This window comes from Pseudoalteromonas luteoviolacea CPMOR-1 (assembly GCF_001625685.1).
In the GTDB taxonomy this organism is placed as follows: Bacteria; Pseudomonadota; Gammaproteobacteria; order Enterobacterales; family Alteromonadaceae; genus Pseudoalteromonas; species Pseudoalteromonas luteoviolacea_K.
Genome location: NZ_AUYC01000035.1, coordinates 288,358 through 341,603 on the forward strand (window position 1 = coordinate 288,358; position 53,246 = coordinate 341,603).

Consider the following 53,246-nt stretch of genomic DNA (forward strand, 5'->3'; position numbering starts at 1 on the left):
ACTTTTACCTGCCGCGGCTAAACCACCGCTTGGTTTGTTAAAATTCGCTATTGCAACCAACATTTGATATTCATCAGCATAACTAGCCCACATTTTCGCGTCATTTTCATAACCATTAGGGGTTACCAAAACGCCAGCAACATATATGGATGCTCCAAGCTCTGAACAAGTCTTTGCATGTGCTGGATTAATTGTGTCTGCACATATTGCATTGGCTATCGATTCTTGCTCGAGTTGAACTAAGCGATATTGATCACCGCTGCTAAAATATACATCTTCACCTTCATGAAGGTATATCTTTTCGTAAGTTTCTATTTCACCCGTATTATGAATTATCAACAGGCCAATTTTCTCTAACCCAGTCGATTGAATAGGTGCGCCTATACCAACCGTTATGTTGCATTTTATAACAGCGTCAACAAGCGGCGCTAAACGTACATCATCTGGTTTGAAAGCGAGCTCTTTCGCCAATTCCATTTCATAACCAGTTAAAGACAGCTCGGGAAAAATAAGATAATTAACGTCATGTAAACTGGCTTGATGAATATACCTGAGATGATTATCAATATTCGCGTTCACATCTCCTTTAACCGAGCTACTTTGCGCCACCGCTATTTTCATAATTACTACTCATTTTAAACTTATTTAATGTTCATAATCAGTAATACTGCATGCTGCTTTATAACTTATCAACAACAGATTACCTGTGAAGCACTTTAATCATCAGTGTTATTATTTTTTAGACCAATTATTACCAGAAGGTCTAACGGTGCTCTCATGAGTTAAATAATTCTTTGCGATATTTAATCCTCTTTTTTGTAATCAAGCGAGAACACAAAGATTAAACCCATTTTATACATCACCTAAAAATTGCTTGCTAAGTGAATTTGATCTCCTAACAAGCAATTCAATGTTAATTAAGGCTGTTTAAATAATCTTGGTGCCAATAAGATGGGATGCGATTAAGCATGTCATCACGAGAGAAAGACACCTCTTCAAATTCATTTTGCAGTTGTGTTGCCAGATCACCCACCAACAAACCATTTGCAAACATATTAAATGTCTCGCCTTCTATGGCATTTGATGCATCGTCTAGACGTGCTAATTTTAGGTTGTAAACAGGCTTATCATAAGCAATTTTGTTGACTTTTATGACTATGTCTAATCCAGATTCAGTCATTATCGACTGCCCTAAGTTAACTTTACTCGCCCATATAGACTGCCCAGCTCCAGTTACAACTGGATGTGATTCAGTCAGTAATAGTGTGGCACCTTTTTGTGTTGTGACTTCAATCATAGGCAATATCTCTGTTCCCACCGAAATATCTGAAATGGTTAATGGTATTTTATGCCCAGGAGAAAACTGGCTACTACCAAGCACGGTCTCTCCCACCTTTAACTTTTCAATGGGTTTTTTATCCCCATTAAGCAGAGTGATTTCAGACTCGCCTGCTAAACAAGAATAAACAACTTGTAGTGGTAGTTGAGAAATATCACTATTTGACGACCCAGGAATATCAAAAGTCCCCGTAATCACTGATAAATCTCTGACGAGTTTACGCGGTCCTCTCATATACTCTGTTGCAACCGACAAATGGATAAACCAATTTGCATCTTGTTGACGAGAATAAAGGTATGAATCCCCAAAGACCCCTTTGTCAGCAGGAATATCCCACGAAATCTCAGTGTTATAGCGCCCATCCCAGCCTTGAACATATTTTAAAGAAAGATGATCTGCAAACTCCTTATTTAAATCTGAAAACTCAGTATTACCAAATAAATGTGCTCCGCCCCCTTCTACTGTTTGTATGTAAGCATTCGTTGCAGATGACATCACTGAGGGTTGATGTTTAACTGGGTTATAGTTCAACCATAAGTAATTTTCAGACACTTCAACAACGTCAAACGACGTCCAATCACGACGATATATTTTTTTAACCTTTCCCAAGACGGTATAACTGCCTTTCATTGGTATTCGCAACCTTAAATCTGCCACCGGTGTATCGTAAGGATGAGCACTCACATAATCACAGTCTAAGTGATGACGATTTAAACAGACGTTAATTTTGCCATCAGGAATGCCGGCGCCTGAGCTCGACGTGCTATCAACTGGGTGTTGGATTGAGACTAGGTTAAATGACGCCTTATTTGAACCGCCTATCAATGCAGTAATACTTTCAAAAACATGCTCAGATTGTATTTGCTTATAGAAAGTTTTCCGCTCACCCTGTTTGTCCAAAAACGTTGTTAGTACCGAAGAAGTCACAATCAGATCTGATTGTTTAATTTTTTCTTTAATGCCTTTCAAAGGCGCTTTGGCTGAAATAAGCTTTCGTTTTTGCTCTGCACCATCACCGAAATACTCTTCCACTTGATAATCAATGATTGTTTCTCCATGTGTATTGGCGACGTGAACGTCCAACAATATATACTCTGCTAACTCATTTTGAGAGTACATCGTTGTTGTCGTTAAAAATTGCTCTCCTGTTTTTTCATTCTCCTCAATAGTAAACCCGAGGTTTTTGAAGTGAAAGCAATCACGCACAACAGAAGCTTGGCACGAACTACTCGATAACATGCCTATTGGCAGCGCCTTTGAGCCGAGCTCAGACACTCTGTTTGTGGTGAGTAATTTGTATAAAAACGGGCGCGTTTTGTGGTTCAGTCCTGCTCGCATATAACGAGATTTAAGAGCATCAACGGCTTTACTCTCCAACTGCGTGATTGCGGGCGAAGAAGGTGCATGTTGGCTGTTTGGGGCGTTTGCATACATAGGTGATGCAATCAAACTCAAAGCGAAACATACTGTCCTTAGGGCAAATTTCATTGTTATTCCTTTATTGTTCATTTAATTTTTAAAGTAAAAGTATTCACTCACCGAGCCTCACATCAAAGATTGGATAAATTCAATTTTTGAAATAATTATAAATAAATTTATACAAAATAATGAAATTATCTATTTATTAGCAAGGAGAGTTAACAACATATTAAATAAAACACGAATGCAGCACAAAAGAAAAAAACTAAACTTGGCATTGCCAAATATGAAAATACAGTCGTTAACTGTCATTGCTTAACTCACTACCATTCCTACAACCCATTCTAATTACAAAAGCAGAAATACACCGTATGATTAAATTTAAAATAAACCTTAGATAAAGCTTATTAGGGTTTAAAAACACCAAGTATAAATTTGTAAAAAGGAGGTTTTAGAGATGATAAAAACAATAAAATACACAACTTTATCGTATATATTTTTAATTTGCACATTGCCATTTCACGCACCAGCCACAGAGGTTTTAAGTAACAGTGAACTAAAACGGGCAGTTAAAACTAAAACACCCGATGCGATTGCGCTATTTAGAGAACTACTCAGTCTACCCAATGACACACATAACCCAGAAGACATCAAACAGTTATCCAATTGGCTAATCAAAGCATTTAGCCAGAGAGGCTTTAAAGCGCAAACGCTTGATATGTCGGGCAGCCCACTCGTTTATGCAGAGCGCATTAATCCCAAAGCTACAAAGACTATGCTGGTCTATCTTCAAGCAGATGGTCAACCTGTTGCCCCCTCAGCTTGGCAACAACCTAACCCCTATCGAGCCGTATTAAAAACGCAAACAGATAATGGTTCTTGGGAGATTATTCCATGGTCGCAACTAAATAATCGAATAGATCCGAATTTACGCATATTTGCGCGCTCCGCCTCAGATTCAAAAGGCCCCATTGCACAGTTTCTTGTTGCATTGGATATATTGAATGAGCAAAAAATACTCCTAAACTATAACTTAAAGATCATCATGGACACCGAAGAAGAGATCGGCTCACCACACCTCCCAGATGCCATTGTTGCGCATAAGCAAAAACTACAAGCTGATTTATTGCTTATTTTTGACGGCCCACCTCACAATTCAAATCAACCGACAGTTGCACTAGGTGCAAGAGGGATAGCAACAATACAACTTACTACTTTCGGAGCTTATCAGCCCCAACATAGCGGCCATTATGGCAATTATGCACCTAACCCAGCTCTGCACCTTGCTCAAATTCTGGGGTCAATGAAATCACAAAATGGTAGAGTAATCATTCCTGGCTTCTATGATGGTGTAAACCTTGATGACGAATTAAAAACACGACTGGCGAAAGTGCCTGATGATGAGACAAAGCTCAAAGCACAGCTCGGCTTTTCAAGCCACGATAAAGTAGGAAATACGCTTCAAGAGTCTATCCAATACCCTTCACTGAACATTCGCGGTATGAACAGTGGATGGGTCGAACAACAAGCTAGAACAATTATACCCAGTAAGGCCATCGCAGAACTAGATATACGACTGGTGCAAGAATCAAACCCAGACAGACTAATACAACTGGTAAAAAAACACATTGAAGGACTTGGATATTTTGTAATTGACCGTCTCCCTACTCATGAAGAGCGTATGAAATATCCGTATATTGTCACCATGAAGTCACGCTCAATTTATGGCTCATTTCGAAGCGAACCTCATTCACTGGCTGGAAGAGTTGCCATCGAAGGCATGACAAGTTTCTATGGTCAAAAGCCGATTATATTGCGCTCAGGAGGCGGTTCAATCCCCATTGCACCAATAGTGAATACATTAAACATTCCAGCGGCCATAGTACCTAGTGTAAATATGGACAATAACCAACACAGTCCTAACGAAAATATTCGGGTAGGAAATTTTCTAGAAGGGATAGCGTCCATTGCTTCTGTACTAAATCAACAACTATAAACTCAGAAGCCAGCACAATGGCTGCTCTCATATTGCTAACTTGTCGGTTCAACATAACGTTGAACCCGCCTAATACCGATAAACATTGTCACAGCAACTACTGCGTATAAGATACCTTTACTCGTCCAAGTGGCGGTTGGTATTGGGTCAAACAACCTCAAAAAATCATTGATAAATAGCGTACCTATAGTTACAGACAAAGCGGTCATGTTAAAACACCAGCTTCGACCACGCTTAACAGTGAGAATAGAAAGCGCTAGAACAAAAATCGACGAGTAAAAAGCCAACACAGACATAGCACCAGGAACAAAACTTGGCACAAGTAAAAGCAGTGAAATGATGACCAATAAACAAGCGTACACATGAGAAAAACAATCCTTTACTTTCATTTCAGTTCCTTCAAATCACTGGTTCCATCGTGTGAGCGTAACTTTGCCTTCCCCAGAGTAAGCGAAAGTCAGATTTACTGTACCACCTGAATTATTTAGATCAAATAATTTACTAAACCCCATGTCTGCACCACATTGAAACTCATACCCTAAAAACTGATACGCACCATCTGTCACGGTAAATGTATTCTCTAATAAATCAACCTTATCGTATTGGTGCTCGGTGTCGACTGGATCATCTTTTTCTAATTGCACAATGCTGTGCATAATAGAGTTCTTCTCATTATTACCCTCTTAAAATACTATAATTTTTTGAAAAAATGGTATGAAAAAACTCGAAAACTGCTTCTAGTTGTAAATATCGCAATTTATTTATTGTCTAATGCTATTTTGCCTGCAAGTCCAATTAACATGACTCCAGATACCCCTTCTAATATACGCGTATAGTGAGTTGTTTTTGCTTGGCTAAATGCCCAGCTGCCCGCAATGGCATAAGCTAAGTTACACAACGTTGCCATGGTGCTAAAAGTAAGGCCATAAATAAGTAAAACCCAAGTAGGATTTTCACTGTGTGGATCGATGAATTGAGGCAAAAAAGAAAGAAAAAACAATGCCACCTTCGGATTTAAGACACTAACGACAATACCTTGAATGAAAATATTGCCCTGTCGTTCTTGTGTTAACTGTAAACTGACATTTGATTTTTTTTGGTAGAACGATAACAAGCATTTAATGCCCAAGTAACACAAGTAGGCAGCACCTAAGAATTTAATGATGCTAAATAATACTGCCGAGCTTAAAATAATAGCCGACAAGCCTAGACATGCTGCAATAGTATGAAATACATAGCCTACACCTAATCCTGCGGCGGCTTTCAAACCCGCCTTTGCCTTTCCTTTCATCGTATTTGTGACGATATAAATTACATCGGGGCCAGGGACCAAGTTAATCGCTAAACAAGCAATCAAAAATATAAAGAAAGCACTTAAATCCATTTATTTTTCCTATGTGTATTATACAAAGCGAATTAGAAATTATATTAAAATATACAATTCTAAAACATGATACTTTTTTTAGCCGTCACGCTCTTTAGCAATTTAAGCACGAAAAGTTCAATTTGATCATGAGCTTATAGGTTGATTTATGATCTTTTGCATGTTCATATAGGGTTACTTTATGAAATTAAGTACCGATTATGATCTTTCGTACACTCTCTTTATTTGTGCTGGCATGCGCGTCCTCTCTTACATTAGCAGATCAAGTAATTACAAACAAAAGCCCACTACAACACAAACAAACAATTAAAAATGCAAATAACCCTCACTTTGAAATAGCCAACCCTAGATATGTGTTTAACACCGCAGCACAAGTGCTTTTGGTTGTGAGTGGTGATAGCAATGCACTGTCCATTTTTAAGCAAAATGAGCAGCAAAAATTTCAATATTCTCAAAGTTTTTCAAAGCAGCACAATCACCAACTGGCACTTGAAGGGGCTTCTGATATTTCTTATGTCATTGACAGCGATATTGCTATTGTTTCATCTTTTTATAGTGGTTCATTATCGACATTTAAACGCAGCGATAACGGGCAATTTAAACATGTAGAAACGCTTACTGATCACATAGATATGAAACAGGCATTTCGTGACTATAAAAAGGTCCGCGATAAAGACACTTTTAAGCTCATTGGTGCATGGGATACACTCATTTCACAAGACAATAAAACGCTCTATGTCGCCAGTTATCAAAGCAATGCCGTTAGTACATTTGAGGTCAACAGTTCGGGGAAGCTCAATTTCTTAGGCCAGTTGCTGCCCAATCATAATTGGGGAAAACCCACCTCTATCGCTCAATCTAAAGACGCAAATTGGCTTTATATCAGCGGCTTCGAGCAGAGTAAAATATCTATTTTACACAGAGAAAAAAGCGCAAAGTACAGGTTAAGTCAATCTATTGCTCATCGTGAAAAACAAATCCAAACCATGCAAAACCCACAACAAATTGTCATTACTCCTGACAATCAATTTTTATTTGTTGCAGCATCCAAAAGTAATAGTCTTAATGTGTTTAAAAGAAATGCTTCAGAGTATTTTGAACTTATTCAAGTAATTGACCACAAGCAAACTGATGGTTTATCCGGTGCATGCTGTATTGCTTATGCTGATAAACATAACTTAGTCTTCGCAGCTGGTGAAGCTGATAAAGGTTTTTTAGTGTTTAGGCAATCACCTAGTAGTGGTGAACTGACTTTAATTGAACACATCAAACACAGTGGTCTAAGTAATATAAACGGTGTATCTTCGATTAGTTTATCTCAAGATGGTCAGCGTGTATTTGTGACCACAGGTAAAAATAATGAAATCTTTATTTTTGAGATTATCTGACCGCATTTCAATTCAAGCCTAGAGTACAAGAGCATGCTTGTGATCACACATGCTCTTTAAATTAATTGAGATTAAACCAAACTTTAATCACTCTGCCACCTCTTCATTTTTTATCCAACTGAGCCTTCCTAAGTTATATGGTATGTCAGGTAGTTCAGCGGCATCATAAATTTCATCAATTTGCTTATTTTCAAAGTCCCGCTGTATAGATGAAAGACGCATTGTAATCCACATTTCTACAGAATCAGATTTTTCGAATAAAGCCGGGTTATCTTCGATGGTTTGATTAATCGCTTGCCATACTTGAGATTGGACCTGAGGTGGATGATCATGCACATGTTCAATAACATCTTCCATCCAAGTAACGCCTTGCTTTTCATAAGCATCAAACAGGTGAGTATACATCTCTGTACGTTCAGACTCAGTTTCCATCTTATCAGTAAATAGTACCTTGCCGCCCTCTGAACTCTCATATGCACTGGTGTATTCATCCACATCTACAAGTCTGCTCACGTACGCAAATATATTGTTTTCACTGTCTTTATCGACTTCATCAAGTAAATTGAGAAAAGACGCTCGATCATTATTCTTTATATGAGTCGCCATATCTAAAATCCCACGGCTTTGTTCGAAACTGCTTTCTTTCAAATGCTGATTAATTGATTCAATGTCTCCTTGCGAGTACCGGTTTTTCGCTAATAAATCGACGTACTGGTGAGTAATCTTGCCAAAATGTAACTTTTGACTTGCGAGGGTTTTATAATTTGCCGCCTCAGAAAAAGAGCGAAAAGTCACATCTTCTTGATTCTTATGGTAAGACGACGATAAATAAAAGCCAAAGTCACTATCTTCATTTTCTTGTTCAGAGAGTGCCGTCAATGTACTTACGGTATCTTCTATGTCACCTTCAGACATGGAGTTGAGTACAGACACCAACTCCTGTGCTTTTTCCATATTTGCCCCAACCCCAAGAACACTACCAACATTAAATGAATTTGCTAAAACATCGACGAATTGACTCAATGTTTCATCGTCCATTTTATCCATTAACGAGAGTAATTCTTTAGACGGTACATGAGAGCGAAGTATATCTGCCTGCTCTTTTGTTAACCGATCTTCATGTGTTAGAAACGCATCAATATCCTCTAATGTCGACAGTTCACCATAACGATACTCTGGCGGCTTAGCGATACTGCCATTATCACTAGAGAAGTTAATCAAATGAACTCTATATTGCTTAGCTCGTGAATACGGGCTATATGTCTCAACTGGAGTCTCTATAGTAGAAGTCGGTAGTGCTTTTGAACCTTGCTCAAGTTTTTCACTTTTTATAATAGAAGTATTAGACTCAGCAAACTTTGAATTTGACAAATTAAGGTTAATAGCAGGTCTTATTTTCATCGTGATCTCCTTATACACACTCTGATTAGACCTATCGGCAGACGCAATATCTTCTTTAGTGTTATATTTTTATATCATGAGTGAATAAAGACATATTTAAAGCTATAAAAGTACACGTTGCGAAAATACGACATACCAACCACAGCGAATAGTAACCCTACTATTTAGTTAATCCTTTCTTAGTAGAGTCAAAAAATAGACTGTGGCGATTATAATAGAATATTTGATGTAGCCAGAACACTGGAGTCATCGAAACATAACCCGCGACATATCACGTTTATATAAAGATACACCGTACTAAAGCCAAAATAATAGTGAATCTTATGAGTTTGACCTAGTGACGCAAAGCAGCTGACACACATTGGCGCTGCACTATGCCTGTGTGCAATGTTCCGCATTTTTTCAGGTTTGAAAATAATAACTGATAAGGCTTAACAATGCCTCCATCTACCCTTACCAAACACTTTTCAACAGCGTAATGTGCATAAACATCTCGAGCTGGAGTTTCAAAGTCATATATATCATCAATGATTTCATGCATATTCAGCGCAATAATATCTTTCGGGCTAGTAAACTCTGACTGCTCTAAGACTCGTTTAGGAGCAAGTCGGCTTATCATAACTTGTTTAGGTATGCCTTTTTCTTTTCGCTCAATGACCGAGGTAACAACTTCGTGCAATGAGATACACGCAGCCATGCCATTATTTCCTTGAGATTGTGCAAAATTAGTCATAAGCAATAAAAAAGCACATAAGCCTATTTTTTCTATTTTTTTCAACTGATTATCCTTAAGTATATTCTTTTGCGAGTCTAAAAAAATTGAAACTGTGTTTGTACCGTATTAAACCATAATCACTGCCTATACCAATCGACAAACCGGTTGAAGGCAGGATATACCATGCCTTTTTCATAAGAGCTCAATGTGAATGGTAAAAATGAAATATGAAAGTAAACCTCTTCACTCAAGTTAGATGCTTTTATGGTGTATCTATTCCATTCTTTATTTTCAGGTAAATATTTAATGTCTACCACCATAATATCACCAACGACCTTTTGGAGTTTTTTTACGGCGTCATAGTCCACCAAAAAACGATCCGTTTTAATATTATGATTTTGCATTAACTTTATTAACTCTTCAGAGTTATAAACAGTAAACCCCATATCAAGTAAGGCTTGTCTATGAACCGTGCTGTAGCCCTCTTTTATATCTGCTCTCAAACGGTAACTTATCTCTTCACGCATAAAAACGATTTTATATTTCTTGTCTGCTTTGACATTAGTGAGAAGATACTGTTGATCAATCTCTTTAGATGCAGGGAAATAACCATCTGATTTTACCTCCAAAGGCTGAGGGATATTTGCACACCCAATCAACGAGAGTAAGATAAGAGACAAGTAAATGTTTTTCATAATAAAGTCTTTTTAATAAGTAGTTGAAACTAAACATACCGCAAAGCTAATTCAAGCGTCGTTATCACGGGGAGGAGTCTAACCTATTTTTAGCTGTTTTTTGTCATAAACAGCGAATAAACTTCAAAAAACCAACTCAATACAAGCCCTATCCCACTACCTAACCGCCATAAACTTTAGAATTTAAAGCCATAAAAATCATATGGTTATGAGTTTGAAATTTAACTATAACGCAGGTATGCTTAAAACGTTTCATCAAAGAAATAATAACAATCAAAGAGTGAAATAGAAGCACTATGGCAAAACAATATTGGATTGGTGATTTTTTTGTCGATTTATCCAGAAATCAGATAACGCGAAATAAACAGCCACAAATCGTCGCCCCAAAAGCGTTGGCGGTTTTAACTAGTCTAGCTAAGCAGCAAGGGAAAGTGGTAAGCCAAGACACATTATTGTCAGAAGTTTGGCCAGATACTATCGTTTCTCCAAACAGCTTACAGCGCAGTATTGCGCAACTTCGTAAAGCCTTAGGTGACGATGGTAAAGGACAGGTTTATATCAAAACACACTCTAAGCAAGGCTACAGTTTAGAGTGTCACGTCCGCTGGCAACCAGAGCCACAGCCCCAATTATTGACTACATCGAAAAGTCGGTTAGTTCCAGAGGAAGGTAAGCCACTTAAAAGTGTTGAAGACATACCGACTATTTTCGCAAGTTGGCATATTAAACTCCTCTTCTTTTTCACAACGCTAGTATTATGCGGATTCATTGGTGCTCATTTTGCCACTTCAGATACGTCTCAATCTTTTTCAGTTGGAGAAATACGCGCCTTAACAGCCTCAGATGGGAGAGAATTCGCCAGCATCTACTCTCCTGATGGCAAATACATCATTTTTCACCGCTATTCACAGCAAGAGTGTGTCAACAATATCTGGGCTAAAAACTTAGACACACAGCAAGAACATAAACTCACTGAAAACATCGACAGCTACGGTAGCCACAGCTTCTCTCCCGATGGCAAACAGTTAGTCTTTATTCGTACCATGGACTGCGAACAACCAACGATACAAAAGAAGTGTTATCAATTGATTAGCATGGATTTTAAGATGGCCCTTCGAGAGCCCCAACCAATTAATATTTTACTAGAATGTAAAACCTCGGAAATCCGCTTACCTCATTGGTTGAACAACAATGAAATTGCGTTAATGCAACGAGAAGATACCCAGTGGCAACTCATAAGCTATTCTGCACAAAACAATCAAAGTACGGTGCTCTATCAAGTAGATAATGGCAATATTGTTTACTATGACTACTCAGTTAAAGATGATTTATTTTCCGTTATCAGTATTCATGATGACAGCAAATACTATATCGATATTCTTAATTCAAATGGTAAACTCATCTCAAGCAACCTAATCAACTTTCCACCTGAAGCACAACGGAGAAGATTTTTAGTCGCGAACTTTTCACCCATTGAGAATCACCTTATTTTTAGCACCGGCAGACAGTTTTTTACACTATCTTTTGAAGGTGAGGTAAAAAATATCAGCATACCGCTAGATCAACCGACATTCTCTCCAAACTTTCATCCTGATGGAAATAAAGCGCTTGTAATCAAAGGCAACTACGACAGCGATATTGCAGCAATTCCGACCAATCGCGTTAAAGCTGGCACACTAGCACTTGCTCAACACATCATTGAGCGTTCAACGGTTGCAGAAGACTCGGTGACAGTTCAGCCAAATGGCAGTTTAATCGCATTTTCATCAAACCGCTCAGGCAGTGAACAAATTTGGTTAAGCGAGCAGTCAAAGCTTATCCAATTGACCCAATTCCCTATTGATAGCTATATAAGCGGTATGCATTGGGCGGTCGATGGTTCAAGTATACTTGCTAATGTAAACAATGAACTTGTTCACGTTCAACTAGATGGCACACAGCACCACTACACTACCCCACACCTCATTTTAGAGCTGCTTAATTGGAACAAAGCACACAATACGGCACTCACACTTGCCAATATTCGTGGCGTGCAAAAGCTAGTCGAATACGACTTAAATACGTCACAGTTTCAGGTATTAACAGATAAACGTATAAACTGGGCAGACAAAACAGACAGTGGACAATTGATATACACAGATAGAATGGATAAGTTTTGGTTGTTAGGACGTGTTGAGGCAGAACCTATTCCCGCATTAAATAATCAAGGTGGCGACAATAAACCCTTTATCGTAAAAGGCCAGATCATTTATGGAATGAATAATAACTTTGAACTTTGGTCATTTAATTTACGTGAGAAGCAGCTGAATATCATCGGGAAATTACCAAGCAATACTGTGAGCATTGATGATGTAGACAATACACATATATTTATCACTGCCAGAATCGCTTCTAAAAAGGAAGTCGTTGAACTCATATTAAACAAATGACATGTCGGGTTGTTAGGCTGGCTGCTTTTTCAATTTAGTTAAAGCAGCGCCTCTATTTGAATATCACAACGTCAAAAGTCATGCAGCAACACCACCTTGAACTCATTTAAAGCTTTGTTTTCTCTAAATGCAGCTCCCTCATTAATAAAAATAAAGGTAAGCCAAGTGATACCCCAACAGTGAATGTACTTACAATAGGCAGCCACAAAAGCTTCATTTTCAGCTGCCTGCCTTCATAAATAATGAAAGCAACCAATACAAAGGCAGAAACAATGACATCGAGCCATGCCATAGACGACAAAGGATTAGTGCTAATTTGAGTGTATAACAGTAACAAGTTCGGCCCATTTTCTGCAAGCCAAGAAAGAAATACACAGAACGGTAGCACAGCACCTAAAACACATAAAACGCCATAGATATATTTCATAACTTCCTTATTATCCGCCATTTAAAATGACCATATAGTAAGTTACCTAAAAAGGAATTGCCATGCTATTTCAAGGTCATGGTGTAACTCAAATTGGGCACGTTATCGACATTCGCTACCTAAATAGTGGCCTAGTATGGGATCTTGCACCAGTTGAAAGTAGCACTTTCAGACAGTTTAGACCAAATGACCTCTCCGAAAGGCATCTACATTTCACATCACAAGACTGTTCTGGTCAGCTACTGGTTCAATACTATAGCGGCTTACAGTTTGTGTATAACGCCAGCTACAGAGACTCAAAATTACATTTTGTCGATAGAAATTCATGGAAGCGCTTTAAGCCAATTCAGCACTAAAAAATGCCGGTCTGTGCGAAAATACTCCACTTGATGCCGCATTTGTTGAAATAACTCCACAACAGCACGCCCTGTGTGGCACTAAACCTTGTATTTTAGAAGAGATATAAACACAGACTGAATAGCTCCCTTATTTTGGGAGCTATAAACTACCGGCTTATGTAGTTTGCTTCTAAGTCAGAGTACCAAAACACACGTGTTTGACCCAAAGTTAAACAACGCCATACGCCAACATCGCATCCGCTACCTTAATGAACCCAGCGATGTTTGCTCCATCAACGTAATTAACCTTGCCATGTTGAGTACCATGCTTCACACATTGGTCGTGTATTTGCTGCATTATCATGTGTAACTTTTGCTCAAGCTCTTGTTCAGACCACGACATTCTGATGCTATTTTGAGACATCTCCAATGCAGAGACAGCCACGCCACCAGCATTTGCCGCTTTACCTGGCGCATATAAAATACCTCGCTGATGAAAAATATGCACCGCTTCTGGGGTACAAGGCATATTTGCGCCTTCAGATACCGCAATACACCCATGCTCAGCTAAAATGGTTGCATCTGCTTCATTGAGTTCATTTTGAGTCGCACATGGAAACGCAAGATCTGCCTTGATATGCCATGGCTTCTTACCTTCAAAAAATTCACACGAGAACTGCTCTGTTAACGTGCTCAATCGCTTCCTTTGGTTAGTTTTGACCTCTTTGATGAGATTGAGTTTGTCTTGATCTATTCCCTCAGGGACCAACAGCGTGCCGCCTGAATCAGAAAGTGTCAGAACTTTCCCTCCCAATTGAATGATTTTCTCAGCACAATGTAACGCGACATTCCCTGACCCTGAGACCAAACATGTCTTTCCTTTTATTTCATCATCCTGATGCGCTAACATGGCTTGCATAAAGTATGCGTTACCATACCCGGTAGCCTCAGTTCGAATTAAACTTCCACCAAACTCAAGTGACTTGCCAGTTAATACACTCTCAAATTGATGCGTTAAACGCTTGTATTGACCAAATAGATAACTTATCTCTTTGGATCCCACTCCGATATCACCGGCGGGAACATCCATATTTGGCCCAATGTGCTGATACAGCTGCGTCATAAACGATTGGCAAAAACGCATAATCTCCCGATCAGACTTTCCCTTTGGGTTAAAGTCCGAACCGCCTTTACCCGCACCAATAGGTAAAGTAGTTAAGCTATTTTTAAATGTTTGCTCAAACCCTAAAAACTTTAACACGCTTAAATTAACCGAAGAGTCAAAACGCAACCCCCCTTTATAAGGGCCTATTGAGTTGTTAAACTGAACTCGATAACCACGGTTGATACGAATATTGCCGTCATCATCTTCCCAAGAAACTCTAAACGAGACGACTTTATCTGGCTCAGTCATCCTTTCTAAAATATGTGCTTGTTTGTATTGGGGGTGTTTATTAATATATGGTATAACCGACTCAGCAACCTCTTTTACAGCCTGATGAAACTCTGGCTCATGTGGATTACGTTTTATCAGCCCTTCCATAAAATGTTCAAGTGTCAAATCATCGTACATTTTTTACCTTCTTATTTGTTAAAATAGCGCTTCTAAGATTAGCTACATTCAAGCGGTGGTATTTGTCATGTTAACTCAGCCTTGATAATCCAACATTTGGTGTTTTTAGAACATTTCATTCGCAATACCAGAATAAGCTGAGCAACAAACAACGAGTAAGTATCTTGATTAAAATATAGTTCGCTCTGTGACATTTTATAAGACCGGTGAATACGGCACGCTCATTCAATTGGATTATCACAGAGTGTTGTAATTTATATACAAATAATATTTAGATTTTATGGTCACTCTGACGCACCTTCATAATTTGCGATATTCAGCCACTAGGTAATGGCTATGTAATGTCACTTCCCACAACTTTTATCGTACTTGGTCTCATTGCAAAACATGGCACTGATGTCTCTGAATACAAATTAATCCACATAGGTCGCAATGGTGTATTGACGCACAACTCGAAGCATGCATGTGCAAAACCAGAAATTTCAAAAATAAGAATGATAAGCCCATATTTTTGAAATTTTTAATCTTAAAAATTAAACATAAAATCATCCCATCAAAGCAAAAAACGTCATAAATTGGAGAAATGATTATGTCTAATATTCTTATCATCGGTGCAGCTGGCCTTAACGGTATTGCAACTATTAAAGCCCTTTTCGCTAAGACAAATCTGCAGGATACAATTATCGCAGGTGTGAGAAGCGAAGAAAAAGCGCAAGCACTAAAATCACAATTTCCCAACTTAAAAACACGCATTATGGATATCGATCAACCAGATACATTGACCGCCTCAATGCATGGCATAGATAAAGTCTTTTACATTACTGGAAACGTTTTAGAGCGTGAGCAACACGCCAAGCTAGTCATAGATGCAGCCATCGCAGAGAAGTCAGTCAAAGACTTTATATTTTACTCTGTATTTGGTGCCGAATATGAAGCGATTTTATTTGGACGCCAATTCCGTTTTGGCGAAAAGTACCTTGAGAATTCGGGCCTTAACTGGACACATTTACGTACCATCTTTTTCCAAGATAATCTGCTTGGCTGGGCTGATGGCATTAAACAAGGGACCCTTTACCTAGGTACAGGTACTGGTAAATTTGCACCTTTATTGGTGTCCGACATCGGTGAAATTGCAGCCAATGTCTTAACATCTAATGCGCATCATAATAAGGCTTACAACATCACAGGCCCCGAACTACTCAGCGGTGATGAAATAGCACACACGTTTAGTACGGTATTAGACACAAACGTTACGCATATTTCACCAGACAATGAAACCACATTAGCATCATTGCTTGATGCTGGGTGGCCGCAATGGCAAGCAGAGGGGTTAGTTGAATTATTTAACCTATTTGCAGACAACCAAGCTGCTGTGGTAAGCCCTGATGGAGAGGCGCTGCTTGGCAGGAAGCTCACACCCCTTAAAGAGTTTGTTACTCAAAACCGTGCCGCATTTATCTAGAATATCACTTAACTGATGTTAAATTAGCGAAGCATCAAAAACCAGCATTAAACATATGTATAAATAAACCGCCTAACCTATTGGTTAGGCGGTGATTACATTAAGTAATATGCCACAAAAGCATAGTTGTAAAATCTAACAAGAAGGTTGATTTAAATTATCCAACTTTTTGAGCAACAAGTTTATATACCCTCTGCAAAGTAACACGACATAGATGAACACAAATGTATTTGTGACGTGTAAAAGCAGCCATATTTGCTCAAGATTGAACAAGTAGCCAATCATTTGAACCACGCCTGCGAGTGAAAATACAAAGTAAAATGCGACCAATACCTTATGAGGAATGAGCGCAACAGCAGATTTTGGTTTAGGAAATTGAAATGTCTGCTCAGACCAACACGCTTTAATCAGGTTAACTTGATAGAAAATAATTTGTGTTAGGTATAAAACGCCCGCAACCAAAGAGATTTCTATACTTTCTATCAAGCGATAAGTAAAAAACAAAAGGAATGGGATAGCATGTATGCAAGGCCACCAGTACCCCGACCGCATGTTGCTCATTTCTTGCCGATAAAAAACGATCAATGGACCAAGCAGCAAGGGCGAAGCATGTATAAATGCGACTGCCAACCATGGAATGTCAAATTCAAGTAAGCTCATAAATTCAACGGCAGGTGACAAAATCATCAACCAACACAATGCAAGCTCTAGTCGCTGGAATTTCGGTAGTCCCTGCTGAATGGATATCAAGGATATTGTAATCAAAAATACAATCACTACGCTCGATAAATAGCTGATCTGTAATACATCTATCAACACACTCTAAAACCTCGGCAATACTTTTATTTACTTAACACCAATTAATGTACTCTTTTCACTGTAGCTTTTGGTTACAGGTTTTCAAATCGACGACCTAAAAACAAGCAGTTTTATTCAATACTTACACGCTTCACTTTACTAATAATTTAAATGCGTGTCATTAACATTTACTGCGGTTACTACTCTCTTTTATGCTGCGCCACTCTTAGCTGTTGACAATATAGGCAACAAACGGAAATGACAGACTCCTAAGAACACTGTGCTTATGTAGCACCAAAAACAACTCTATAATACATAAGTAAGCTGAGCAAAGTTACGTGATCCCCTCTCATTTGAAAAACAAATTAGAGCGAAGAATAGATTTAGATCAAAATAAAAATTATTTTTTAATTTTTTATAGTCCTATTTTTTACATCAAAAATCATTTTTGTCCATTGTAAAAATTCCACTTTCATAACTGAGAATTTAGCAACAGCTCACTTATTAAACACCACCCTTAACTTTACTTTTATTACTATATACCTTTTTAGCTCAACACCGTTTAGCAAGTTCAAACTTATAGTTAATAATTTCATAAAGTTACATTAAAACAAAACACTTTCATAATGGATAAAAAGCACATTATTGAAATATAAAAAATAAAATTAAATATAAAATTAAGAATATAAAATTCAAATTAATTGAGTTTTATATATGAAAATAATCATCAATACGGAAGTAACTCCAAGGGGTTTACACAATAAAAATTAGCCGTTAGGTTATTTGGCAATCCGCAACGGATAGAAAGAAAAGCCTAAATTTAGAGCCCAGCTAATACCTGGTTTTTCTTTTCTAGTGTCGTTTGAACATTGCTATATACATTAAAAATATATCAATACTAACGGATTAAATAGAATTCGATGCATGAATAAATTTATATTCAAGATGTAAGTTCTCAACTAAGGACATACATCTGCGTCAGGCCAATAATCAGGAAAAAGCATCCTGTTAAAAACAATGGAGTTACCAATGAAACTTAAATTACTCGCAGCGCTTACATCTAGCCTATTAGCAACCTCAGTATTTGCCCAAACAGCCGTGCAAGATCTAGATGGTTATGATAGAGCAACCTCTTACGCAAATGGCGCTGTCGATCGAATCGTAACAGACTCTTTAAGTGCTCGCTCTTTTGAAGCTTGGGTTTATTACAAAGAAGCAGGTTCTGAGTGTACAAGTGGGTACATCTTTGACGAACTCACAGGTCAACAATATGGCACTGTCAAAATTGGTACAGCGGGTATTGGCGCAACTATGGTCGATACGGTTCACTTTAATGCTGGTTTCTCTGATGAGCAGTTAAAGCGGAACCGTGTTTTAGCTTTGAACTGTCAAACTTTAGCGGGAGATCAGTACAAGGTATATCATAAATTCTCTGCACTACCTGAAATCACTTGGGAGACGAATCTAGTCGGTGTTGGCGAATATAAAATGCCAGACTGCACTGGTTCAAGCTCTCATTGTGGCGGTCGTGGCTGGTATGATCAAGTAAGCTACACTTCGTCATTGCACATTGACAACAAAAACAAAGATACATATTGCTCTGCGACAATGAATGAAGGCTTTGAGTCTCGTGTTTTCAACGGTTATGACAGTACACCACTATTCCACACAAACCATTACGGTCTTGAAAACGCTGTATACAATTACTCTGGCCCAGCATTCAGACAAGTCGTGACTTGTCACAGTCCTGTTGGCCGCATCCAGCGTACGCAAGTATGGGTGGTTTCTGGTGAAAACGACATCAACCTTGAAGTAGATTACACTGTTTATAAGTAATTCATACTTCGAAAACCTCAAAAGAAGTGCCTAGCACTTCTTTTTTTACTTCTTCCCCATCACCTATCAGCGCTATTTCACAAAATGCAGACTAATACTCTTTGGCAGCCAACAAAAAAGGCGCCAAAAGGCGCCTAACTCAATGAATCACATAATTACTTGGTGTAACCACGAGGCATTGATGAGTCTGTCGTATATCGCTCTGTTAATTTGTCATGGCGAGACTCTGTTGTGACTTGCTCACCATTTATCCAAATTTTATCAACGCGCGTGCTAAACTCAAAAGGATCGGCTGTCCAAAGCACAACATCTGCACGTTCACCTTTGGCAATCTTACCGCCTTCAATGCCAAATGCTTCAGCAACGTTAACAGTCATCGCTTTTAATGCCCCTTCGTGAGACATGCCATTTGCCACTGCAATACCAGCATTAAAACGCATTTGGTAAACATTGTGACTACCGTCGCCAGCTACATTTAGAATCACTTTTACACCCGCTTTTTCAAGTGTACCAGCATTCTCCAAGTGTGCATGCAATGCATCAAAACCAGTAGGAAGGTTTGCAACCGAGCTAACAATAACAGGAACTTTCGCTTTGGCTAGCTCATCTTTTACCAATACCGCATCTTGCGCACCTTCAATAATCAAATTTAAACCAAACGTTTCTTTTAGCTTAATCAATTCAAGTAATTGAGATGCACGAGAAGCAGAAGCCACTACAGGTAACTTCCCATTCAACACGTCTGTCAAAAGTTTTTCTTCTGATGACGGATCTTTGTCATCTTTTTTGTCTTTTTTCGACGTTAACTTTTTCTTCTGCTCAGACAGCTTTTTAGCAAACGCTTGAACAGCTGCTGCACGAGAGGCATCACCACTTGCTGCACCTAAGTCTACTATCAGCGCAGTTTTACGGTCTGTAACACTACCAAACTCACCTGATAGATCAGCAACAAAGCCAAGACCCATAAACACACCGCTTTCACCCCAAGGTAATGATGGAATGCTCAAGTTTTGCGTCACGCCGCCTTTTCTTGCGTAAGGGATCAAGCTAGAGCGCGGGTTAAACGCCGTACTTGGATCAAACTCTAGACCTGATTTGTCGTACGCATCAACTGAACGAGAAACCGCACCGACTTCAACTAAACCTAGTTGATTCATCGTACCGATAAGGCCTGGTGTCAACACTTTACCTTGTGCGTCAACCGTTACATCAGCGTTAAATGACTTCGGATTTAGGGCTGTAATTTTGCCATTTTCAATCACCACTGTTGCGTTCTCTAATACACCTTGCTTAGTTAATGTGTGTACAGTCGCATTGGTAATCGCTGTTACTTGTGCAAATACCGCTGAAGAGCTCAGTAGTGCACCAGTTAAAATAGATAATTTAAACTTGTTCATGGCGACTCTCCTAGCGCTGGCCTAACATAAAATCACTAACTGCTTGGTACTTGCTGTCGTGGCGGTCATAAACCTTGGCACCATCAATAAATACTTTTTCAGCTTTTGAATAAACGCTAAACGGACTTTGGTCCCAAATGACAACGTCAGCTTGTTTGCCTGATGCAATTGAGCCTGTTAAGTCTTCAATACCTAGAGATTTCGCAGCATTATATGTGATCCACTTAATCGCATGCTCTTCTTTAATATCAAAGCCAACTTCATTTGCCGAATACATGACTTTTGCCGCTTCATGATTTAGGCGCTGGATAGTTGTATCAGAGTCAGAGTGAATAACCGCACATGAGTTTTTAGCAGCATCAACAATCGCCACGTTTTCAAGTGACATGTCATATGCTTCCATTTTAAAGCCCCACCAATCAGGCCAAAGTGCAGCACAGTTGCCATTCTCACCTAGTAAATCTGCAATTTTGTACGCTTCAATACCGTGGTGGAACGTACCTGCGTGATAACCAAATTCTTTAGAAAGGTCAATCATCATGGCCATTTCTTCAGCTTTATAACAGTGGTTATGAATTAAAATTTCACCGTCTAATACTCCACGCAGGGTATCAAGCTTAATATCACGATGCGGTGCATCCGGATTTAAGCCCGCTGCATATTCAGCATCGTACTGTTCCCAAGCACGCTTGTACTCTGTTGCTTCAATCCAAGCCTCACGGTAACCAGCCATATTACCCATACGTGTTTTTGGTGCAACACCTTGACCACCATATACACGCTTAGGGTTTTCACCACACGCCATTTTCAGACCATATGGTGCTTCAGGGAACTTCATGCCTTGCATTGTTTCTGATGGTACGTTTTTAAGCGTTACCGCTCGGCCACCAAATAAGTTTGCAGAGCCAGGTAAAATTTGAAGTGACGTAATACCGCCTTCACGTGCGCGGTTAAAACCAGGATCTTGAGGCCATACTGAATGCTCTACCCACACCTGCGCAGTATTAGGGTGGATCATTTCATTACCGTCTTGGTGAGATTCAACACCTGGGTTTGGATAAGCACCTAAATGTGAGTGGTTGTCGATAATACCGGGTGTTACCCATTTACCAGCAGCGTCAATTGTTGTATCAGCATTTACTGATAAGTCTTTGCCTACTTGACTAATTTTACCATCAACAATGTAGACATCAGCGTCATTGATTCTTTCACCTGTGCCCGTTAACACGGTCGCATTAGTAATTAAGGTACTTGTCGTTGAATGAGGCTGATAAGTGCTTGGATATGGATTTTTCTCGATTGTGACTTTATCTTTTTGAGGACCAGTGTCTTGCTGGCATCCCAAAAGAGCTGTGCTTAGAGCAAGCACGATCACAGAGGGTTTGAACATATTCATATTTTCGTCTCTGTAGTTTTTGTGACTGTAGTTATCAAACAGACTGTAGCGAAATTTCACAAAAATTTCGATGTAAAAACCTCAAAATGCCATAAATTACGATAAATTACGTGAGAAAACGCAATATTGTATAACAATTAGGCACGATTTTTTTGTTTTATAAGCGAAGAACATACACACTTGCACACACTTTTACATACTTTTGAAATAGGTTTTAATAAAAATAGAGAAAGTCGATAAAAGCGTTAAAACATACAGATAGTGAACTGTTAACAAAATTTTATTTGTAATTTTTTCGGCTGCTATGAAATAAATATGAGGTGTTTTTTCATCTAAGTTAGAGGTACTTACAGTTGCAATAATACAAATACATAATTCCTTACATTCGTACAATCTTCCCTTACAGCATTTTCCCCCGTTCAGACCAATACTCTAGAGGAATCGCACTTAACAACCCGCTTGGAGAACAAAGATGAAAGTACTATTAACCACTGCACTCACTGCATTAGTAACTATGTCAAACGCGCATGCTGTTGAATTTGTTGCCGCTGATAACAGTCATGCAACCGAGCTTTGCATGGCATTTGCCTCAGACCGCCCACATGTGATGTTGGCAGCATTGCGCGGACAACACACCGCCAAAACACGTATCACCAGCAAACTAGAATGTAACGATATGAGTTTAAATGAATTCGCGCAAGCATACAGCCTTACTCGAAATGCTAAGTTTATGAAAATCGACTTAGAAACCAAAACGTCAATCAAAGACATTGCAAAAGTACAGCCTACCATGCCAGTAGTTTTATCAGGCTCTAAATAATGCTTGAGCGAATGGTGTGCATTAAATAAAAGTAATGCACACCTGATTAACAGCTTTACAAAACGCTAGCCAATAAGCCAAATGCTCCACCAAATACACCGCCCCACACAACCAGCCAACCTAGATGTGTATGGATCATGTTTTGAACAATGTTTTTCACCATAACCGGCGTTAACTCATTTAATCGTTCATCAACTGCATGTTCAATGGCAATGCGGATCGAGTCTAGAGACTGCCCATTGGTTAACACCCCAGAAATTTTATCTTTGAACTCTGGCTGTTCACTCATTTCACGCAAGGCATCTTTCATTTTTTCAGTAAAAGTATCACGCATTGGCTCGATAGCCTCTTTGCCACCCACCATGGCTAGCATTGCACCAAATTGTGAGCCTTCGATAACTTGCACCAACTTATTAAAAGCAATCGATAAATCTGCATGCTCAATAACTGGGTTTAAGTCTATGTCGATTTGATTTTTTTCTGCGAAGCTTTTGAGTTTATCTTGGTTGAAAAACTCATCTAAGATCAGCTCTTTAATCGCTATTTTAAATTCTTTAAATTTAATGGTAATAACGCCTGAGCCGTAAAGACCAGGTACTTTTTCGAATAACATATGTACAGCAAGCCAATTGGTGACAGCGCCAGAGAGCGCAAACAATCCCATTGTAAAAACCAAATCATGATCTAATCCATAACCTACGGCAACGAGCGAGGCTGCAACTAGGTTTGTGATAACACTTTTATTCAAGGTGAACTTCCAAAACATTTCTAAACTGTGGCTATTCTATTCGATTTAAATTTGCACTCAAGTATTTGTGTTATAGCCAAAATCGATCATAGTTAGGTAAAGTGCTCACACGCCACCGGGCTAACTATGTGGAACCTAGTAAACCAGTACATCAGTGAAGCGATTCATGACAAGTTTGAATTTACTCGAAAAACACAACTGCCAAGCAACCACAAATCTAAAAACTACCAAATAGAAAACGACAAACATCGCTTCTTAGTTAAGGTTGACCATGTGAGCGCCCTGGAGCGTTACGAGTGTGAAGCCGATAACCACACCCTACTCACACGAGACAGTGACTTTTTAGTAGCCGACCCAATTACTATCGGGTCCAGTCTTGAATACTGCTTTAGCGTCTACGAATGGTTACCCTCTCAACCAGATAAGGAAGACTGGTATTTATGCGGCAGGACATTAGCAAAAATGCACAGCCGTCACGAACAAGAAATGTTTGGTTTCGAGCAAGATAACTATTTCTTAGGCCTAGCTCAACCAAATCAATGGCATAAAAAGTGGTCAGTGTTTTTTGCAGAGGAACGTATCGCATGGCAATTGCAATTACTGCAAGAAAAGAACATTGTACTTGCCGAAATTGATAACTTCGTCGAGTACATCAAGCCTTTAGTCAATCACCCTGTTCAGCCCTCCTTACTTCACGGCTTTTTTTGGCGAGGTAATATTGCTTTTTCAAACGATAAGCCAAGCGTATATTGTCCCGCTTGTTATTATGGTGATAGAGAGGTTGATCTTGCTAATAGCGAGCTGTTTGCGCAATTGCCTGAAGCATTTTATACCGGCTATAATGAAGCCTATGAAATAGATAAAGGTTATCAACAACGTAAGCCAATTTACCAATTATACAGCTTGCTATGTCATGCCAATGTCTTTGCAGGTGACTATGTGATCCAATCCAAACAACAGATTGAACATATCCTGAAATAGCTGTCACGATGCGGTAATAATTGCAATAACTGCTATAGTAAGTAAAGGAGTTCAAGGCGGTTGTTGGAGCCAAATTATGAAACAGCTGTATAACCAACGCATCAGCTGCCCACACTGTGGTCATCATATATTTGTTGACTTAGACACCAGTGAGGGCGACCAGGATTTCTATGAAGATTGCGCCGCATGCTGTAACCCTATTCATTTAAATATGCATATAGACGAAGCAATCAATAAATTAGAATTACGGATCGACAGTGACGACGAACAAATTTTTTAGCCCATAGGGCTGAGAGTATTTTTACGCAAATAATGCTCAACTGTGTTGACGATGGTGTAAGTTTGCTGATCGACTTCGATGTTGAGCCTATCTCCTCGTTTCGTCTGCCCAATATTGGTAATTGACAGTGTTTCTGGGATTAAGTGTAGCCAGAAACCATCCTCGTCAACCTCACCGACCGTTAGACTTGCACCGTTAACTGAGATAAACCCTTTGTAAAAAACATATTTTGTCCAAACCGCATCTAACAACAATTTAATCTTAACGTTGTCAGCCGTTTTGATCACACTCTCTACAGTTGCCATATCATGAATATGGCCTGAAACAATGTGCCCACCCAGTTCAGTACCAAAAGTAACAGAGCGCTCAAAATTGACTTTATCACCACATTTAAGCTGACCCAAATTCGTCAGTTTTAAGGACTCATCAATGACGTCAAAACTGACTTGGCCGACGACATCTGAATGACTGGCTTCAAAATGCACAACAGTCAAACAACAACCGTTCACGGCGATACTTGCACCAATGGTGAGTTGCTGTAAGTGCTCATTGCCAACTGATAATACCAAGCGCATAACGCCATCATTTAATAGAGCACTGACAACAGATGCCTGAGTTTGAACAATTCCCGTAAACATGTTTCTTCCGAGGTAAAAATGATGCCGCTATTCTACCTGAAGCTGATCCCACTCGGAAACAGATTTACACACTTATTTCGTAGATAAAAATAACAAACTTCAATAGAATACATTTTTTCAAATTTGCTGAGTTTTAAGATGAAGTTTGAACTCTGGGAAGCCAAAAAATTAATAAGACTGGCAACGCCTGTTCTATTAGCTCAAGTAACCCTTGTCATGATGTCGGTTGTAGATACCATGATGGCAGGACAAGTAAGTCCAAACGACTTGGCTGCACTTTCAATTGCTACTGGCGCACTCAACCCCTTGATGTTTTCATTACAGGCTATTTTATTGGCACTTACCAGTATGGTGGCCCATAGCGTCGGCGCCAATGATCATGACAGTATAAAACGCTATTTTCAGCAAGGTTTATATTTGGCTTTGATGCTGTCCTCATTAGGCTTTATTGCCAGTTTTTTTACCCCTTATTTATTTGCTAGTACCGGCGCAAGCCCTGAAATTGCCCAAATGGCACAAGATTATATCGATTATGTTAAATATGGTCTCGTTGCATTTTTAGTCTTCACTGTTTACCGAAATGTCACCGAGGGTATGGGCAATACTAAAGTTGCTTTTTATATCGGCTTGCTTGGCTTGGGGATAAACGTCATTGCCAACTATATCTTTATATATGGCAAGTTAGGTATGCCAGCCTTAGGTGGAGCTGGATGCGGTGTTGCCACCAGCATTGTTATTTGGACCATGGCCATTGCACAAATCTGCTACAGTTTAAAAAGCAAAGAGCTAAAAGGTAAATGGCTGATCAGTGACTTTATGAAGCCGCACAAAGAAACCATTTTACAGATCACCAAGCTCGGTCTGCCTATTTCATTTGCTACTTTTTTTGAAGTGACGTTATTTGCGTGTATTCCGCTATTTATTGCTGATTTAGGTGCCGTCGCCGTATCTGGACATCAGGTCGCTGCGAGTGTGACCATGATCTTATTTATGTTACCGCTCAGTTTATCTATGGCGATTGGTATTAGGATTGGTAATATCAGCGGACAAAACAACCTTGAACGATTGGTCAATGCAACCTACACCAGCTTTATATTGGCCGTCGGTGTTGCAGCCATTGTGGCATTAGGCACCTACCTGATCAGGCATGACATCAGTTGGCTTTATACACAAGAAAAAGAAGTTGCTCTGCTCGCTTCAAGTATCATTATTTTAGCTTGTATTTACCAATTACCAGACGCACTACAAGTATCGGCAAATGGGGTTTTACGCGGTCTGAGATACACTAAGCCAATAACGGGTGTTACCTTTATTTCTTATTGGGTAATCGGCTTTACACTCGGATACGTATTAGCCAAAACAGACTATATTGTGCCAGCAATGGGGCCCATCGGATTTTGGGGAGGTATCATTGTTGGGCTTACAGTAGCCGCTGTGCTGCTAATTTATTTTGTGAGGAGAAAGCTCGTTGAAATGCAAACTGCTGCTGTTAGCGCTTAGCACTGTATTATTGGGATGTTCGCCAAAGCCCAGTGATACGAATCAAACTTATACCGAGCGTTTAGGTAAAGTCTTTGATTCCAACGGATTACAGATTGACAGGCTGAGTGTGTTACCACACTCAGCAACTGAAAAACCACAATCTAGTTACACGATTTCTGTCATTGATCTTGCCAAGCTTGGACACTGTCGGGTGTCAACGCATATAGCCAGCCACAACAATCAGCTGGGTAAACTTGCCAAGCCCAGTGAGCAGTTTAAATATAACCTGAACTTTATTCAATTCGCCCAAGCATGTATAGATGACGATAAAACACCAGAAGATGTCCAACAAGCTTTGAGCTTGGCAAAACAAGAAAAGCTTGCACAGCTCTACCCTATGCTCTCGTACGTTTTTACGCATGAAAAAGAACTCACTCAATTTTTTACTTTAACATTCAGTGAAATTCAGCGTGAAACTAGCCAAGGTGAAATACACGCATTAGAATCGTTAAATACACTAAGTAGTTTGATACAGTCATTAGAAAAACCGAGTCAAGCAAAAGGCGATACACTAACCACTGCACTTGAAAAACTAAATAACAACGACTACGTACAAAGCTTAATAACGAGTACCAGAACACAAATTGCGTGGAATCAAATAACTACCGCATGGCTCGACACTGTAAATTTAGAGAACAAAGTGTGTCCTGCTGGAAAAAATAAAAAGCACGCCAAGGTACTCAATAACGTATTTCAAAAGTTCTACATTCAAGACATTCAAGCTTATCAATCACACCTAGCCAAGCGTTTACATGATATCGAACCCCATTTTGAGACTTTTTCGGAAAAATTTGGTCAACACAACTACCCTAATCTGATTACACCATTACTTAGAGAATTAAAGGAATCAGCAAAGGAGCATGTTTATTGGTGGCAAAACTTCTACAAAGTGTGCAAAGTTAGTCCGTTGTGATCGAAAAAACCGCAGACAAACAAAAATTTAGCAAAGATACTTGATCCATTTCGCAGACCACTATATATTAGCCGCCGTTGCCAAGAAACAAGGCACATTGTACGACCGTAGCTCAGTTGGTTAGAGCACCACCTTGACATGGTGGGGGTCGGTGGTTCGAATCCACTCGGTCGTACCAACTTAATTTAGTTAAGTTATAAAATACGTTTATGATACGACCGTAGCTCAGTTGGTTAGAGCACTACCTTGACATGGTAGGGGTCGGTGGTTCGAATCCACTCGGTCGTACCAAATTTAACTAAATTAAGTCATTCTCTATAGTACGACCGTAGCTCAGTTGGTTAGAGCACCACCTTGACATGGTGGGGGTCGGTGGTTCGAATCCACTCGGTCGTACCAACTTAACTTTGTTAGGTAAATCATATTTATAGTACGACCGTAGCTCAGTTGGTTAGAGCACTACCTTGACATGGTAGGGGTCGGTGGTTCGAATCCACTCGGTCGTACCAAGTCTACATATCCCTGATCTTAATCAATCATTTTACCCTATAAATTTGAATTTATGTTTGTCTAAGCCAAAGCTTTTCTTGTCGTCCGTTAAAAACGGCGTCCGTCGTCATTACCCCTTTGCACGATAATGAAATTCCACTTTTTTTTGAGATTAGTGCCCCAAAACACTGGACCCTTAAACCAGTCCAGGGTGACGAATGTGGCAACTGATTAATCTGGCCACCCTTTGAGTAACGTTTACACCCATATAAAACCCGTCGTCCCGGACTTGTTCCGGGATCCATGCTGAGCTTCTATCTGACGATGAGTAATTGGCACCATCTAAAACTGCTCATCTCACCTTGTTACGCAATGGAGGTTTATTCGCTGTGTCCGTATTCATTACCCTTTGCACGATAATGAAATTCCACTTTTTTTTGAGATTAGTGCCCCAAAACACTGGACCCTTAAACCAGTTCAGGGTGACGAATGTGGCAACTGATTAATCTGGCCGCCCTTCGGATAACGTTTACACCCATATAAAACCCGTCGTCCCGGAGTTGTTCCGGGATCCATGCTGAGCTTCTGTCTGACGATGAGTAATTGGCACCATCTAAAACTGCTCATCTCACCTTGTTACGCAATGGAGGTTTATTCGCTGCGTCCGTAATCATTACCCTTTGCACGATAATGAAATTCCACTTTTTTGAGATTAGTGCCCCAAAACACTGGACCTTTAAACCAGTACAGGGTGACGAATGTGGCAACTGATTAATCTGGCCACCCTTTGAGTAACGTTTACACCCATATAAAACCCGTCGTCCCGGACTTGTTCCGGGATCCATGTTGAGCTTGTATCTGACGATAAGCAGTTGGCACCATCTAAAACTGCTCATCTCACCTTGTTACGCAATGGAGGTTTATTCGCTGCATCCGTAATCATTACCCTTTGCACGATAATGAAATTCCACTTTTTTTTGAGATTAGTGCCCCAAAACACTGGACCCTTAAACCAGTCCAGGGTGACGAATGTGGCAACTGATTAATCTGGCCACCCTTTGAGTAACGTTTACACCCATATAAAACCCGTCGTCCCGGACTTGTTCCGGGATCCATGTTGAGCTTGTATCTGACGATAAGCAGTTGGCACCAGCTGAAACTGCTGACTTCACCTTGCGCAAAGGAAATGTACTCACCGCGTTCGCAGTCATTAGCCCTTTGCACCCTACTTGATAATTATCTGTTTTTGAAGCAGACTCATCTTACCTCTAGTATTTTAGGGAAAAGGTATGGATACTGAGTTGTTTTCCTTTGCATTTAATCTGTTTTTATTTTTGGGGGTTGTGATTGCTTTTAAAGATCGCGCCCGTATAGATAAACTCGCGAAAAAGGTTATACATCTTCAAAAAATCATCGACTTTCAAACAGCGCAGATTGATAAGCTCAAGCAAGCGTTGAGTGAGTCTTCCCCAGCGCCCCGCTCCACTGATGAGCCAACAATACACATAGAATCCGCAGAACCTGAGACCGTGCAGGCTGACAATGTAGAGCCAGCACACTTATCAACCCCTGCAAAACAGGAAGTAAAAAGCTCGCCAACGCAAACGATTCAAAAGCAATTTACACTGCCAAAGTTCAGCTTGGAAACGCTAGTCAAAGGCAATGGTATTTTCTGGTTAGGCGCCCTTATTTTATCTATTGGTGGGGTTTTCCTCGCCAAATATTCGATTGAGGCCGGCCTTATGCCACCAGCCGTGCGTGTTGTTTTAGGCGCATTGTTTGGCTGTGCGCTGGTCGCAGGTGCTGAACTGGTTAACCGCTTTAAAACCAAGCTCAATGTGAATACACCATACATCTCAGCGGCACTTGCCAGTGGTGGTGTAATCACCTGCTTTGCTATGGTTTTGGTGTCTTTCAATCACTATCACTTTTTACCTGCCAACCTCGCCTTTGTCTTTTTGGCGGTCATTTCCCTGTGTGCGACCTATTTGGCACTTCGCTTTGGGCCTGTACTGGCGGGCATCGGGATCATCGGCGCATATGCTGTGCCAGCGCTTATCTCCACTGGGTCTAATAATATCGGGGCATTGTTATTGTATGTCGCCTTTGTGTCTTTATCTGCGGTGTGGGTTGCTGATTACGTCAAAAAAAAGTGGCTGTGGTGGCAAAGTTTTGTTGGCCATTGTGTGTGGTATATCGGTGCCATTGCATTAGGTGATAAAGGTGACTTTACTGCTATTAGCCTGTACACGATTGCAACTCTATATTTTTATGTGCTATCAAACCTACTTAGTTGGCGGCTTAATTTAACCATGCATAATCCACTGCCCATCAAGTCATTATTAATGGCAAGAAGAGAGCAAGTCGCAACTCTTATCACCCTATTCTTGTTCGCTATTTACCTGATATTTTCGCCCGTATTCAGTCACATGATGATAGCCGCTTTCATTGTAGCTGCCATCGCTTTTGCTTCAGCTTACAGGCATAGTGCCCTAGATACATGGCCATATTTGGCGCTAGGTTTTGCTTTGTTTATGTTTGGCAACATACATCAAAAAATCGATTTTAATGACATCCTCTATCCTTTTTCTGGTAAGTATTTGTTTATTCAGATCGCAGCATTGTTAGGTATGGCCTTTAGCGTCTTGATGATCAAACGCGATGCAGCACGCCATGCTTATTTACTGCTAATTGTGTTAGTGCCACTGAGTTTGTTTGGTCTTAGCTATATTTCACTGCCTGTGGACAGTGACGCCATCCTCTACCCTGTTTGGGCGTTTGAACTCCTGCTCATCGCCGCTGGTGCAGCGCTTGCGGCTGCCAAATCATCAGTACCTTTACAGCGCGTGACATATTTAGTGTTAGCAAATGCCATGCTAACTTTGTGTTTGACCATGTTGTTATCTGCAAGCACGCTGACCTTGGCTATTACGGCGCAAGTCGCATCCATGAGCTATTTAAGCTGGAAATACAAGGTTGAGATCCCTGACTGGCTGTACAAAGCAGCTTTACTCGTTGTGGTTACTCGATTGTCTGTGGCCCCTTGGGTTGCTGATTACAAACATGAAGCCATTTTAGGTATTCATTGGACACTCATACTCTACCCAATTGCGATTGCTTTAGTCTGGTTTGCCGCAAAATATAACCCGTCAAGAACGCTTAATACGTGGTTTATGGGTGTGTTTATTCACTTATGTGCGCTACTTGTCACCACCGAAACCAGCTATTTATTAGTCGGAGATTATCCTAATTTTGATAATTTAAGCTATCAAGAAGGCGTCGTTTTATCCCTTAACTGGTTAATTTTGGCGGGCGTATATTATTGGCGCAGCCAGCTAACGCGCAATCTGCAAAAGCTGTATATGATTGGTGGCAGTATTTTACTCGGTGCAACTACGCTAATACATGTGCAGTTCTCCGTGTTTGAAAGCCCATTTGTACACAGCCAAAACGTAGGTGGCTATGTCATAAACTGGTTGTGGCTCCAATGGCTTGCACCTGTATTATGCCTGTATGGGTTTATACATTTTAACCTTGTCAAAGCGCAGTTTAACCGTTTTATTTATGTGGCAATGGCCATATTTGGCTTTATGTTTATCAACGGAGAAATACGCACCTTGTTCAATGATGGCTTCATCAGTTGGCATTTGGGGATAAAAGAAGCGGAGCTTTACACCTATTCGATTGTTTGGTTACTGATCTCAACTACAACCATTTTTGTCGCGCAGCATTTTAACCATAAGCACGTAATCAGTATTGGTTTTATCGGTCTAGCCATGGTGATTTTAAAAGCCTTTATGGTCGATATGTCTAACCTTGAGGGGCTGCTCAGAGCCTTGTCATTCATTGGCTTAGGCTTGTGTTTGGTGGGTGTGGGTTGGCTATTTCAAAAAATGCAGCCACAATCCTCCACCAGCCCTTCAGATAATGAGAGTTAATCGCAAGTTATCATAAGCGAGTGCAGGTCACTCGCTTTTTTAATCAGAGAAATTTTAACTTGAACTTTGATTTTTACTGGGTAGGACTTCTGCAAAACCGTCATCATACAAGTCAATCACACTTTCAAACCCGTATTTTGGGGCCCAGCCCAATTCATTTTGCGCTTTAGATGAGTCATAAACTCTGTCTAAGTTTTTTGGTAAAGACCAACCACGCTGTTCAAACACCGCCACCAATTTTGGTGATCGTGCACGTAAAACAACCTCACAATCGTTAAATAATTGCTCACAGCAGCTGGGATCAAACGGTGTTTTGCCTGAAATAATAAACCGATTAAAACCCGATAAGCTTTGTTCGATGGCACAGCGGTGAGCAGCAGCCACATCGCGATAGTCAATTCCTCGGTTTAACCGATACAATGCCATTTGCTCGACTGGCTCAGGAAAGCATCTCGACATTTGCAACACGGTTACAGGAAAACCAAACTTATTACTTATCGCTTCAAGGGCTATTTCCGCAGCAATTTTAGTATGGTGGTAAATGGTTTTAGGTAGCGGCTTTGTGGACTCTGTCACCCACCCAGCTTGCATACTCGGCGTACTAGCATGTCCATATAATGCCGTGGTACTGGTAAACACCATCTGCTTTACGCCACTGTTAATAGCAAGCTCTGCTAACTTTATAGTTGCTGAAACATTCACTTCATGAAACAGTTCGTTACTTACATGACCGATGTGGGGCGCGTGTAATGCCGCTGTATGGACGACCACATCAATTCCTACCAGCGCCTGCTGTAAAAGCATGTCATCGCGAATATCACCGACAAAATCTGCAGTTGAACAAGGTGTGCTGTCTAAACCCACCACGTCGTAGCTATGTGCTAGATGAATATAAATGGCTCGCCCGACTCGTCCAGCGGAGCCCGTGACTAAAATCTTCATATAACGCTCAATGTGAATACCTTGCTTTTATTGTAACAAACGAAAAAGGGCCTTTAAATTGGCCCTAGGAAGTAACTCATAAAGGAATTTTGATAGTTAGTTAAACTGCTTTTTCTTCGTCACTTTAGCTGTGTGACCAAGCACGCGAATTGACCAATTCGTGAATGTTCCCGGTTTGGTATTATTCTCAATGGTGTAGCGACTGCGTGGTTGGCCAAACGGGTCGGTGACAATCGTGCGCTGTTGATCATTCATATCCGTAATATGTAGCTTCCACATGCCAACAGATCTTTCATCCCAGAATTTATAACTGAGTAGTTTATGATCATCATAACCAAGTAAGCTTTTTTCAGATGGCGCGATATAATCTGTGTTTTGTCCTACCAAGTTATTATTTGGCGACATCAATATACTACGAGTGCCACTTGGTGACTCTAGCTCCACTTTTAAGTCGGTAATACGGCCATGTTCAGCACTTAAGCGTACTTGCACGCCCTCAATAAACATATCTTCAGTCACTTCAATTTCTGAGGTGGTTGTGTGTGTAATATCTTCTAAAATAGGCTTGCTAAAGCTGTCATTCTCGCCAAACCATTTCGTTTTGACAAAGTCTGCTGGTAGATTTTCAACAGCATAACGTCGAATAAGCTCTGCCGCTTTATCAACATCGACTAGACCAAAACCATAATAAGGCGAAAACTCAACACCAGCTGCATTACTAGACCAGCCTTCCAATGCCACCACATTAGACAACTTAATGTCTTCCATATCTCGGTTTACTTTGGTTGCCGTATTGGCCAATAAGTGCCTGATATCTCTTGCGGTCAGGTTGTGACCTTGCTGTTCTGCAGCAGACATCAACAACGCGACTGCACCGGTAACATTCGCTGCTGCAGATGATGTGCCATTCACTCTAAAATAATAATCTTGTGGGCCTGTGCACGCTTGCTCTCGACCTTGATATTTCTCACGCCAGTCGCAGCTCAATGTTGTTGTCACCATTCCTGGTGTGTTACGATCTGCCCCCGCAGGCGCAGTAACAAAGATATTACTACCCACAGTAGAACTATTACTTAACCTGCCATCGGCACTCACACCACTGACATTAATTTTCCAGAAACTGGTTAAATGACCACTATTTGCGTTATGAAATGGAAGCCCGCCATTATTTATTGCATGGTGATATCCCAGTGTATCTATACCATTAGGTCCATACGCATTTATTAATGTCTGGAAATAGCCATTGCCCGCAGCCTGCACAAAAAGAGCGGTGCGTTTGTCTTGCTCTGTTGACAGTGTTATGCGCTCCATCACCTCATCTCTGAGCCTAAAGTTAACCATCTGAATGGTCTCGCCAGTATCAGCATCCGTAGTTGTATATGCATAGTTATACGGCGTACTATGCGCAGGGGTTACCCCAAAGCTGGTATTGAAAACGCGGGAATCTTGAGCAATCGAGGTTTTACCATTTTTCAGGCCAATGCCACGATGATAAGCCCAACTCTCATGACGGCTCATGTATGAACCGAGTCTATTGTGCACAATCACATCCGCTTCTGGCGCGACGCCTCTGATCCCAACATCGTTTTGCACAGCTGCGATCAAACCAGCCATGTATGTGCCATGTGCTGACGCCCAGGGTTCCGTTGAATCAATACTCGGGTCAAAAATTAAGTTGTCGATCAAATCCGTATGAAGCTCATCTACACCTGTGTCAATAAGCGATATTTGCACGCCCTGACCTTTATGCCCCCAAAGATGTGATTGCCACAAGTTCAAGTCATGCCCTGAAACTGTATTATCGATGCTACCATCGTTGAGTAAATTCCATTGTAGAGATAGGTATGGATCACCATTTGGGTCTAACCACCTATTTTCATATTGACGGTCTGTTGGGCTAGCATTGACTTGACATGCCATCAAAATAGCTAAACTAATTGGTGCAAATTTATACTTCATAGCATTTTCCTTTTTTCTACTCACATTGCTAAAAACGAATTGGAAATATAACATTAGAACCCAATCTGGGTACAATCTAATGAGTAACAAAATATTTTTATAATTAAATGTGAAAATCAATAAAGATAAAAAAACTTAAAATAATTAAAATTAAATATTTTAGATTTATGATAAAAATAGTGAAACATATCTAAAAATCAGAAAAAATTATTTATAAGTATATAAATTAGTCAATTAGGTATTGTAATTACTGTAGAGCAGCATCTTTTATTGTTCAATAAAATACCAAAGAACGAGTAAATAAAAGTATTAGCTAACTTGTAAGAAAAATAAGTCATTTATAACAATATTTCAATATAGTTGAAGTGAAATATAGGAAAGCTATTATTTTAAATGTAACGACTAATAATCGGGTAAGAGAAATATGCTTCTATAAGTAACCTCCACGAATATAAAGGTTACTTATAAAGGTAATTTATTAAATACCAAGTAAGCTATTTAATGCAGAGTGCACTTGCATCTTGGCTTTTTCTTCAGAATAAGGCGTGACAGCCAAAAGCGGAAAATCAAGACCTCGCTTGAGCGTCTCTAGGTTCGCGTCATACTCAGCCATATTTGGGTCAATTTGATTGGCAATCCAGCCAACACATTTTGCGCCTGATGCCTCAATGGCCTGTGCCGTTAAAAAGGCATGGTTTAAACAACCTAACTTCATACCAACCACTAGAATAACGGGTAAGTTTTGCTCTGCAACCCAAGTAGATAAGAAGTCTGTATCATTGATTGGTAATGCCCAACCACCTGCACCTTCAACCATGGTGAACTCAGCACCTAGCGTAGACACATCAGCCAGCTTATTGGTCAAATCTTGTTTTGAAATATGCACATCAACGCGATTTGCTGCAATATGCGGTGCTATTGGCGGCGCAAAACAAAACGGGTTAATTTGCTCGTATGTACCATGCACATTAGCCGCCTCCATTAAAGTTAAAGCATCTTCGTTGACCAATTCGCCAAATGCTTCTTCTGCACCGGCAGCAATGGGCTTAAAACCAAGGGCCTTTTTCTTTTTTGAGACAAGATACTTCAGCAGCAAACTCGTAACATACGTTTTGCCAACTTCAGTATCTGTACCGGTAATAAAAAATTGACTCATTATTTTGTTAACTCCAAAAATGCCACTTCGTAACTAACATGGGCAAAGCCATCAACGAGTGGGTAGGCTTTTAACAAAGCCTGATAACTTTCCTTACCCACTAAGCCACGACGCGTATCTGTATTATTTAACTGGTTTGCACCTATGCTTTTAACCGATTTCAGCGCCTCGCGTGGGGTGTTGTAAATATCCACCAAACAACGTTTACTCATCGACCGGATCGAAAACCCAGCTTGCCTTGCAATCTGCTGTACGTCTTCAAATCGGGTAAATTGGTTTACATGGCAATGGCCATCTACACCCTGCCAAGCTTTAGCAATTTCACGTAAAGAGCCATCAATAACAATGGATAAATGCGCACTGCCGCCAGCTTTTAACACAGTATTCAAACGAGTAAATAATGTTGGTAAATCACTGCTCCACTGCATCGCAAAATTACTAAACACACACTCTACAGACTCAGCTTGCAAAGGCAGTGCATCCATATCCGCACACACTTTCATGGCAGACTCTGGACCTTGTTTTAACATGCCTTCGCTCAAATCCAATGCCACTAACATATCGCACTTTTGAGATAACACACCATGATGTTGCATTGGGCCCGCGCCCAAATCCAACATACTGTTGTAGCGACGGTTTAAACCGGCAAACAGGATTTCGGCTGAGCGCTGTTGCACGTTGGCGTGCTTAATGTACTGAGCAGACGCGCGTGAAAACTTATCTGCAATATTTAGTTTTAACATCGCACTCATATTACCTCCTTGAGGCATTCAACCAAGTATTCGATGTCAGCTTGCTGGTGCGCTGCGGTCAGTGTTACACGTAATCTAGCCGTATTGTGTGGTACGGTTGGCGGCCTAATTGCAGTCAGCCAAATACCTTTTTGTGCAAGGCTTTGCTGCGCATTTAACGTGCTTTGCGCATCGCCCAATACAATAGGCTGAATCGCACTATTTGATGCCTGCACTGGAATGCCCGTATCATTACAAAGTGCTTTAAATTGTGCAATGTGGCGATGGAGTGCCTCACGAGCATTATGACTATCACATAATCTTGATAGCTGCGTCGATGCAATCTCAGCTAAAGCCGGTGACATAGCCGTTGAGTATGTATATTCACGGTTAAACTGTACCATGTAATCAATCACTCGTTTGCTTGAGAGCACAGCAGCGCCTTGACATCCCATGGCCTTACCAAATGTGATCACTAAAATATCAGGCCTCACACCGGACTCGACAGAGCCTAGACCACTTGCGCCGCATACCCCGAAACTATGGGCATCATCAATCATCAGCCAAGCGCTGTGTGTATCAGCCAAAGACTTCAGCTCATGCAACGGCGCACCATCGCCATCCATCGAGAAAATACCTTCACTGACAATAAGCTTGTTTTGGACACGTGTTTTTTCCAAACGCGTGCGCAAATGACCCATGTCGTTGTGATTAAACCTGACTAACTTAGCGCTGCTGTTCAGCCCACCATCAATGAGGCTGGCATGATTGAGCTTATCTTGAAACATAGCACTATCTTGGCCAGCTTTATTATCATGAAATAAAGTGCTGAGCACACTAAAGTTAGCGCCAAAGCCACTAGCAAATAGCATGGCTCGCTCATAGCCGAGCAGCTCACACAATTTGGCCTCTAGCAATCGGTGGGTGCGCTGATATCCAGTGACCAAAGCTGAGCTTTTACTGCCAGCAACAAAGTCACCAGAAATAGTCTGATCTCCAAGCGCTAAATAATCATTACTGGCAAAGTTTAAGTATTGCTGCCCTTCAACTTGAATATGACGAGCAGACACTTTATCTATGCAAGTACGGCGACGCTGCAGCGCGTCACGTGCTTTGTCTTCTAGCGCTTGATCTATAAATTCAAACGCCATTTATTTTGCTTCGTAGAACAGCTCTGACGTTGCTTTATCTGCAATTGCAGAGTTAAGAGATGCTTCATACGCTTCATCTGAGTAGTCTTCACGTGTCTCAGGCTTCATACCTAGCTTTTTAAGTAGGTTCATATCCGCGTCTGCTTCAGGGTTTTCTGTGGTTAATAGCTTATCACCATAGAAAATTGAGTTTGCACCAGCAAAGAAACACATTGACTGCATTTGCTCATTCATCGCAGTACGGCCTGCTGATAAACGCACATAGCTCTCTGGCATCATGATACGTGCCACAGCAATAGTACGGATGAACTCAAAATGATCTAAATCATCCACATCTTCAAGCGGCGTACCCGCTACTTTAACCAGCATGTTAATTGGAACACTTTCTGGTTGCTTTGGTAAGTTTGCTAACTGCATTAATAAACCATAACGGTCCGCAGCCTGCTCACCCATACCCACGATACCGCCAGAACAAACCTTCATGCCTGCATCGCGCACATGATCAATGGTATTCAGTCGGTCTGCATAAGTACGTGTTGTAATGATCTGTTCATAGTACTCTGGAGAGGTATCTAGGTTGTGATTGTAGTAATCAAGACCTGCATCTTTTAAAGCATGTGCTTTTTGATTATCTAGCTTACCTAGGGTCATACATGTTTCTAGACCAAGTGCGCTAACTTCTTTAACCATTTTTTCAATGTATGGCATATCTCTATCTTTTGGATCTGACCAAGCAGCACCCATACAAAAACGCGTTGCGCCCTTTTCTTTTGCCAATTTTGCTTGGTTAACCACCTTTTCAACTTCCATCAGTCGTTCTCTTTCTAGGTCTGTTTTATAGTGACCTGACTGCGGACAGTATTTACAATCTTCTGGGCATGCGCCTGTTTTAATCGACAGAAGAGTAGAGATCTGGACTTCATTTTGTTTGAAGTTCTTGCGATGTACGCTCGCAGCATAAAATAGTAAGTCGTTAAAAGGCATTTCAAATAATGCTTTTACTTCTGCGTGTTTCCAATCGTGACGAACGATGCCATATTCCATAACTTAATCTCTTCTTTTTCTGGTTTTTTTCGCCAGATAATTTGACGGTGATTGGCTTAGTCTACTTCTTGCTTTAGTATTGTCAACGAGTGATGAGCAAACAAGGTTTACAAATGAATAAAAATCAACCAATCGATCTGAATTTTGACAAAGCCCACATCTGGCATCCCTATACGTCAATGATCGATCCGCTGCCTGTTTATCCAGTGACACACACAGATAAAAACCGCATATTTCTAGAAACGGGTGAGTCTCTGATAGATGGTATGGCCTCTTGGTGGAGCGCCCTGCATGGTTACAATCACCCAAAACTTGTTAAAGCAATGACTGAGCAAGCCAGTCAAATGAGTCATGTGATGTTTGGCGGCATTACTCATGCACCAGCTGTCAATCTATGTAAAAAGCTCGTTGAAATCACGCCAGAACCACTACAAAGGGTATTTTTGGCAGACAGTGGCTCAGTGAGCGTTGAAGTAGCCATTAAAATGGCTTTGCAATATTGGCTGAGCCAAGGTCATCACTCTAAAAATAAATTAATGACTGCCAAAAAAGGCTACCATGGTGATACCTTTGCTGCCATGAGTGTCTGTGATCCTGTCAACTCGATGCACAGCATGTATCAAGGCTTTTTACCTGAGCATATTTTTGTTGACGCACCACAATCCAAGTTTGGCGAAGAGCAAAACGACGCTGAACTAATCGCCTTAGAAAATACATTTAAACAGCACCACAATGAACTTGCTGCCTTCATCATTGAGCCAATTGTGCAAAACGCAGGCGGCATGAACTTTTACAATGCAGAATATCTTAAAAAGCTCCGCGAGCTTTGCGACAAATACGACGTGCTGCTGATACTCGACGAAATTGCCACAGGCTTTGGTCGTACCGGCAAAATGTTTGCTTGCGAACATGCTGACATCGCACCAGATATTTTGTGTATTGGCAAAGCATTAACTGGTGGATGTATGACATTGTCAGCTACCTTAACCACAGACAAAGTCGCGCTGGGGATAAGCCAAGGTGAAGCAAAAGTACTGATGCACGGCCCAACCTTTATGGGTAACCCACTAGCTTGCGCAACGGCAGTTGCGAGTCTTGAATTGCTGGAAGAAACGGATTGGCATAGCAATGTCACCCGCCTATATAACGCAATGCAAGACTTACATCGCTGTGAAGCACTTGAAGCGGTTAAAGAGGTACGCACATTAGGAGCAATTGGAGTTGTAGAACTATTTGATGTGGTCGATGTAGCAAAAATTCAAAAGTTCTTTATCGAAAAAGGATTATGGATCCGCCCGTTTGGCAAACTCATATACATTATGCCTCCTTATATTACCTCTAATGACGATATCACTCAGCTAATCGATGGTATCTATCAAGCGATTGAGCTAAAAGCCTACTAAAATCATAAGATATCAACATGTACCTAGCGTAGGTGTTGATATCTTATGCCTCTAAATGATTATTTATCACACAAGTCTGTATATAATCCAATCACATACAATAAAAACTATTATTTTTTCAGGACCTTTAATGATTTGTACCTGAATTTACTTCAAGTTTTTGCTACAATACGCCTCTTTTTTAGAACCTAGCAAGCCGAGAAGTAGTAAGTATGCAACAATCCGTCCAATTGCAGCCGGCAGAGGCCTATCAGCCACCTCGCTTTACTGTGTATCAACACCGTCAAATTGATAAGATCGAACAGCTTGATAAGCTGCCTGAGCACCTGCGCTTTCAAATGAAAGTCGTTGCGAACGTATTCCCATTCCGTGTAAATAATTACGTTATCGACGAATTGATTGATTGGGACAAGGTACCTAATGACCCAGTGTTCCAGCTGACATTCCCACAGCGCGGTATGCTTGATGATGAGTCATATGATGAAATGGCTGCTTTATTAAAGCGTGAACATACGCCAGAAGAAGTATTTGAACTGGCAACTAAGCTAAGACAAAAGCTGAATCCACACCCAGCAGGACAAATGGACAAAAACGTACCGTCTTTTGAAGGCGAAAACGTTGCTGGTGTACAACACAAATACAAAGAAACAGTATTATTCTTCCCTGCGCAAGGTCAGTACTGCCACTCTTATTGTACTTTCTGTTTCCGTTGGGCACAGTTCGTTGGTAAAGCAACGCGTTTCAACAATAACGATGAAGAGCTACTGCACAGATACCTAGAAGAGCACACTGAAGTTACAGATCTACTGATGACAGGTGGCGATCCAATGGTAATGCGTACTGTTAAGTTACGTAAGTACCTTGAGGCACTAAAAGAGCCAAGATTTGACCACATCCGTACTATTCGTATCGGTACTAAGTCTTTAACTTTCTGGCCATTCAGATACGTCACTGACCCAGATGCAGAAGATTTATTAGCACTGATCAAAGAGCTTGTTGACGCTGGTAAACATGTCTCATTTATGGCGCACGTAAACCACAAACAAGAGCTTCGTACTGATGTAGCGAAAGAAGCGATTAAGCTGATTCGTAAAACAGGTGCACAGATCAGAACCCAAGCGCCTTTACTTAACCACTTAAATACAGATCCAGATATGTGGGCTGAAATGTGGAAAGAACAAACACAAATGGGCATGATCCCTTATTACATGTTCATCGAGCGCGATACCGGTGCAAAACGTTACTTTGAATTACCGTTGCACAAAACATGGGAAATTTTCAGAGATGCATACAAGCAAGTATCAGGTGTGAGCCGTACTGTGCGTGGTCCATCAATGAGTGCAGGCCCGGGTAAAGTCGAAATCTCTGGCGTGACAGAAATCAACGGCGAAAAAGTATTCGTTCTACGCTTTATTCAAGCACGTAACCCTGAGTGGGTACAACGTCCATTCTTTGCAGAGTTTAACGAAAACGCGCATTGGCTAGACGACTTGAAACCAGCATTTGGTGAAGAGAAATTCTTCTGGCAAGAAGAATACGAAGCGATGTAAAACATAAAAAAGCCGACTTAAAAGTCGGCTTTTTACCATTCAAACATATGTGCCATTTTACTGATGGTTTTAAGTGCAACCCCATGCTGGTTGCGTTTCGCATATAAGTGTTGCAAGGACTTATCTTTCACCTCACCAACAATGACTTCTTTCACTTGATACCCCATCGCATGCGCTGCACTGACATACGCGATAAATTCCCACTTTTTGATGTTGGTATTATCCAAAATAACCAAAGGAATACCTTCTGAAAGCGCATTGATAAATCGCGCAATATTCAAGTTGTGATATTGCGGCAGCTTCGCCTTATTGAACTCATAATTGCCCTGCTCGTCTGTAAAATAATCATCTGTAGAGCAAATTGTGTATTGTGATTGATCACCAGCCACCAGCTCGTCGGCTAATGTTTGCGCATAGTGTGTTTTACCAGAACCTGGTAATCCTCTTAAAATAAAAGCTTGTTTCATTTAATGAAAATTCATTCCGACTTTTTTTATTAATAACCGAGCTATAATGCCACAAAAATCGACCTTCGCACAGTGCTCAGTGCCGCTCCATACACGGTGATAAGCCAATTTTTAGCCATTGTGGCTAAATTTTTTTTAAATTGGGCCATTTGGTAGTTTTTTTATGTAGCCAACGGGGGTAAGATATCGATCACGTGACTCCAAACACAACAAGCAAATTGCGTTAAAAAAAAGAGTCACTGTAGAATTTGCGCTCAGTGCATTGAAATTTGCGCTAATGTGCATATATAGACAAAAACAAGCTGGGCAAATATGCCCTTATTACAAATCATTTTGGAGTAAAGATGAGCCACATAGCGATAACGGAGCTACTAGCAGGCACCGTTGCGGTAGACAGCCAAGTTACAATCAAAGGCTGGATCCGTACACGACGCGATTCAAAAGCGGGTATTTCATTCCTTGCCGTCCACGACGGTTCTTGTTTCGACCCTATTCAAGCAGTAGTACCTAATTCGCTTAATAATTATGAAGAAGTAACTCGTCTTACTGCTGGTTGTTCTGTTGCGGTAACAGGTATACTTGTAGAGTCTCAAGGTAAAGGCCAGAGCTTTGAACTACAGGCGAACTCAGTAGAGGTATTAGGCTGGGTAGAAAACCCAGATACATATCCAATGGCAGCAAAGCGCCACTCTATTGAATATCTACGTGAGCATGCACATTTACGTCCACGTACTAACGTTATTGGTGCAGTCACACGTGTTCGTAACTGCTTATCGCAAGCAATCCACAGATTCTTCCATGAGCAAGGTTATATGTGGATCAGCACGCCAATCATCACAGCGAGTGACTGTGAAGGCGCTGGTGAAATGTTCCGTGTGTCTACGTTAGACATGAATAACCTTCCTCGTACAGACAAAGGTGATGTTGATTACAACGAAGATTTCTTCGGTAAAGAAGCATTCCTAACGGTATCTGGCCAGCTAAACGGTGAGACGTACGCAAGTGCAATGTCTAAGATCTACACTTTCGGCCCTACGTTCCGTGCAGAAAACTCAAACACGTCTCGCCACCTAGCAGAGTTTTGGATGGTTGAGCCTGAAGTTGCATTTGCTGACTTAGACGATGTAGCAAGCCTTGCTGAAAACATGCTTAAGTATGTGTTTAAAGCCGTATTAGAAGAGCGCCGTGACGACATGGAATTCTTCGCTCAACGTATCAACAAAGAGGCGATTTCTCGTCTTGAGAGCTTTGTAGATAAAGACTTTGCTCAAGTTGATTACACAGATGCCATCGAAATCTTAAAAGCGTCTGGTAAAAAGTTTGAATTTGACGTTGAATGGGGTGTAGACCTTCAGTCAGAGCACGAACGTTACCTTGCTGAAGAACACTTCAACGCACCAGTCGTTATCAAAAATTACCCGCGTGATATCAAAGCATTCTACATGCGTCAAAACGAAGACGGTAAAACAGTTGCAGCAATGGATGTTGTTGCACCTGGCATCGGTGAAATCATCGGTGGTTCACAACGTGAAGAGCGTTTAGACGTACTTGATGCGCGTCTAGAAGAAATGGGCTTAGATAAAGAAGATTACAGCTGGTACAGAGACCTTCGTAAATACGGTACCGTACCACACTCAGGTTTTGGTCTAGGTTTCGAGCGTCTAGTTGCTTATGTAACAGGTATGGGTAACGTACGTGACGTTATCGCATTCCCACGTACTAAAGGCAGTGCAACTTACTAATTCAAATTCGTTTGATTATAAAAAGCTCTGTTTTTACAGGGCTTTTTTTATATCTTGCTACCACCTGACTTTAGTGTTTTTACTTGCACACATGGATTCTGAGGCAAGCTCAGAATGACGTAGTTGGGTATCAAGATTAACGAGATCTCAAAACAAGCCCAAAGTGTCAGCACTGCAAATAATACTGTCACTCTGAGCTTAATTTACAGCCTATTTTTTGGCCTGCGATATACCATTTAGCACACAGGAAATAGGCCCAAAGAATAAAACGATTTAGGCTCGTTTTTTAGTTATTCAATACATAGCTCTTACAAGCACCAAGATCTGTATATCGATGTGCATGACCCAAGGTTTCTGGCGCAACACCATGTAAAGGCCCACCGTTCACACGCCAGTTTTTACCCTCAAAGCTGACTACATCCCCTGCGCTATAAACACTTGGGTACGGCTGCCACTGCTCGGCACAAGGTTGACATTTAGGTAGCTCCTTTGCAATCACATCTAACAACTTATATTCATCATCTCTTGAGTCTTGGTGCAATTCCCAAATGAAGATGCCAGGGTAACCATTTTCAGACACAAAATCGGTTTTTGTTTTTAACAGTTCTGGCGTTTCCCAAAAATGTACGTAGTTATCTAGCTCATAGTAGCCTTGGTTGTAATCTACGCCCTCGCCTTTTACTATCGTATCAACAATTTCCCGTGCAGTTAGTGTTTTGACAGGACCACTAACTAATGGGAATGATTTATTGTAAAACGGCACACCCAAACTGGTTTTGGCCACATCATATTTGGTGATCATGCTTTGGCTCCACTCTGCCGGATGCACTAATCCGCCATGGATGTATTCCCAAGCTGCATGGTGGTTTTTAGGTGAGCCGCCCCAACCTCCCGTATAGTCATACGCCATAAAACGAATAATGTCTGCATGGTCATCTAAATCTTTATGAAAGTTAATACCTGACCATCCACCAGCCTGCACATCAACAGACACTTCTAAGTGCGAAGGCAGTTTTTCTCTAAGTTCTTTAACAAGCTCCAGAAGATATCCGCTCTCAACCGGATTTGGCTGATTATAAGTGCTCCAGTCTTCCCAATCGACATCGATACCATCAAGTTTATGTAACTCAGCATATGCAACTAAGTTATCAACGAGATTACTGCGTGCAGCGGCATCCATAGATAAAAAGTCAACGCCTGCGCCACCTACAGATAGCATTACACCCGTATTGTTGGCATGAGCATGCTCGACAATATCATCGATATATCTATCAGCTTGTGTCGTATCCATCGTGCCATCAGGACGAGGGTAAGCAAAAGCAACAATTATGTGCGTAAGTTGATCAGTCGCTAAGTCTTTAACATCCAACTCACCGCCAGCAGGATAATCCCAAGTAGAATAAAACCCTTCAACCCTTGGGCAAGACTCTGCAGCGCTCGCACTCATAGTGATCGTTCCAAAAACAGCAGCGGTTATTGCCGCCATACAAGTTTGTTTAAACATAACCTTTCTCCATGTTGTAAAAATGTATCCTTAATTTAAGTAACATGAATACAGGTCATAGAATATTGAATTTTTATACCGACGATTTTTTAACAACTCAGTACGTTAATGCTATTAAAGACAACAAATAAACATCGGTATCTAGACACACAGACAATCGCAAGAATATAAATATTATTTAATGTCTCGTATTAAACGCATGGCTTTTCATCACAGTAGCTACGAGTCTGAATACGCTTACCCAAGCTTCTCTTAGCTCTTGATTCCATTCACTTCCAAGCCCTTTTTTCAGGGTATAAAGCAATGCATTTCCAACAAATGTAAAATGCTCCGCTTTAACCCCATAACCTACATGTCTCTCTGCCAACTTATGTAAAACTGGAACAAGTCCATCGAGGTCATCCAGCGAATTCACAGCAACCTTCAGTGTCGCCATTAATTTTTGCCCTTGGCTTTTTATGCTACTTTTGAACAACGCTTTCAGTGACGGGTCATATTCGAATAACGTTGTATAAAATATCTCTGCTGCTTGTTCAGCGATCGGCTCTACCTTTGCGAAACTTTGCTGCACCAGCTGCTTTTGTCTCGTTGTTAAACTCATTCTGACACTCATACATTATTGGTATTTTTACAACTCTAGACCCTATATCGCCATCTTGCTAATAATACCTATATGAACAACAAACTAAGATATTCCCCCAATTGGTTTCATACACTTCTTAATGAGAAAAAATCAATTTACACCATAAGAGATTGATTAAAGTCCCATCTATTTTTTGTGCGGACCAATTAAACAGCTGGTTCTTGACATTAAAAGCTTAAGTCAGTTTATTTAACGATTATCAGAAAATGAATTTAATGGATCTAAAACAGGATAAATGGCGTCTTAGCTGTATATTACTGGTGAACTGTTGAATCATTTTTTATGTAAATAAGAATAACCGAATAAGCTCATGCCGCCTTGAGGCCAATTGCACAAAAAACACTTACGTATCACAAATACTCGTAAGATTTAAAGACACTTTAATCTTTATGTAATACCAAAATTGACGTACTCAACAACCAACTGTAGCCCGATTATAAGCGTACTGACTTTATTTTTAGAGCAGAAACAACCCCGCTGGCTAGTAAAAAGCCAGCTTGATGTGATTATTTTTTCCTAGAATAGAAGTTAGCAAAGATGAAATCTCGCTCTTCAATGCTTGCATGACAATTTGAACACATGTGCTTAATGGCTGGCTCACTGCCTTTTCCCGACAAAATAATTGTCCCTTCTTTATCGAATTGCACATACTCCCAATCACCAAACCCTTTTGAATATCCCTTTTCACGCTTTATCATCATTGTAACAGTTAATGCGTCGTGTGGCGCACCAGATTGGGAAGAAAAGTTCTCCTTCAACACAATTGTACCCGGTTGGTACGGCTTAAAGTTGGGCTCTGCAACTTCGTCTTCATCCTCTTCTTCTTCATCGTAATCTTGATAATACCGGAGATATTCTAAATAGTTATTTTCGTAGACTTTCACATCTTGGTTTAAAAAGACGACAATAAACTGCTGCCAGTGTAAGCCTGAATGCTCAAAACCTGTCACCCTATGCCATTGAGTTCTATAATCTTTTAATGCTTCTTTGTATTTCTCTGGCATTTTGAAAGGATATACGCCAAACGGATTTGCTAAAACTGAACATGCACACAAACCAATACTGACACATAGCATTTTGATTATACGAGTCATGTTTAATTTTCCTAGTTAAGAGCAAGCTTCAAAGTGGCGCGCTTTTTACCTTTGTACATCACATCAACGCTGGTTTCTTGCCCTTTAGCCAATTTGAGCTCAACCAAATCATATTTGGGAATTTGCAAAACAAATTCAGTGTGCGTGCCAACATCAAGGTTAATCGGATACACCTTTTGTTTTTTCGTAAATGGCAAAACTTGATATGCATCGGAGTTTACATTAGCGATATAGCTACGCATTTTAGGGTGGATTTTACACCCTATTCTAGTCAAGGTATTCTCGCTCCAGTCTGCAGACACTTTGGTAGTCTGGCCTTGATTCATCAAGCCAACGTCAAACTTTACCCCAGAATTTGGGTCATTGGCGAAAATATTGTGCTGAAATTCATCGGAATTCTTAAATGTAATCTCACCATTTTTACCTATCACTACGGCTTTTTTATCAAACACCTTATTAGACTGATCAAGCTCTGCTGTACTTGGTCCCTTTCCCCCTTTTGCGTAAACAACCCCAACAAAAGATGGTCTCTTAACAAATTCCAACTCCCCAGTTAATACTGCTGCATGCGCCGAAAACATCGAACATAAGCTTATGCCAATTAACATATACTGTTTCATCTCTACTCCTTAGTTTGGTAGTTTAGGTCGCTGTATAACAACAGGATCAGTCAGTGCAGCCATAAATGCGATGAGGTCTGCTTTTTCTTGTGGGTTTAAATTAAGTGGTACTATCAGTGGGCTCACATTTTTAACATTCACCGCACCTTGGTCATAATGCTCAATAACTTCCTCCAAACTCGCTAGGGAGCCATCGTGCATATAAGGCGCACTCATAATGATATTTCTTAGACCTGGGGTTTTAAAGGCCCCCTTCAGCTTACTATTGGGGTCGATTAAAAACCGACCGTCGTCATTATCCTTAATGCCGATATTATGAAAGCTATCGTCGGTAAAGTTAGCGCCATCATGACATTTTACACAACGCGCCTTGCCTACAAACAGCTGTAGGCCTCTGACAGCTGAATGGGACATCGCTTCTTTTTCGCCCGCAAGATATTGGTCAAATGCAGAGTTGTCACTAATTATGGTTTTTTCAAATGCCGCGATTGCTCTACCTATATTTTCAAACGTAACTGCACCGTAAATTTCTTTGAATTCCTTTTTATAAAAAGGAATTTTTTTAAGTCTGCCCACAGCTTCTTTTGGTGTCATCTGCATTTCCACATCTGAAACAATGGGGCCAAGCGCCTGCTCTTCTAGTGTTTGCGCACGACCATCCCAAAAAAAGATAGCTGACCACGCAAGGTTATAAAGGTGCGGCGCATTACGTCCTAAAATATCTCCACCGCTGCCAATTCCCTTCGCGAGTCCATCGCTAAAACCGAGTTCAGGGTTATGACATGTTGCACAAGATTGGTTCTGGTTTTTTGACAGTCTATGATCAAAGAAGAGCATTTTACCTAACTCAACCTCCCGTTCAGTCGGCTCTTCGTCATCAAAATACTCTATATCATCCACATCTGGTGTTGCTAAATTACCATACGCTGGCGAATCAACAGCCACCACGTTGGCGCTCAACCCCAGCGCTAACGTAAGCAAAACCCACTTGTTACAATTCATTCCTCGCCCCCACAGTGTTTACCATCAATTGTAAATATTTGGATATAAACTTTGACCTTATCGAAGGATTGTCTATATTTTTCAATAAATCAAAAAATTAGTAGCTTTTAATAAAAGTTTAGTAAAACCATGCAATTAGGTACAAACCGTCATCCTAAGCTGCTAAAAATAAGAGCTCACAACAAAATATGAAAATTTCTCGTTTCGTTCCGGGCATTGCTGCGCAAATGCTGTTAGCGTTTGGCGTTATTACCTCTTTAGGTATATTTAGTAACTTCTTCGTTTACCTGAGTACGGGTACGCTGGCTGGCAATTTTACTCAGGTCTCATCAGTCTCTATCCCTTTAGTAAATGTAAATTCTGATTTGAAGATGCATATACTGGACTCCCTAATAGCGTTAGAAGAACAAATCATCACAGGCAGTAATGAGCAAGCTCGAAAAAGTGCCAAAGCAAAGCGCGATGAAGCTTGGCAAGAAATAGAGCAAGACTTTTCACAATTAAGCAATTTTGCAAAACAAACTGGATTCAGTGATGCAAAACTATCTGTCATTCGGACCAACCTGCTCAAACTGAAACAAGAACAGTCAGTGATATCTAACATTGCTAATACACTTGACAATGAACCTGCCGTTAAATTGCTGGTGACAGAGGCAATCCCCCTAGCCGAGTCTATGGTGCAGTTATTAGCTCAACTCATTGAAATCGAAAGTGAACAAGACCTTGATGAAGAAAGAATAGAATTATTTAAACTACTTGTTGACTCTGAGATCAGCTTCGCAACCGCCATTTCCGAACTGCGTGCTTTTCTTTTAACTAGAGAACAGAAAAATATAGATGGATTTGATCAAGCATGGTTTAAAAACAGTGATGCGTTTGTTTCTATTCTTGATGACTATGAAGAGCTATTTACCGACCAGCAGCTTGAATATTGGGAGTCATATAGTGAAGAGCGTGAAAAGCTTGCACCCGTGACCATTTTAGCGTTTGAAAAACAAGCCAGCGAAGAATCCAACTTTGCCACCCATCACCTGAGCAATACAATTAAACCTCTTACGGAAACCATTTTTAATGAACTCCGTGAAATGAATCAACATGTTGAGTTAGTTACAGAACAAGGTATTGATGACACTCAAAATGCCCTTTCGAACATGTTTGTTGTCCTCGCTTTAAGTTCAGTGTTAACAATCATTATCGCTAGCGTGATCAGTGTCATGTTTAGCAGTAAATTACGCAACCGTGTCAAATCTTTACTTAATAGAGCTAAGAATATATCCGTCGGTGACTTTAAAACTAAACAAGATTACTTTGTGATCCGCGCCGACGATGAATTGAACCAACTTTCTGAGAGTTTCAATCATATGACGCTCTCCTTATCCTCGACTATTTCTACAGTGAGACGGCAATCAAGACAGGTTGGCCACTCAGCACACCAAGTGGCAGCTATTGCGACTGAAATAAGTACCGTTGCAAAAAATGAAAATGCGAGTTACTCAGAGGTTATGCGCGTCATCGAATCATTTATGGACTTATTAGTAGAATCTGGACAAGCGATAGAGCAAAGTCAAACGGTGCTAGAACAAGCTAAAACAGAAGCGGATACGGGAATTGAAGCCGTTGAAAGTAACTTAACTGAAATGGTGAGAACCGTCGAAGTCGTCACACTTGCATCAGCAGGCGTTGAGGAACTTAAATCGGCGAGTGAGCAAATAGAATCTGTAACAGATGCTATATCAACTGTTGCGGATCAAACTGCGTTAATTGCACTCAACGCAGCCATTGAGGCTGCCCGTGCTGGGGAGCAAGGTCGTGGGTTTGCAGTAGTGGCAGACGAAGTCAGAAGCTTGGCACAAAGAACGGCTAATTCAACTGATGAAATCAGAGGGGTAATATCCCAGCTTACTCATAAAGTCGTCGATGTAACACGTTTAATGACAGATATAATTCATCAAGTCGATATCAGTAAACAACGCTCAGATGAGAGTGGGCAAGCATTAAGGGCCATGACAAACACCATAGACAGTATTATCTCGGCAAATGACCAAATAGCGCATCGTTCTGAGCAGCAAAGCCATCAAATGCATGAAATGCAACTTAAACTCCAGCACTTATTCTCTTCTCTTCAGCAAAATGCCGAAAAAGCACAAATGGTCTCTATGATCGGCGCAGACCTCTATCAAACCTCAGAACTTGTAAATAACTTAATGGATGGGTTTCATTTCGACGAAGACAAAGATGCAATCAAAAAACGTCACGAAAAAAGGCGCTCAGACCGACTTGAGGCAAAGATTAAAATTAAAATTATCTCTGAAGAGAAGGACTACTCTACAATCACACGAGAGCTTAGCTGCGTAGGATGTGGTGTTACATTAAGTAAACAGTTAAACCAAGAACTGGATATTGACGCAAAGCTTACGCTGATAATGTATTTACCAAGGAAAAACTATCAAGAATATATGGGTCAATCACCAATGAAAATTTCTGCGCGAGTGGTAAGAAAAGAAGAGAAAAATCAAGAGTACACGTATTATGGAATGGAATTTTTAGTGGAAAGCGATGAAAGACAAAATGCACTATCTGAACTTTACGAATTTTTTGATCAGTAGAAACAAAGAATGCATGCTCAGCGCTGGCCGAGCATGCAGCTTTAAAGATAACCTAAATTATAGGATCTCTAATAGCTCAACATCAAAGATTAGTGTTGAGTAAGGTGCGATAGATGCACCAGCACCGCGCTCACCGTAAGCAAGGTCATGCGGAATGTATAAACGTAGTTTAGAACCAGCAGTCATAAGCTGTAGCGCTTCAGTCCAACCTTTGATCACACCATTTACTGGGAACTCAGCAGGCTGACCACGGTCGTATGAGCTATCAAATACAGTGCCGTTGATTAAAGTACCGTGGTAATGAACACGAACTGTTGAATCAGCAGAAGGCTTATCACCCTCACCTGTAGTGATAACTTCGTACTGAAGACCAGACTCAGTTACAGTTACTTCAGCGCGCTTTGCATTCTCTTCTAAGAAAGCAGTACCTTCAGCAGCCAGTACTTTTGCTTCTTCTTCACGGCGAGCTTGAATTTCGCTGTTGATTTTTTCGAAAGCAGCTTGGATCTCAGGGATCTCAACGCGGAACTCACCACCAGTGTAAGCGTCTTTCATACCTTCAAAAACTGCGTTTAAGTCAAGGCCTTCGAAAGGGTTAGCTTTTAATTGCTCGCCCATTTGTAGACCGATACCGTAGCTCGCTTTACCAGCGTCTGTATTGAATAAATCTGACATATAAATTCACTTTATTTATCATTATAAAAGGACGCGCAGTGTAGCATATACAAAGGATAACTTATAGGGCGACAAGCAAATACACGCCCTATAAATACTGGCTTATGCGTTATTCTCAAAGTTTTTTGATTTTAACTGCTTCACCAAAAATGTTGCAAACGGTAAAGATAATACCAAGCCAATAATTAGCTCATTGCTATAACCTGCAAGTTTATCCCCAAAAAAGACACCAAAGCCGATTACGCCGAATAATGAAATGACAACTGACGCTAAAAATGGCCATAATTTTTCGTATTTTGTAACGAGATGTCCAATAAGCGCGTTATATAAAAATGTGTATAAAAGCGTTTGCCAAAGCGTGGGCTGTGGCTGACCATCAATTGACATAATCACGGCCATTTCTAGGCCGCTTAAATAAAAGAAGCTAAAGACAATCCATAATGAACAATGTTTAACAACATCCTGAGCCATTGAACTCTCCAAACGAAAAAAACCGCCATTATTAGGCGGTTTTGGGAATGAGGTGGCGGAGAGATAGGGATTTGAACCCTAGATACGCTATTAACGTATGCCGGTTTTCAAGACCGGTGCTTTCAACCACTCAGCCATCTCTCC

General features: G+C 40.5%; 45 protein-coding genes and 5 tRNA genes (1 of these 50 running past the window's edge). 20 read left to right on the forward strand and 30 right to left on the reverse strand.

The annotated features are described in order from the left end of the window. Nucleotides 1-621, reverse strand: partial view of a carbon-nitrogen hydrolase family protein gene (locus N473_RS15870; protein WP_063368765.1) — the 5' portion only. 117 nt of this gene lie to the left of the window's left edge; only the first 621 of its 738 coding nucleotides appear in the window; it begins with the start codon at nucleotides 619-621; its stop codon lies beyond the left edge, outside the window. Between the two features lie 292 nt (nucleotides 622-913). Beyond that, the gene (locus tag N473_RS15875) at nucleotides 914-2,827 is read right to left on the reverse strand and encodes a Hint domain-containing protein (RefSeq protein ID WP_063368766.1); all 1,914 of its coding nucleotides are present in this window, start codon (nucleotides 2,825-2,827) and stop codon (nucleotides 914-916) included. A gap of 388 nt (nucleotides 2,828-3,215) precedes the next feature. Here N473_RS15875 and N473_RS15880 point away from each other — a divergent pair, with 388 nt between their 5' ends. Then, the gene (locus N473_RS15880) at nucleotides 3,216-4,754 is read left to right on the forward strand and encodes a M20/M25/M40 family metallo-hydrolase (protein ID WP_063368767.1); all 1,539 of its coding nucleotides are present in this window, start codon (nucleotides 3,216-3,218) and stop codon (nucleotides 4,752-4,754) included. A 35-nt stretch (nucleotides 4,755-4,789) separates the two neighbouring features. Here N473_RS15880 and N473_RS15885 read toward each other — a convergent pair whose 3' ends face one another. From N473_RS15885 to N473_RS15895, 3 genes are all read right to left on the reverse strand, one after another. Then, nucleotides 4,790-5,143 carry a hypothetical protein gene (locus N473_RS15885; protein ID WP_063368768.1) on the reverse strand — a complete coding sequence of 118 codons (354 nt, stop codon included), beginning with the start codon at nucleotides 5,141-5,143 and terminating at the stop codon, nucleotides 4,790-4,792. Nucleotides 5,144-5,158: 15 nt separating this feature from the next. After that, nucleotides 5,159-5,410: a hypothetical protein gene (locus tag N473_RS15890; RefSeq protein WP_063368769.1), complete on the reverse strand. Its 252-nt coding sequence runs from the start codon at nucleotides 5,408-5,410 to the stop codon at nucleotides 5,159-5,161. Between the two features lie 101 nt (nucleotides 5,411-5,511). Then, the gene (locus tag N473_RS15895) at nucleotides 5,512-6,138 is read right to left on the reverse strand and encodes a LysE family translocator (RefSeq protein WP_063368770.1); all 627 of its coding nucleotides are present in this window, start codon (nucleotides 6,136-6,138) and stop codon (nucleotides 5,512-5,514) included. 200 nt (nucleotides 6,139-6,338) lie between these two features. Between N473_RS15895 and N473_RS15900 the strand changes: the two genes are divergently transcribed. After that, nucleotides 6,339-7,526, forward strand: a complete 1,188-nt coding sequence (locus N473_RS15900; RefSeq protein WP_063368771.1) for a lactonase family protein — start codon at nucleotides 6,339-6,341, stop codon at nucleotides 7,524-7,526. A gap of 87 nt (nucleotides 7,527-7,613) precedes the next feature. Here the strand turns inward: N473_RS15900 and N473_RS15905 are convergent, their stop codons facing one another. The 3 genes from N473_RS15905 to N473_RS15915 all read right to left on the reverse strand — a co-directional run bounded on the left by N473_RS15905 (nucleotide 7,614) and on the right by N473_RS15915 (nucleotide 10,337). Next, nucleotides 7,614-8,927 carry a hypothetical protein gene (locus tag N473_RS15905; RefSeq protein ID WP_063368772.1) on the reverse strand — a complete coding sequence of 438 codons (1,314 nt, stop codon included), beginning with the start codon at nucleotides 8,925-8,927 and terminating at the stop codon, nucleotides 7,614-7,616. A 334-nt stretch (nucleotides 8,928-9,261) separates the two neighbouring features. Next, nucleotides 9,262-9,705 carry a hypothetical protein gene (locus N473_RS15910; protein ID WP_063368773.1) on the reverse strand — a complete coding sequence of 148 codons (444 nt, stop codon included), beginning with the start codon at nucleotides 9,703-9,705 and terminating at the stop codon, nucleotides 9,262-9,264. A gap of 74 nt (nucleotides 9,706-9,779) precedes the next feature. After that, on the reverse strand, nucleotides 9,780-10,337 hold the full coding sequence (locus N473_RS15915) for a hypothetical protein (RefSeq protein ID WP_063368774.1): 558 nt from the start codon (nucleotides 10,335-10,337) through the stop codon (nucleotides 9,780-9,782). Nucleotides 10,338-10,633: 296 nt separating this feature from the next. On the opposite strand from N473_RS15915, the gene N473_RS15920 reads away from it, so the two are divergent. Beyond that, entirely contained in the window at nucleotides 10,634-12,766 is a 2,133-nt protein-coding gene (locus tag N473_RS15920) for a winged helix-turn-helix domain-containing protein (RefSeq protein ID WP_063368775.1), read from the forward strand. 106 nt (nucleotides 12,767-12,872) lie between these two features. Here N473_RS15920 and N473_RS15925 read toward each other — a convergent pair whose 3' ends face one another. Then, nucleotides 12,873-13,193 carry a DUF2834 domain-containing protein gene (locus N473_RS15925; protein ID WP_063368776.1) on the reverse strand — a complete coding sequence of 107 codons (321 nt, stop codon included), beginning with the start codon at nucleotides 13,191-13,193 and terminating at the stop codon, nucleotides 12,873-12,875. 62 nt (nucleotides 13,194-13,255) lie between these two features. On the opposite strand from N473_RS15925, the gene N473_RS15930 reads away from it, so the two are divergent. Then, nucleotides 13,256-13,549 (forward strand): hypothetical protein, encoded by a 294-nt coding sequence (locus N473_RS15930; protein ID WP_063368777.1) that lies wholly within the window; start codon nucleotides 13,256-13,258, stop codon nucleotides 13,547-13,549. A 211-nt stretch (nucleotides 13,550-13,760) separates the two neighbouring features. On the opposite strand, the gene gdhA is transcribed toward N473_RS15930, so the two are convergent. Beyond that, complete coding sequence (gdhA, locus tag N473_RS15935; protein ID WP_039608935.1) at nucleotides 13,761-15,104, reverse strand: NADP-specific glutamate dehydrogenase; 1,344 nt, start codon at nucleotides 15,102-15,104, stop codon at nucleotides 13,761-13,763. Nucleotides 15,105-15,693: 589 nt separating this feature from the next. On the opposite strand from gdhA, the gene N473_RS15940 reads away from it, so the two are divergent. Then, nucleotides 15,694-16,566 carry an SDR family oxidoreductase gene (locus tag N473_RS15940; RefSeq protein WP_231099580.1) on the forward strand — a complete coding sequence of 291 codons (873 nt, stop codon included), beginning with the start codon at nucleotides 15,694-15,696 and terminating at the stop codon, nucleotides 16,564-16,566. Between the two features lie 135 nt (nucleotides 16,567-16,701). Here the strand turns inward: N473_RS15940 and N473_RS15945 are convergent, their stop codons facing one another. Next, nucleotides 16,702-17,385 carry a hypothetical protein gene (locus N473_RS15945; RefSeq protein ID WP_155735632.1) on the reverse strand — a complete coding sequence of 228 codons (684 nt, stop codon included), beginning with the start codon at nucleotides 17,383-17,385 and terminating at the stop codon, nucleotides 16,702-16,704. 1,008 nt (nucleotides 17,386-18,393) lie between these two features. Here N473_RS15945 and N473_RS15950 point away from each other — a divergent pair. Then, nucleotides 18,394-19,200, forward strand: coding sequence for a hypothetical protein (locus N473_RS15950; protein WP_063368780.1), 807 nt, complete (start codon nucleotides 18,394-18,396; stop codon nucleotides 19,198-19,200). A 155-nt stretch (nucleotides 19,201-19,355) separates the two neighbouring features. Here the strand turns inward: N473_RS15950 and N473_RS15955 are convergent, their stop codons facing one another. Together N473_RS15955 and N473_RS15960 are read right to left on the reverse strand one after the other, a co-directional pair. Next, on the reverse strand, nucleotides 19,356-20,597 hold the full coding sequence (locus N473_RS15955) for an amidohydrolase family protein (protein WP_063368781.1): 1,242 nt from the start codon (nucleotides 20,595-20,597) through the stop codon (nucleotides 19,356-19,358). A 10-nt stretch (nucleotides 20,598-20,607) separates the two neighbouring features. Continuing rightward, nucleotides 20,608-21,993, reverse strand: a complete 1,386-nt coding sequence (locus N473_RS15960) for an amidohydrolase (protein ID WP_039608940.1) — start codon at nucleotides 21,991-21,993, stop codon at nucleotides 20,608-20,610. A 472-nt stretch (nucleotides 21,994-22,465) separates the two neighbouring features. Between N473_RS15960 and N473_RS15965 the strand changes: the two genes are divergently transcribed. Further along, nucleotides 22,466-22,813: a DUF3718 domain-containing protein gene (locus tag N473_RS15965; RefSeq protein WP_063368782.1), complete on the forward strand. Its 348-nt coding sequence runs from the start codon at nucleotides 22,466-22,468 to the stop codon at nucleotides 22,811-22,813. 55 nt (nucleotides 22,814-22,868) lie between these two features. Here N473_RS15965 and N473_RS15970 read toward each other — a convergent pair whose 3' ends face one another. After that, nucleotides 22,869-23,561, reverse strand: a complete 693-nt coding sequence (locus N473_RS15970; protein WP_063368783.1) for a hypothetical protein — start codon at nucleotides 23,559-23,561, stop codon at nucleotides 22,869-22,871. A 126-nt stretch (nucleotides 23,562-23,687) separates the two neighbouring features. Between N473_RS15970 and N473_RS15975 the strand changes: the two genes are divergently transcribed. Continuing rightward, complete coding sequence (locus N473_RS15975; RefSeq protein WP_063368784.1) at nucleotides 23,688-24,542, forward strand: fructosamine kinase family protein; 855 nt, start codon at nucleotides 23,688-23,690, stop codon at nucleotides 24,540-24,542. A 76-nt stretch (nucleotides 24,543-24,618) separates the two neighbouring features. Continuing rightward, nucleotides 24,619-24,822 (forward strand): CPXCG motif-containing cysteine-rich protein, encoded by a 204-nt coding sequence (locus tag N473_RS15980; protein WP_039608943.1) that lies wholly within the window; start codon nucleotides 24,619-24,621, stop codon nucleotides 24,820-24,822. Here the strand turns inward: N473_RS15980 and N473_RS15985 are convergent. Beyond that, nucleotides 24,819-25,460 (reverse strand): riboflavin synthase, encoded by a 642-nt coding sequence (locus N473_RS15985; RefSeq protein ID WP_039608944.1) that lies wholly within the window; start codon nucleotides 25,458-25,460, stop codon nucleotides 24,819-24,821. The two genes, N473_RS15980 and N473_RS15985, sit on opposite strands and share 4 nt — an antisense overlap. 138 nt (nucleotides 25,461-25,598) lie before the next feature. Between N473_RS15985 and N473_RS15990 the strand changes: the two genes are divergently transcribed. From N473_RS15990 to N473_RS16020, 7 genes are all read left to right on the forward strand, one after another. Continuing rightward, nucleotides 25,599-26,960, forward strand: a complete 1,362-nt coding sequence (locus N473_RS15990; protein WP_063368785.1) for an MATE family efflux transporter — start codon at nucleotides 25,599-25,601, stop codon at nucleotides 26,958-26,960. Further along, nucleotides 26,929-27,915, forward strand: coding sequence for a DUF3080 family protein (locus tag N473_RS15995; RefSeq protein ID WP_063368786.1), 987 nt, complete (start codon nucleotides 26,929-26,931; stop codon nucleotides 27,913-27,915). The genes N473_RS15990 and N473_RS15995 overlap by 32 nt, the downstream gene beginning before the upstream one ends. Nucleotides 27,916-28,016: 101 nt before the next feature. After that, a tRNA-Val gene (locus N473_RS16000) sits at nucleotides 28,017-28,093 on the forward strand. A gap of 36 nt (nucleotides 28,094-28,129) precedes the next feature. Beyond that, a tRNA-Val gene (locus N473_RS16005) sits at nucleotides 28,130-28,206 on the forward strand. 31 nt (nucleotides 28,207-28,237) lie between these two features. Continuing rightward, a tRNA-Val gene (locus N473_RS16010) sits at nucleotides 28,238-28,314 on the forward strand. 33 nt (nucleotides 28,315-28,347) lie between these two features. Then, nucleotides 28,348-28,424 (forward strand) — tRNA-Val (locus N473_RS16015). Nucleotides 28,425-29,693: 1,269 nt separating this feature from the next. Further along, nucleotides 29,694-32,342, forward strand: coding sequence for a DUF2339 domain-containing protein (locus N473_RS16020; RefSeq protein WP_063368787.1), 2,649 nt, complete (start codon nucleotides 29,694-29,696; stop codon nucleotides 32,340-32,342). 54 nt (nucleotides 32,343-32,396) lie between these two features. Here the strand turns inward: N473_RS16020 and N473_RS16025 are convergent, their stop codons facing one another. The 6 genes from N473_RS16025 to bioB all read right to left on the reverse strand — a co-directional run bounded on the left by N473_RS16025 (nucleotide 32,397) and on the right by bioB (nucleotide 39,325). Continuing rightward, on the reverse strand, nucleotides 32,397-33,284 hold the full coding sequence (locus N473_RS16025) for an NAD-dependent epimerase/dehydratase family protein (protein WP_063368788.1): 888 nt from the start codon (nucleotides 33,282-33,284) through the stop codon (nucleotides 32,397-32,399). 96 nt (nucleotides 33,285-33,380) lie between these two features. Beyond that, a complete protein-coding gene (locus N473_RS16030) occupies nucleotides 33,381-35,243 on the reverse strand; it encodes a S8 family serine peptidase (RefSeq protein WP_063368789.1) in 1,863 nt (620 codons plus the stop codon). A 478-nt stretch (nucleotides 35,244-35,721) separates the two neighbouring features. Further along, complete coding sequence (gene bioD / locus N473_RS16035; RefSeq protein WP_063368790.1) at nucleotides 35,722-36,399, reverse strand: dethiobiotin synthase; 678 nt, start codon at nucleotides 36,397-36,399, stop codon at nucleotides 35,722-35,724. Then, entirely contained in the window at nucleotides 36,399-37,151 is a 753-nt protein-coding gene (locus tag N473_RS16040) for a methyltransferase domain-containing protein (protein WP_063368791.1), read from the reverse strand. The genes bioD and N473_RS16040 overlap by 1 nt, the downstream gene beginning before the upstream one ends. After that, complete coding sequence (locus N473_RS16045; RefSeq protein ID WP_063368792.1) at nucleotides 37,148-38,281, reverse strand: aminotransferase class I/II-fold pyridoxal phosphate-dependent enzyme; 1,134 nt, start codon at nucleotides 38,279-38,281, stop codon at nucleotides 37,148-37,150. Before N473_RS16045 ends, N473_RS16040 begins: the two co-directional genes overlap by 4 nt. Next, nucleotides 38,282-39,325, reverse strand: coding sequence for a biotin synthase BioB (gene bioB / locus N473_RS16050; RefSeq protein ID WP_039608952.1), 1,044 nt, complete (start codon nucleotides 39,323-39,325; stop codon nucleotides 38,282-38,284). A 113-nt stretch (nucleotides 39,326-39,438) separates the two neighbouring features. Between bioB and bioA the strand changes: the two genes are divergently transcribed. Both bioA and N473_RS16060 read left to right on the forward strand, forming a co-directional pair. Beyond that, nucleotides 39,439-40,728, forward strand: coding sequence for an adenosylmethionine--8-amino-7-oxononanoate transaminase (gene bioA / locus N473_RS16055; protein WP_063368793.1), 1,290 nt, complete (start codon nucleotides 39,439-39,441; stop codon nucleotides 40,726-40,728). 212 nt (nucleotides 40,729-40,940) lie between these two features. Continuing rightward, nucleotides 40,941-42,278 carry a KamA family radical SAM protein gene (locus tag N473_RS16060; RefSeq protein WP_063368794.1) on the forward strand — a complete coding sequence of 446 codons (1,338 nt, stop codon included), beginning with the start codon at nucleotides 40,941-40,943 and terminating at the stop codon, nucleotides 42,276-42,278. 32 nt (nucleotides 42,279-42,310) lie between these two features. On the opposite strand, the gene N473_RS16065 is transcribed toward N473_RS16060, so the two are convergent. Next, on the reverse strand, nucleotides 42,311-42,745 hold the full coding sequence (locus N473_RS16065; protein WP_039608954.1) for an AAA family ATPase: 435 nt from the start codon (nucleotides 42,743-42,745) through the stop codon (nucleotides 42,311-42,313). A 344-nt stretch (nucleotides 42,746-43,089) separates the two neighbouring features. Between N473_RS16065 and asnS the strand changes: the two genes are divergently transcribed. After that, on the forward strand, nucleotides 43,090-44,487 hold the full coding sequence (gene asnS, locus N473_RS16070) for an asparagine--tRNA ligase (RefSeq protein WP_063368795.1): 1,398 nt from the start codon (nucleotides 43,090-43,092) through the stop codon (nucleotides 44,485-44,487). A gap of 286 nt (nucleotides 44,488-44,773) precedes the next feature. Here asnS and N473_RS16075 read toward each other — a convergent pair whose 3' ends face one another. The 5 genes from N473_RS16075 to N473_RS16095 all read right to left on the reverse strand — a co-directional run bounded on the left by N473_RS16075 (nucleotide 44,774) and on the right by N473_RS16095 (nucleotide 49,350). Further along, nucleotides 44,774-45,991 (reverse strand): glycoside hydrolase family 18 protein, encoded by a 1,218-nt coding sequence (locus tag N473_RS16075; RefSeq protein ID WP_063368796.1) that lies wholly within the window; start codon nucleotides 45,989-45,991, stop codon nucleotides 44,774-44,776. 178 nt (nucleotides 45,992-46,169) lie between these two features. Then, nucleotides 46,170-46,592: a globin family protein gene (locus tag N473_RS16080; RefSeq protein WP_063368797.1), complete on the reverse strand. Its 423-nt coding sequence runs from the start codon at nucleotides 46,590-46,592 to the stop codon at nucleotides 46,170-46,172. 548 nt (nucleotides 46,593-47,140) lie between these two features. Next, nucleotides 47,141-47,728 carry a cytochrome P460 family protein gene (locus N473_RS16085; RefSeq protein ID WP_063368798.1) on the reverse strand — a complete coding sequence of 196 codons (588 nt, stop codon included), beginning with the start codon at nucleotides 47,726-47,728 and terminating at the stop codon, nucleotides 47,141-47,143. 11 nt (nucleotides 47,729-47,739) lie between these two features. Then, nucleotides 47,740-48,348: a hypothetical protein gene (locus N473_RS16090; RefSeq protein ID WP_039608959.1), complete on the reverse strand. Its 609-nt coding sequence runs from the start codon at nucleotides 48,346-48,348 to the stop codon at nucleotides 47,740-47,742. Between the two features lie 9 nt (nucleotides 48,349-48,357). Further along, on the reverse strand, nucleotides 48,358-49,350 hold the full coding sequence (locus N473_RS16095) for a cytochrome-c peroxidase (protein WP_063368799.1): 993 nt from the start codon (nucleotides 49,348-49,350) through the stop codon (nucleotides 48,358-48,360). Nucleotides 49,351-49,538: 188 nt separating this feature from the next. On the opposite strand from N473_RS16095, the gene N473_RS16100 reads away from it, so the two are divergent. Further along, complete coding sequence (locus tag N473_RS16100; protein ID WP_063368800.1) at nucleotides 49,539-51,956, forward strand: methyl-accepting chemotaxis protein; 2,418 nt, start codon at nucleotides 49,539-49,541, stop codon at nucleotides 51,954-51,956. Between the two features lie 57 nt (nucleotides 51,957-52,013). Here the strand turns inward: N473_RS16100 and N473_RS16105 are convergent, their stop codons facing one another. From N473_RS16105 to N473_RS16115, 3 genes are all read right to left on the reverse strand, one after another. Next, on the reverse strand, nucleotides 52,014-52,631 hold the full coding sequence (locus N473_RS16105; RefSeq protein ID WP_039608961.1) for an FKBP-type peptidyl-prolyl cis-trans isomerase: 618 nt from the start codon (nucleotides 52,629-52,631) through the stop codon (nucleotides 52,014-52,016). Nucleotides 52,632-52,733: 102 nt separating this feature from the next. Next, entirely contained in the window at nucleotides 52,734-53,102 is a 369-nt protein-coding gene (locus N473_RS16110) for a hypothetical protein (protein ID WP_039608962.1), read from the reverse strand. 53 nt (nucleotides 53,103-53,155) lie between these two features. Then, nucleotides 53,156-53,246, reverse strand: a tRNA-Ser gene (locus N473_RS16115).

Bases quoted from the DNA above. Each gene is read 5' to 3' on its own strand.
- N473_RS15905 (WP_063368772.1), bottom strand. From the start codon at position 8,927: ATGAAAATAAGACCTGCTATTAACCTTAATTTGTCAAATTCAAAGTTT.
- N473_RS16080 (WP_063368797.1), bottom strand. From the start codon at position 46,592: ATGAGTTTAACAACGAGACAAAAGCAGCTGGTGCAGCAAAGTTTCGCA.
- N473_RS15920 (WP_063368775.1), top strand. From the start codon at position 10,634: ATGGCAAAACAATATTGGATTGGTGATTTTTTTGTCGATTTATCCAGA.
- N473_RS15985 (WP_039608944.1), bottom strand. From the start codon at position 25,460: ATGTTTACGGGAATTGTTCAAACTCAGGCATCTGTTGTCAGTGCTCTA.
- N473_RS15890 (WP_063368769.1), bottom strand. From the start codon at position 5,410: ATGCACAGCATTGTGCAATTAGAAAAAGATGATCCAGTCGACACCGAG.
- N473_RS15880 (WP_063368767.1), top strand. From the start codon at position 3,216: ATGATAAAAACAATAAAATACACAACTTTATCGTATATATTTTTAATT.
- bioA (WP_063368793.1), top strand. From the start codon at position 39,439: ATGAATAAAAATCAACCAATCGATCTGAATTTTGACAAAGCCCACATC.
- N473_RS16060 (WP_063368794.1), top strand. From the start codon at position 40,941: ATGCAACAATCCGTCCAATTGCAGCCGGCAGAGGCCTATCAGCCACCT.
- N473_RS15980 (WP_039608943.1), top strand. From the start codon at position 24,619: ATGAAACAGCTGTATAACCAACGCATCAGCTGCCCACACTGTGGTCAT.
- bioB (WP_039608952.1), bottom strand. From the start codon at position 39,325: ATGGAATATGGCATCGTTCGTCACGATTGGAAACACGCAGAAGTAAAA.
- N473_RS15900 (WP_063368771.1), top strand. From the start codon at position 6,339: ATGATCTTTCGTACACTCTCTTTATTTGTGCTGGCATGCGCGTCCTCT.
- bioD (WP_063368790.1), bottom strand. From the start codon at position 36,399: ATGAGTCAATTTTTTATTACCGGTACAGATACTGAAGTTGGCAAAACG.
- asnS (WP_063368795.1), top strand. From the start codon at position 43,090: ATGAGCCACATAGCGATAACGGAGCTACTAGCAGGCACCGTTGCGGTA.
- N473_RS16045 (WP_063368792.1), bottom strand. From the start codon at position 38,281: ATGGCGTTTGAATTTATAGATCAAGCGCTAGAAGACAAAGCACGTGAC.
- N473_RS16090 (WP_039608959.1), bottom strand. From the start codon at position 48,348: ATGAAACAGTATATGTTAATTGGCATAAGCTTATGTTCGATGTTTTCG.
- N473_RS16030 (WP_063368789.1), bottom strand. From the start codon at position 35,243: ATGAAGTATAAATTTGCACCAATTAGTTTAGCTATTTTGATGGCATGT.
- N473_RS15940 (WP_231099580.1), top strand. From the start codon at position 15,694: ATGTCTAATATTCTTATCATCGGTGCAGCTGGCCTTAACGGTATTGCA.
- N473_RS16095 (WP_063368799.1), bottom strand. From the start codon at position 49,350: ATGAATTGTAACAAGTGGGTTTTGCTTACGTTAGCGCTGGGGTTGAGC.
- gdhA (WP_039608935.1), bottom strand. From the start codon at position 15,104: ATGTACGATGATTTGACACTTGAACATTTTATGGAAGGGCTGATAAAA.
- N473_RS16085 (WP_063368798.1), bottom strand. From the start codon at position 47,728: ATGACTCGTATAATCAAAATGCTATGTGTCAGTATTGGTTTGTGTGCA.
- N473_RS16040 (WP_063368791.1), bottom strand. From the start codon at position 37,151: ATGAGTGCGATGTTAAAACTAAATATTGCAGATAAGTTTTCACGCGCG.
- N473_RS15950 (WP_063368780.1), top strand. From the start codon at position 18,394: ATGAAACTTAAATTACTCGCAGCGCTTACATCTAGCCTATTAGCAACC.
- N473_RS16020 (WP_063368787.1), top strand. From the start codon at position 29,694: ATGGATACTGAGTTGTTTTCCTTTGCATTTAATCTGTTTTTATTTTTG.
- N473_RS15930 (WP_063368777.1), top strand. From the start codon at position 13,256: ATGCTATTTCAAGGTCATGGTGTAACTCAAATTGGGCACGTTATCGAC.
- N473_RS16100 (WP_063368800.1), top strand. From the start codon at position 49,539: ATGAAAATTTCTCGTTTCGTTCCGGGCATTGCTGCGCAAATGCTGTTA.
- N473_RS16065 (WP_039608954.1), bottom strand. From the start codon at position 42,745: ATGAAACAAGCTTTTATTTTAAGAGGATTACCAGGTTCTGGTAAAACA.
- N473_RS15960 (WP_039608940.1), bottom strand. From the start codon at position 21,993: ATGAATATGTTCAAACCCTCTGTGATCGTGCTTGCTCTAAGCACAGCT.
- N473_RS16025 (WP_063368788.1), bottom strand. From the start codon at position 33,284: ATGAAGATTTTAGTCACGGGCTCCGCTGGACGAGTCGGGCGAGCCATT.
- N473_RS15990 (WP_063368785.1), top strand. From the start codon at position 25,599: ATGAAGTTTGAACTCTGGGAAGCCAAAAAATTAATAAGACTGGCAACG.
- N473_RS16110 (WP_039608962.1), bottom strand. From the start codon at position 53,102: ATGGCTCAGGATGTTGTTAAACATTGTTCATTATGGATTGTCTTTAGC.
- N473_RS16075 (WP_063368796.1), bottom strand. From the start codon at position 45,991: ATGTTTAAACAAACTTGTATGGCGGCAATAACCGCTGCTGTTTTTGGA.
- N473_RS15915 (WP_063368774.1), bottom strand. From the start codon at position 10,337: ATGAAAAACATTTACTTGTCTCTTATCTTACTCTCGTTGATTGGGTGT.
- N473_RS15975 (WP_063368784.1), top strand. From the start codon at position 23,688: ATGTGGAACCTAGTAAACCAGTACATCAGTGAAGCGATTCATGACAAG.
- N473_RS15885 (WP_063368768.1), bottom strand. From the start codon at position 5,143: ATGAAAGTAAAGGATTGTTTTTCTCATGTGTACGCTTGTTTATTGGTC.
- N473_RS15965 (WP_063368782.1), top strand. From the start codon at position 22,466: ATGAAAGTACTATTAACCACTGCACTCACTGCATTAGTAACTATGTCA.
- N473_RS15925 (WP_063368776.1), bottom strand. From the start codon at position 13,193: ATGAAATATATCTATGGCGTTTTATGTGTTTTAGGTGCTGTGCTACCG.
- N473_RS15895 (WP_063368770.1), bottom strand. From the start codon at position 6,138: ATGGATTTAAGTGCTTTCTTTATATTTTTGATTGCTTGTTTAGCGATT.
- N473_RS16105 (WP_039608961.1), bottom strand. From the start codon at position 52,631: ATGTCAGATTTATTCAATACAGACGCTGGTAAAGCGAGCTACGGTATC.
- N473_RS15875 (WP_063368766.1), bottom strand. From the start codon at position 2,827: ATGAAATTTGCCCTAAGGACAGTATGTTTCGCTTTGAGTTTGATTGCA.
- N473_RS15955 (WP_063368781.1), bottom strand. From the start codon at position 20,597: ATGAACAAGTTTAAATTATCTATTTTAACTGGTGCACTACTGAGCTCT.